Below are 57,428 nucleotides of genomic sequence, written 5' to 3'. Positions count from 1 at the left end.
TCCACATAGTACCCGCCGCCTTTTAAGCCGTCTTTTTTCACCAAAGGCTCTTTTTGCAGCGTTTCTTTTGCTGAAAGCATGCTTCTTCGTTCTGACTTTTTCACACCTGCAAGGAAGTCATAAACCCTTAACCCGATAGATGTTGTAAATGAACCGAATGTGCCGCCTTTATGAAACGGAAGCAGCATCCATTCCGGTGTAGTGACATGCGGGCCGTTTTCATACACAATCGCCCGCTCTTTTCCTACCTCAGCGACCATTTTCACTTCAAATTGTTTTAAATAGCGCAAGCCGCCATGTACCAGCTTCGTTGATCGGCTTGATGTTCCTGCCGCAAAGTCCTGCATTTCGCTTAGTGCGACCTTCATTCCCCTTGATGCCGCGTCAAGAGCTGTTCCGGCTCCTGTAATTCCTCCTCCGATAATAAATAGGTCATATGTTTTTTTCGTCATGTCTGTCAGCATGCGATCTCTTTCAAGACTTGAAAATTGATGTTTCATCATTACGTTTCCTCCTTGTTGTCACGGTAAATAGAAAAAGAGACCACAACAGCCAAAGTGCATGCTTACACTTTGGTGCTGTGGTCTCTCCTCATCTCAGGACCGTTCTTATTAACTTGTAACCATTATACCATAGTATTACTTTATTTGAAAGCCATAGCTGCTTTCACGGCTTTTTGCCAGCCTTTATACAGCTCATTTCGTTTTTCTTCTTCTAATTCAGGCTCAAACCGTTTATCCAGATTCCACTGGTTCGCGATTTCAGAACGGTCCTTCCAGAATCCCACAGCGATACCCGCCAAATAAGCCGCGCCAAGTGCAGTCGTTTCATTAATTTCCGGGCGCTCCACAGGAACATTCAACAGGTCTCCTTGGAACTGCATTAGGAAATTGTTTTTCACAGCTCCTCCGTCTACACGAAGCGTCTTTAATGAAATGTTTGAATCTGCTTCCATTGCGTCAAGCACATCTTTTGTCTGATAAGCCAATGACTCCAGTGTCGCACGGATAAAGTGCTCTTTTGTTGTCCCTCTTGTCAGGCCGAAAACCGAACCGCGCACATCGCTGTCCCAGTAAGGCGTTCCCAGTCCGACAAAGGCCGGAACGACATATACGCCGTCAGTTGAATCCACTTTCTCTGCATAAGATTCGCTAAGCGAAGAGTCCTGAAACATTCTCAATCCGTCTCTAAGCCACTGGATGGCAGAGCCAGCGACAAAAATGCTTCCTTCTAACGCATAGTTCACTTTTCCGTCAATGCCCCAAGCAATTGTTGTCAAAAGCCCATGTTCGGACTTAATTGCTTTTTCCCCGGTATTCATCAGCATGAAACATCCTGTGCCGTAAGTGTTTTTCCCCATGCCTTCTTCAAAGCATGCCTGGCCGAACAGCGCGGACTGCTGGTCGCCTGCCGCTCCCGCAATCGGGATATTTTTTCCGAAGAAGTGATAATCAACAGTCTCCGCATACACATGGGAGGACGGCTTCACTTCAGGGAGCATGGATTTCGGTACGCCTAGAATGTCGAGCAGTTCATCGTCCCATTTTAAATCGTAAATATTAAACATCAGTGTTCTTGAGGCATTGGAGTAATCGGTCACATGCGCTTTTCCGCCTGACATTTTCCAAATGAGCCACGTATCAATCGTTCCAAACAGCAGCTCGCCTTTTTCCGCTTTTTCTCTTGCGCCTTCCACATTGTCTAAAATCCACTTCACCTTCGTGCCGGAGAAGTATGGATCGATTAAAAGCCCAGTTTTTTCTCTGAATTTATCATTATATCCTTTTTCACGAAGTTCCTCACAAATGCCGGACGTCTGTCTGGACTGCCAAACGATTGCATTATAGACAGGACTTCCTGTATCTTTATCCCACACAACCGTCGTCTCGCGCTGGTTCGTGATGCCGATGCCGGCAATTTGAGAAGCGCTGATTCCTGATTCAGAGATGACTGAGGCGATAACCGCGAGGACAGAGCCCCAAATTTCATTGGCATTATGCTCAACCCAGCCAGGATGCGGGAAGTATTGTGTAAATTCCTTTTGAGCAGAGTGGACAATTTTGCCTTCTTTATTAAACAGAATCGCTCTTGAACTTGTCGTCCCCTGATCTAAGGATAAAATGTACGTTTCCATAAGATGTCTCCCCTTTGATTAAATATATTTAGAATTTGATAATGTTTTAGCAGAATGTGATTTCGTATAAACATAGAGTCCTAACAATACCACAACCAATATAACGCTTACAATCCAGAAGCTGCTTGTGATGTGCCCTTTAAATGCAGCGTTGTAAAATACGCCGCCGAATGATCCGCCTAAAATCGGGCCGACTACCGGAACCCATGCGTATTTCCAGTTTGATGAGCCCTTCCCCGGAATCGGAAGAAAAGCGTGGGCTATCCTCGGACCTAAGTCACGTGCAGGATTGATAGCATAGCCGGTGGTGCCTCCCAGAGAAATACCGATTGCTACAATGAGGAAACCGACGATTAAAGGATTAAGTCCTTCTGTAAATTGATTTGCCCCAATGGCCAAGATTCCAAGCACAAGGACAAATGTCCCAATCACTTCGCTTAAAACGTTTGCAAATGTATGCGGAATGCTGGGCCCTGTTGAGAAAACACCCAGCTTGGCAGCGGGATCATCCGTTGACTTCCAGTGCGGGAGGTAGTGCAGATAGATAATCACCGCACCGATGATCGCTCCGATCATTTGCGCCGCAATATAAACCGGAACCTCTTTCCAAGGAAAATCTCCTACAAATGCAAGCGCTATCGTTAGCGCCGGATTCAAATGGGCACCGCTGATGCCGCCAACCGCGTATGCCGCCATGGCAACACCCAATCCCCATCCAAATACAACAACAATCCAGCCAGACTGGAATGAAAGCGATTTCTTTAAATTGACACCTGCACAAACACCTGCACCAAAAATGATAAGCAGCATCGTACCGATGACTTCTCCCCAAAATGCTGTCATAGCACATTCCTCCTAAAGTCACGATTAAAAAGCATGATAGAGAAGAAGAGAATAAAAAAACCACAACAAACCGCTTTACGGGTGCATAAACATTTGCCGTAAAGAGCTGCTGTGGTCTCCGAGTTCTCCATCACAATGTATTAACCTAGTGCAATTGTATCAGTGCATGAAAGCGGTGTCAATCACTTTCTGTCAAAAAGTTTTCATATTTTTTCCACAATTTGGCATTAGATGTTGTGACAGCTACAGCCCCCGCTTTCAATGCCTGCTCTACATCCTCTTCCGTACGGATGAAACCCCCGGCAAAGATGGGAATCCCTGTTTTCTCTTTTATTTCCTGAATGAGTGACGGAACGATGCCGGGAAGCACTTCGATGAAGTCAGGCTTATGCTTGCCGATAAACTCCATGCTTTTCTCCATCGCGCTTGTATCAAGCAAAAACAGGCGCTGAATGGCATAAATTTTCTTCTGCTTCGCTTTGGCAATCACATTCGATCTTGTGGAAATAATCCCAGCGGGCTTGATATCCTGACATATAAATTCCGCACCGTATTCGTCATGCTTAATCCCTTGAATGAGATCGACGTGCACCATCATGTTCTTTCCGTGCTTTTGCGCTTCTTTGATCACGCCCTTCAGCTGGCCGAGATGAATATCAAGAATAACACCGTAAGAGAACGAACTGTTCAAAAACTCATCAAATTGCTTCATATTGCGAATAGCCGGTAAGATCGGCTGGTTGTGAAAACTCATCATGTGCTCCTTTTATAATTCACTTTTATATTATATCGTTTGAAAGCTTTCTTTCACCGTTTTCACGATAAAGGAAAGGTCCTCTTCTGTCAGGCAAAATGGCGGCGCAAGCTGGATGACATTGTTGTAGCCGGCGACTGTATCGCCGTTTTTGCCGATGATCAGCCCTTTTTCTTTGCACGCCGCAACCACTTGGTTTACTTTGGCGGCATCAGCCGGCTCTTTAGTCAATTTATCTTTGACGAGTTCGATTCCAATCAGCAGCCCTTTTCCTCTAACATCTCCGACTGCCGGATGTTCTCTCAGAGGTTGAAGCTCACCTAAAAGCTTTGCTCCAAGATCGCGGGATCGCTGAATCAGCTGTTCGTCCTCCATAATTTGCAGGTTTTTCAACGCCAAGGCACAGGCAGCCGGGCTTCCGCCGAACGTGTTCACGTGGCGGAAACGGTCATAAGGAGCTTCCCCCTGATACGCTTCGAAAATGTCCCGTTTCACAGCAGTCGCTGACAATGGCAGATACGCGCTTGTGATTCCCTTTGCCATCGTAATGATATCAGGCTTCACACCGTAGTGCATAAACCCGAACGGCTCACCTGTCCGTCCAAACCCGCAGATCACTTCATCGCAAATCAAAAGGGCTCCGTGGCGCCGGCAAATGTCCTCCACCTTCTTCATATATCCGTCCGGCGGCATTAGGATGCCTCCGCCTGTAATGATGGGCTCCATAATGACCCCGGCAATCGTTTCGCTTAATTCCCATGTCATGATGCGGTCGATTTCATTTGCGCTTTCAAGCGTGTCTGCATCATCAGGATTCCGGTATATATCTGGCGGAGCTGCATGCAGGAACCCTTGGCTCAAAGGCTCGTATTTATATTTCCGCTGCGCCTGTCCGGTAGCTGAGAGCGCTCCCAATGTATTGCCGTGGTATGCCCGATATCTTGAGATGAATTTATAACGGCTGTGGTCGCCGTTTTGCAGATGGTACTGGCGGGCAATTTTAAAAGCAGTTTCGTTTGCTTCCGATCCGCTGTTGGAAAAAAAAATAACATAATCGCCGCCAAGCCATTCATTCAGCTTTTCCGCCAGTTGAATTGCGGGTGCGTGACTTTGCGTTAACGGGTAGTAAGGCAGCTCCTTTAGTTGCTCATAGGCAGCCTCCGCAAGCTCCTTTCTGCCGTAACCAATGTTGACGCACCACAAACCGGACATCGCATCCAAATAGCGGCGTCCGTCTGTGTCGGTTACCCAGGCCCCCTCGGCCTTCTGGGCTATCAGGCTGTCCGCTTGATGCGCTCCCTTCATGGCATGCCACACAAATTGCTCATCTTTTTGCTTTAATCCCTTATTTTGCTGAATGTTTTCCATCCCCATCATCTCCATTTCAATAGCGTTCTCTATAATGCCAATTCAATTGAAACAGACCTTCTCTTTATGTGATGTCTTGGTGATGATTTCCCTGCCTTCAATATAAAGCCAGACCGGGTCAGAGTCAATAAACCGCGTAAATAATAAAATATCCTCTTTCTCAAGAAGAAAGAGGATGCAGCTTCCAAAGCAAAACAGGCAAAGTGACAATGCTCAGCATCGTACTGATAAAGGTCGCACTCGAAACAACTTGGACAGCCATTGCAATAGCAATGGAAGCCTAGCCGATTTCTGTATGATATAGGAAATGGCGAAAATACAGAAACTCCATAAGGCACCTCCACTATACCTACTTTTATTTTAAAGATAGCACCTAAACAATTCACCTTTTGTTTTAAAAAACCCACCAATTCAGGCGGGTTTTTTGGGGATTATTTTTTATATTGAATATGATAAATATCACGCCGTCTGTCTTTTAGCTGGCGCACTGTACCGTTTTGGCGCTGTCTTCTGAGAATTTCCAGGTCAACATCGCCGATGACGACCATTTCAATATTCGGGTTTGTTTCGCCGACAATGCCGTCACGAGCGAATTCAAAATCAGACGGAGCAAAGATGCCTGACTGGGCGTATTGGATATCCATGTTTTCCGTTTGCGGAAGGTTTCCGACCGTTCCAGAGATAACCGTATAAATTTGATTTTCAACCGCTCTAGCCTGCGAACAGTATCTGACACGCAGATAGCCTTGACGGTCTTCTGTACAAAATGGCGTAAAGATGATTTTGGCTCCTTTATCAGCCGCAATCCGGGCAAGCTCAGGAAATTCAATGTCATAACAGATCTGGATCGCGATTTTCCCGCAGTCCGTATCAAACACGCGAACTTGGTCTCCTGCGCTGATCCCCCACCATTTGCGTTCATTCGGCGTAATATGGAGTTTGTATTGCTTCTCGATCGTTCCGTCCCGTCTGAACAGGTAAGCGATATTATAGATCTTGCCTTCCTCTTCGACGAAATGAGATCCGCCGATAATGTTGACGTTATACTTCACAGCCAAGTCAGTAAACAGGCTGATGTAATCTTCTGTATACTCGGTAATTCTCTGCACCGCCAAGCTCGGTGACCGTTCCTCAAGGAAGGACATCAGCTGGGTTGTAAAAATTTCCGGGAACACCGCAAAATCAGATCTTGCGTCGGAAGCAACATCGACATAGTATTCTACTTGATTCGCAAATTCCTCAAAGGAATAAATTTTCTTCATTTCGTATTGGATCACACAAATTCTAACAGGGAACGCCGATTTATAATAGCGTTTTGTCTGCTGCGGTAGATAATCGACATTATTCCATTCCATCAGCGTCGCATACTTGATCGAAGCTGTATCATCCGGGAGATAGTTCGGGTTAATTCGCATAAGGGTAAAGCCGTTCATCAGCTGAAAAGAAAGAACCGGATCGTAAATTTGGTGGCGTGTCACCTGTTCAACATACTCTCTCGCTGTCATTTCCTCTGCATATTTGTGATAGTTTGGAATCCGTCCGCCTATGATGATGCTTTTCAGGTTTAAGCGTCTGGCTAAGTCCTTTCTCGCCTCGTACAAACGGTGGCCGATCTTCATTCGTCTGTATTTCGGGTGCACCATGACTTCAATTCCGTACATATTCAAGCCGTCAGGATTATGGTTGGTGATATAACCGTCATCTGTAATGTCCTGCCATGTATGGCGGTCATCATATTCATCAAAGTTAATCAGGAGACTTGAGCACGAACCGATAATTTCACCTTCGAATTCTGCACAAAACTGCCCTTCTGGAAAATGCTCCAAATGGCTGATTAAATGCTCCCGCTTCCAAGGCTCCATTCCTGGAAAGCAGTCCTTTTGAAGATCGATAATCTTGTCGATGTCTTTCTCTTCGATATTGCGGATAACCATTTTCTTTTCAAACCGGGTCAAATCTAATTTCTCAGACAACCTACTCGCTCCTTTCTAGTTTTGTGAGTTCAGATGATCAAGCAATAGGGCGAGCTCCATCTCCGCCATTGATTCAAGCCTGTGATCATAGTCTTCAAACATCAAGGTACCCGTTACTTTATTCGGGACAATGACACACTTCATGCCTGCACGTTTCGCAGCAATCGAACCATTGACAGAATCCTCAAACGCGAGACATTCCGCTGGCGATACCCCGAGGTTCTTTGCCGCCAATAAATAGAGTTCAGGATTCGGCTTTACCTCTTCCACATCATCAGCAGTTTGAATAACTTCAAAATCATCAAACAGGCCGATTTGCTTCAAATGGCCGGACACCCATTTATAATCAGAGCTGGAGGCAAGGCCTATTTTTAAGCCTAAATCCTTTGCCGCATTTAAATACGCTTCGACACCAGGTCTCGCTTTTTCTGTTTCCATGCGTTTGGCGAACCGCTCTCTTCTCAATTTTGTGAGCTCTTCATGGTTCAGCTTTTTCCCGATCTGCTCTTCTAAATAGTCAAAAGGCCGGAAACCCGCAGCAGTTCCGATGACCTTTCCCCAGACAGATAGCGGCAGCACTGAGCCGTGCTCTTCAAATATTTCCTGAAGAACCTCATATTCGTGTGTTTCTGTATCTAGAATAAGCCCGTCAAAATCAAAAATTAACGCTTTAATCACTGGGTACAACTCCTTTAGTACGAATTGAGACATATGTATACACTCACTATACCCCGAAACAAGTCTGCTTTCAAAAAGTAAGGTTTTATGTGAAGAAAGAGCCTGCACACTGCAAGCTCTTTCTTATTAATGAATGTTTTGGTGAGAAATGTTTGTCAGCGCTGATCCCGCAGACTCGTTCGACATCTGATTGACTGCCAGGTCTCCAAGCGCAACGATCCCGACTAGATTGTTTTGATCTACAATAGGAAGGCGGCGGATTTGGTGCTGGGCCATCAGCTGCGACGCGTCTTCCAGACTCATATTAGGGTTTCCTGATACGAGTTCTGTTGACATCACTTCTGAAACGGGTGTCTGGCCATCACGGCCCTGAGCTGTAGTTCTTAATGCAATGTCACGGTCAGTCAGCATTCCTTTTAAAACACCTTGCTCTACAACGGGGATCGCCCCGACGTTATGCTGTTTCATTAGAGAAGCCGCTTCCTGAATCGTTTGATTCGGAGAAACGGTTGCCACCTGCGTTGTCATTGTATCTTTAACTGAACTCATTGTCAGCACCCCTTTCAATCATTAGTATGTTCAGACACGAGCCGTTTAAAAAGGGAGTTAGAGGAAAGGTTTTATGATATGATTTCTCTGATACAAAAAGAGCTTTTCTAAAAATAGAAAAGCCCTTGCCGCATGATTATATCAGCCTTCTTTGACCGAAAAAGGCTTTGTTAGTCTTCTTTTGAAAGTCAGAAAAAGCAAACGGAAAATAAATCCCAAAATCATTCAGCATCTTGCTGTTTTTTTCAAAAATCGCCTGATCACTCAAATCAGAGTGCGGCGAAGGCTTGGTCAGGATAATATGTATCATTTGCAGACAAGCCATAATTTGAAATGCTTCTTTTAATGTTCCTTGGTAATAATGGTTATTTAAAGACAGAACGCCTTTCTTTTTAAAGCGCTGAATGTCCAGTTCGGAGAAATAAAGAGGAAATACATCATGGATCAGCTCCATAGACAGCTCCTTGATAAAGCTCTCCTGTTCTGCAGTTGCTGCGTTCACAATTCTCACGTCAATCACCTTTCTTGCCATCGAATATCCTAAGTCTTACTCAAGAATAGCACAGAAAAAAACGCGAAAGCTAAGGTAAGTGTTTCCTATGAGAAACAGCAGCCTTCCGCTTCGAAAAGGAGCCATTTAACATGAACCAAAAAGGCAGAGGGCTTGAGATCCTCATCAATGAAAAACAGGACGGCCAATGGCTGTTTTCCGTACTCAAAACAGCGCTCAAAGCTTCTAAACCAGTGATACAAGACTGGATGTCCCATCAACAGATAAAGGTCAATCACGAATCGGTCTTAAACAATATGATTGTAAAAAAGGGAGACCGCGTCTTCATTGATCTTCAGGAAAGTGAAGCATCTTCGGTCATTCCGGAGTATGGCGAGCTTGATATTTTATATGAGGACAATCATATGCTCATCGTCAATAAACCCGCTGGCATTGCGACGCATCCGAATGAGGATGGGCAAACCGGCACACTGGCTAATTTGATCGCTTATCATTATCAGATAAATGGCGAAACATGTAAGGTGCGCCACGTCCATCGTCTTGATCAGGATACATCTGGCGCTATCGTTTTTGCCAAGCATCGTTTGGCACACGCCATCTTAGACCAGCAGTTAGAGAAAAAGACGCTGAAGCGTACGTATACCGCCATCGCTGAAGGTAAGCTACGAACGAAAAAAGGGACAATTAATTCACCAATCGGCAGAGACCGGTCACACCCGACAAGACGCCGGGTTTCACCAGGCGGGCAAACAGCCGTCACTCATTTCAAGGTAATGGCCAGCAATGTGAAAGAACGGCTGTCGCTCGTTGAATTAGAGCTGGAAACAGGCAGAACACACCAAATCCGTGTTCATATGGCGAGCATCGGACATCCGTTGACAGGAGACTCGCTTTACGGAGGCGGGAGCAAGCTGCTAAACAGGCAGGCACTGCACGCCAATAAAGTACAAGCGGTTCACCCGATAACAGACGAGCTCATAGTTGCTGAAGCCCCTTTCCCGGCTGATATGAAAAACCTTTGCCGCACATATTTTTCATGAAGAAAAGCCGCAGGCACTGCCTCGGCTTTTTAAGTCACTCGTTTTCCATATATAATATAGCGTTTCGGGGCATTTCCGACGTATGAAAACGGATAGCAGGTCGTTAGAATAAGCTCCTCCTTTTCATGCTGGAGCGTGATAATAGATGTGTCATCCTTATCGACAATTTTTGTTTTTACAATTTCATATGTGAATTCTCCATATGACAGGAGAAGACGGAGCTGATCCCCCTTTTCCAGCTCTCCCGTCCGGCGAAACACGGTATCCCGATGCCCCGACAGCACAATTTGCCCGTTTTCATCAGGATAATAGCTGTCCTTGTAATGCCCGACACCTTTTTCTAAATCATCAGCATCGGTGCCCTCCACGATCGGAAGCTCTGCATTGATTTTCGGTATTTCCAAAATGCCGCTCGCTTGGCCGGTCTCAGGCTTAAATGATGCTTTGTTCTTTGCTTGATCTGAGCTATTTTTCGTCCCCAAAAGTTCCTGCGGCTTTTCAGCCGCCAGTTTTGCTTCTTTTAATGTCTGTTCCGTTTTCATATTCGTATCGATCAATTTAAAGCCTCCATAGCCTGCGATCACTAGGCCGGCAGCAATGATGAATAGTGGAATAATTTTTTTCACGTTCTGGAGGCGCTCCTTTTTCTTCTGACATATAGATAAGTTCCTGACAATGTCACCGCCGCACCGATTACGATAAAGTTATAGTAGTTTGCTGATGTATCTGGAAGCGGATGCTCAGGCCCGCTTTCCCCGCCCTCGTTTCGTAACGGCAATGTGCTGATGCTATTAGCAGTATCAGCGGTTTTTGTGTTGTTGATTGGTATTTCATTGAATCTCGAAATGGCTGAAGGCGGCAGCTGATGAACCGGCGCTGTGCCCGGAGTCTCTTTTATATCAGGCAAATCCACATCAGGCTCTGGAACCTCTTTCATTGGATGCTCCGTCCCCGGATCATCTCCAGGCTCTTCCGTAATCGGGTCTTCTGTTACAGGGTCTTCAATATCACTGGCTGCAGCGAGCTTAATTCTTCCCTCTTTTGTATACGCAATTGGCTCATCAAAACTCTTCACGTACTCAACTGTCGCTTCCAAATCCTCTGGCCCAGTCACCGGATTTTTTCCCAGCAGTCCGATTGGCTGATATTTGGTTCCTGTCGCAGTCGCCATAAAGTTGTTGACGGTCAATGTATATGTGGCATCGGGCTGGATCTCGGTGCCATTTGCCATTTTCATATCAACTGCTTTTCCGGTTTCTTTATCCCACGTATACGTAAACCCGCTGATGCTGTAGTCAGGCCCAAAAACCGGCGAGATTTGAGCATTGATAATCTCTCTTAAATCTTTTCCTTTAATCTCAAGCTTCGTTAACACATTTCCAAACGGCTGAATGTTGTAAAGATCTCCCCACGTAATCGGGCCCTTCTTCAACGCTTCACGTATGCCGCCGCCATTCATAAGAGCAAAATCCGTTTTCATGGCAGCTCTCATACCATCCGCAATCAGGTTTCCAAGAGGTGTATCGCCGTCATTTGAATACCCCCCTTCCATATCAACAGCGGCTTCGCCGACTACCTCGCTGATAATCGGTTCCGCAATTGTTTCGTATTTCTTTAAAATGGCTGACGCGCTGACATCCGGTTCGATTTTACTTTGATCAACATATACGATTTCCGCGGACTTTTTGACAATGTCTTTTGTCGTTTTATCGATCTCTACATCAACGACACCTATCGCTTTTCCATATTCAAACGCTTGAACAATCAGTTTTCCATTCACTTCACCGTTAACAACCTGATGATTATGCGCGGCAAAAATCATGTCAATTTCAGAATCTGTTTTGTTTGCAAGATCAGCAGACTCACCGGTAATGGCGTTGCCGTTTTGTCCAGCTGACATATGTGCGAGAACCGCGATGGCCTTCACGCCTTTTTTCTTGAGTTCTTCGGCCGCCTTATTCACCGCTGTCACTTCATCTGTAAACTCGATATTTTTTATTCCTTCAGGCATAACCATGCCAGCTGCCGACTGTGTGACAACCCCGATAAAAGCAACGGGTACGCCCTCCACATTTATGATGTCATAAGCCGGCAAAAAGGGCTCTCCAGTTGATTTCATTTTACAATTGGCACATACAAGGGGAAAGTTCTGTCCATCATATCCGCTTGTGCCTTTCGGATGATCACCGCCATTTAAGATCCTCAGCAGTTCATCCGTGCCTTCATCAAATTCATGGTTTCCCACGGTTCCGACATCAAATCCGATGTCCTCCATCAGTTCTACAGTCGGTTCATCTTGAAGAAGAGAGGAGACTGGAGAGCTTCCGCCGATCATATCTCCCGCGTGCACAATCAGCGAGTTTTTCTTTTCAGCCTTTTTTTCTTTTAAATATGCGGCGGCATAATCCATGCGTCCAAACGTGCCGTCTGCAATTCCATTTTCATCAAGATCAAGCTCATATTGCTGATCGATTTTGCCATGCAAATCATTCATGCTGAGAATTCTAAGCGGCACATGTTCTTGAGGTGCCGTTTGCCTTTTTTTATATCCCGCGCTCTCCGCTTCACTTGCTGAAGCGAAGAAAATTCTGTTTTCCACAGCTACCTTCTTCCAGTCAGCTGGCTGCACATATGTTTTATTCGACGAGTCCCCCACATATCTTGTTAAGCCTTTCCCTTGCTCTCTGGCTCTGAATTCAAACGGCATTTCCATGAGCGGATCGTTTTCATTCCAAATTCCTTTTTGGTCTTTTTTTGCAGCGGCTACTGCGGCCTGAAACTGCTGATAATCCTCTTCATTGTCAACCGGCCAAATAAAATACGTCGGAGCATAGCCATTTTTTACAAGCTCTAAGTTTACGTTGGAACCTGATTCGGTTATGACTTGTCCAAGCAATCTGCCATAGCTGTCCTTGGCTTCACTCCCGACCTTGACAGTAATTTTATCACCCGGGGACAGAACCGTTTTTAGATAGTCAGATGCTTTTTTTCCAAATCTTAATTGATTTTCATCTGCGTCATTTTTTGGTGTGTGATATGTTTCGGGTGTATCTACATTTACAAACCGGATTTTTGTCGTTCCAAGCACCGGAGATTTGAGATGAATGGTATCGCCGTCAACTACCCGGTCAACAATCCCTTCATATTCTCCCTCCGCAGACGGAGGTGCAGGCTGCTCTTCAAGCAGCTTCAGGTCAGCCGATTTTCGCGGAAGTAGCTGAAAGGTTTGGTATCTGCTTAACACACCGGTAAATTCATACCATTTGCCCTCATCAAGCTCGTCTATCACCCCTGTTTCATTCATAACCCGGAGCGTCATTGCATGATGGTCGTCATCAATCATTGTTACATTGTAACCGCCGCCGGCAGGAGAACTTGGAATTGAGGAAACAAAAGCGGTTAGTTTCACAAGGCGTCCTTCATACTGATCACCTAGGCTGCCGTTAATAAGTTCATTGATTGTTAAGTGTTTGGGGGCTGGGAGGGATTGATTTGACTTGTTGATTTTGATGCCTGATGAGCTTGGAACGATTTCTTTCAGCCCCTGGTAAGACGTGATTTTCCCTGTCACCGTGACATCCATACCCTCTTTTAATTCGGGAAATTGTTCAGGGGATGGCGAATAAATGTTAATGCCTCCGGTTTCATCTTGCAAAAAGGTCGACAGTTTCCCGCCTCCGATTGCGTTTTGATCAGCTGTAATGATCCCTTTTATCGTTACTTCTTCATTCAGCCTTCCCCGTGCTTCATTTATGGTCACTTGCTGTTCAGCCGGCGGAGTTTTCGTGTCATCGGTTACGTTCATCGACTGAACGTTTTTAAGTCCTGTCGTGTTAAAGTAATTTTCAAGCTTTCCTTGAACCGTTATCTTTTTCCCAAGAAGAAGCGGATTGGTTTGCAGCCCAAATTGGCTTCTGAAGGCGGAGGGGATTTGCACAGGAAGGATGTGTTCGGGCGATGTCTCGTTTTTACGGTCTGCCAGCGCGACATTATAATCATTTGAAAAAGGGCTTGTCAGCTTATAATGCTGTGGGGAAACAGCCTGGCCGACTGCATATCCTTCGACAAGCGCCTGTCCTTCTTTTTGCTGTATTGCCTTCTCAATCGATATAGGCTGTTGCGGTTCAGCTGCCTTTACAGCTTCGCACGTGTACATTACATTTAAGAACATCAATGCCGTGATCAACACAATATGCAGAATACGCCTCATCATATTTCCTCCCTTAATATACACATAATGACAACGATTTTGTCTGCTTATCATTTCGACAGACAGCATATAATTCCTTTCAGGCTTCTGCATAATACACGGCAGACTGACACAAAATACAGCTGATCTGAAAAAAAAGGAGGAATTCGGTTTGGATCAGTTCAATCAGCAGCAGCAATCCCAAATGAACAAAGGTATTCCTGGCAAACCGCATAAAAACCACGGCGGACATGAAATGTTTGATATGCATGAGGTGCTTTCCGGAACACTTACTGTGCTAGATCAGTTTATGATGCTGAGACAATTCTGTAAGGATCAAGAATTATTAAACATCCTTGATCGTCAACATCAATTCATTACATCTCAATACAATATAACTGCAGAATGCTTCAAAACAGGCAGCGAACCTTCACAAAAAACAGCAACTTATATGATGAAGGAGGACAACCAGGCTGTTTACGGCATGCAGCCGTCACAGCCTAAAAAACCTGTTCAATCCATGAATGATATTGATGACAGCATCATCAGCCGACAAATGCTTTGCGCGATTAAAGCACAAGCTTCTATGCTGACGATGGCTTCTCTGGAAATGACAAATCCGGCCGTAAGACGCGTACTGTCTGCGCAAATTCAGGAGTATGTTGAAATGGCATTTGAAATTTTCCTATACCAAAACAAACACGGCTATTACCAGGTTCCTCAGCTTGATGCGCAGGATATGGAACAGCTGAGAAATTCATTCGCCCCTGCCCAAGGACAAATGCCTCCGACACAAGGCGGAATGGGTCAGCAAGGACTTCACTAATAACAAAGGCATTGGATAGAAACTATCCAATGCCGCACTGTTTTTTTCGAATTTTTTCTTAAAATCTTTTTCAAATTGATCAAGACTTTCCTTTGTTGCTGATTTAAACCCTTTTTCAAAGTCCCCTTTTTTTGCTGTTTCCTTAATCATTTCTGAAATAATGTCTTTCCCATATTTGTCCGTCAGCTCATCGATCATATAAAAGCTTTGCAAATAGACATCAGTGTCATATTCGGCTCTGGCTTCCTGCCAGTCTCGATCAGTCTGCAAACGGTCAAAGGGCACGACAGAAAACGTGATCGGATCTATGAGCAATTCATAGTTTGCAATCCACTCGCTTAACCCTTCATGAAACCATAACGGAAACTCATCGGGATCCGTCTCAAGCTCCTTCAATTTCTGGTGAAACGCATGGTGCGAGTATTCATGAATCAACAATCTCTGGTACAAATAAACCGCTACCTCGTCCCCTTCTAACAGTTTCTTTTTCTCTTCAGGCAACAATCCGATCAGCTGCTCCCGTTCAGAATAAAAACCAACTACATCCAATAAACCGGAGTAAGCCTCCATCTGTTTTTCATTAGGAAAAAAAATAATGTCAATAGGCTTTTGATTCGAATATCCAATCATAATCTGATTAATACTGACCGCATATTCAAGCGTTTCTTTCGTTAATGGCAGTAAGGACTTTTCCTTAGAAGTGTAATAAATATCGGCCTGTTTGAATGACTCTTTCTTCATGTGCTTCGTCACTTGTTCTTTTGTTATTCCAGATGCCTGACCTGGAAAAGACAGGATATACATCGCGCTTGATACGATGGCTGAGCTCACAGCCAGCATCACAAGGACTCCGCACAGGAATAGAGCGGATGCCGCACGCTTTCCTATGCCATCCCGCAAACGTCTCCCTCCCTGAGCCGGTCCGTCTTGTACCTTTTTATTTTTACTCTATGCAGCCTGAGTTCGCAGTGTGTCATTAACGCAAAGAAAAAGCCGCACAAATTGTGCGGCTTTTTTTATTTATTCAGCGTTAGGGAATACGCGCTGTACAGTTTGTGTAAATTCATCAAATAATCCGGCGATTGGGTCACCATTTTGAATACGTTTTCCATATCCTTGCATACGCTCTACAAAATCAGGGTTAGCTGAAACGTAAACATTATCAATGTTTTTGTCAGTAGATCTTACCTTTTTGGCTATTTTTTTCTTCAGATTGTTTTCTACTGCACCTTTATTTCCATTGGTTAAAACGACTGCAACGTAGGCTTGATTTCCAGCCACAATGATATCGGCATGCTTTACTTCTTTTAGGTCTGTTACTTTATCAGCTGCTTCATCAGCAACCTCAAGTTTTCGGTCGTTGTTATTATCGTCATTTACACGATTGTTATTGACATTATCATTAACATTGTTGTCAACGTTATCCCGATTGTTTACATTCCGCATATCGTCATTGGCCGGATTTCGATAATTTACGTTTCTTACATCATTATTATCACGTCTGCCCTCACCTTGGTCGGCCACACCGCAGCCAGTCATAAGCAAAGGGATAAGAAGCACAGACGCAAGGACTTGTTTTTTTCCAAACATGTGAATTCCTCCTTTATCACTTTACTTATAGGTTTTTCTAATTGGCTTTAATTATGCATGCAAATCTGGAGGAAATGCTTTCCCGGGAAATATAACGGTTAATTTGTCTAACGAGGGGGAAAATATGAATACACTGCAAAGGAGGGATCATGTTGTTCAACCAGCGAAGAGGAATCAGCCCCGCAGCATTGATCATAGGATCAACTATGCTTATTGCTGCATTATCACCTCAGATCCGCCAAAGAATCAGCGGGTTTATCACAGGACAAATGAACAGACGAAATTCAGAAAATAACACGTTTGATGCTTCTAATGTAGGAAACATGGTCAAACAAGCATTTAGCAGAAGCAGCGGTGATAACCAGGACCGTTCGCAGCATCAAAGCCAGCGGCAAAATGGCCGTCAGCACCAGCACGCTGGACAGCAGCAACCACAGCATCAGCATACACAGTCTCAAACTAGGCAAACTGAGACAGCCACGAAAAAAAGACAGCCGCATTATGCTGAACCCATTCATTTTGAACAAAGCGCAATGAATGTCATGGACGACAACACGATGATGGAAATGCTGGAGGACTTAGAACCCGGCCGTTAAAAAAACGTGTAATCCTGTTGGGATTACACGTTTTCATATGTTACGCTTCTTCAGCTTCAATCACTCTGGATTGATCATGAAATGCCCCTTGATCAATTTCCTTTGTGACCTTACTTGTAATAAGACCGGATGTCATGCTTCCGCTGACATTCAAAGCAGTACGCCCCATGTCGATTAACGGTTCAATTGAGATTAATAAACCCGCGAGCGCGACAGGCATGTTTAATGATGATAAAACAAGAAGCGCCGCGAATGTCGCTCCGCCACCGACTCCGGCAACACCGAAGGAGCTGATGGCAACGACTGCAATAACAGTGATAATAAACACCGGGTCAAATGGATTTTGGCCGACAGTCGGAGCAATCATCATCGCCAGCATCGCAGGATAAATGCCGGCACATCCATTTTGGCCGATTGAAAGACCGAACGAACCGGCAAAGTTTGCGATTCCTTCCGGTACACCCATGCTTCTCTGTGTTTTAATATTCAGCGGTAAAGCACCCGCGCTGGACCTTGACGTAAATGCAAATACAAGTACAGGCACCGCTTTTTTCAAATAAATCAGCGGATTCAAGCCGCTGAACGTCAGCAGCAGCAAATGAATGATAAACATAGTGATTAACGCGGCATATGAAGCAATCACGAACATGCCCAGTTTTAGAATGCTGTCAAGATCACTCGTGGCAATTGTTTTTGTCATGATGGCCAGCACCCCATAAGGCGTCAGTCTCAAAATGAGTGTGACAACACGCATGACAATGGCATAAACGGCATCAACCAGTTTTTTAAATGTTTCTGCTTGTTCCGGCTGTTTGTTTTTTACGCCGAGGAATGCCACTCCAAGGAAAGCGGCAAAAATAACGACAGCGATCGTTGAAGTCGGTCTAGCTCCCGTAAAATCTAAAAACGGGTTTCCAGGCAGCAGTTCAACAATCTGCTGCGGCAGCGTTTTCGCTGTCATATCCTCTGATTTCTGCTGAAGCTCCTGCCCCCGTGAAAGCTCTGTACTTCCTTGGTCAACCTGAATCGCCTGCAGATCAAATGAAAGCGCGGACGCGATACCGACAGCTGCAGCAACTGCTGTTGTTGCTACTAAAATCCCGATAATCAAACCGCTGATTTTTCCAAGATTTTTTGTCAGCTTCAGCTTTGTAAATGCGCCGAGAATCGAAATAAAGACGAGCGGCATAACAACCATCTGAAGCAATTTGACATATCCGCCCCCGGCAATATTAAACCAGTCGGCTGTTTGAATGACTATATTAGAAGTCGGGCCGTAAATCAGCTGAAGCGCAAATCCGAATACAATTCCCAGCCCCAGCGCAGTAAATACACGTTTAGAGAAGGAAACATGTTTTTTCTGCATAACAAAGAGCCCTAAGATAAGTAAAAATAAAATAAATACATGTAATACAACCAGTAAAGTCTCCAAAGCAGGTAAACTCTCCCTTCAAATTTTCTCATTTACTATATTACACTAATTCCGATGGGTCAAGTGCGAATTATTTTAACTTATCAATTCAAGTAAAAAAAACCTTATATAATGCCTTTTTTGTTCTTTTCTTTCCCTTCCATCTTTAGTACCTTATATAAGGGTGATAATATTGCTGAAAGAACTGTTTGTAAATTTGACCATTTTAATCACATTTAATTATCTCTTCACCCACCTGTTTAAAGAAAGGTTAGTACATAAAAAAGACAGCATATCCTTTCAAGCTGTTAAGGGACTGGCCTGCGGTTTGCTCGGGGTTATTCTGATGGTTTTTGGATTTACCTATCAGCATTCAATTATTGATCTTCGAAATATCCCTATTATGATTGCCGCTCTTTATGGAGGCTGGGTTTCAACGGCAACGGCCCTGGCCATGATCACTGCAGGCCGCTTGCTGATTACAATGAACACATCTGCACTATACTCGGTTATTATCATTTGTATCGCTGCCATCCCGTCACTCATTGTTTCTAGAAGAAAAAAAGTTCAACTAAAACATGCTTTCTATCTTTTAATAATCACAAATAGCTTGATCTCCTTTTCCTTTTATTTTCTTATAGATTTACATTCATACGAACTTCATTTGTATTTTTGGATCATATCAATAGCGGGCGGCATGCTCAGTTTATATATTATTGATCATGAAACAAATGCACATCTTCTTTTTAAACAATATAAGTTTCAGGCGCACTTTGACTTTTTAACAGGCGTGTATAACCGAAGAAAGTTTGAAGAAACCACAAAAGCTCTGTATCAGCAGGCGGCCGATACCCCGCATTTTCAATTTGCACTGATTTATATGGATATCGATCATTTTAAGACCATCAATGACCAATATGGCCATCATGAAGGAGATCAGGTGCTCAAAGAGCTGGGGTTACGTCTGAAGCAGAGCATCCGAAATACTGATCCTGCCGCTCGGATCGGCGGTGAAGAATTTGCCGTTCTCCTGCCGAACTGTTCTCTTGATAAAGCAGCCCGGATCGCTGAACGGATCAGGAGCACTGTAAGTGATGCACCGATTGTATTAACAAACGGCGAAGAGCTTTCAGTTACGATATCACTAGGGGCCGCTCATTACCCCAATAATACGGAACAGCCAGGATCCTTGCCCATTCTTGCCGATCAAATGCTTTACAAAGCGAAAGAAACGGGACGGAACAGAGTGTGTTTTTCAGAAAAAAAAGAATGAATTCAATGTTCGAATTCATTCTTCCAATCTGAAAGACGTTTCAAAGGCAGAAAAGCCGGGACAAGATCTCCCTGATATTCTTTTTCTATAAATGCCGCTGTATCATCTGCTTGATAAAGCTCAAGAATGGTTTTCAGCGCTTCCCGATCTTGATCCTCCGCTCTGACAACAATCAAATTCATCTCTTCCTCAGACATGAGTCCGCCGCTCTTTAGCGTATGCTTTTTCGGGTTCAAGCCCGCTTTTTTTGCTTCTGATGGTTTCATGACAAACACGTCGGCACCGCTCACTGCATCCTGTTGCCGGACAGCTTTTAATTTCAGGTGTCTCGGATTATCTTTAATCATATCAACTGAACCTGTTCCGTTAAATCCGTTTTTCAGCGTTAGCAAACCCGCTTCCTGGAGCACCGTAAGCGCCCTGCCAAAATCGAACGCTTTATCCGGAACAGAAACGACAGCTCCCCGCGATATATCTCGGATTCGTTCATATCGTTTTGAATAAATGCCCATGGGCGTTATGTATGTCGTCCCGAGCGGTGCCAAATTAAGTTTGTATTTTTCAGTGAACGACTGAAAATATGAAATGGTTTGAAAGGCGTTGGCATCAATTTCTTTGTTAGCAAGTGCGATATCAGACTCCGCATAATCAGAAAAAGGGATCAGCTGAATATCCAGCCCTGCCTCTTCAGCCTTTTGAGCAATATAGTTCCATATTGCCCCGTCAGACTCAGCAATCCCGATTTTTATCGATTCATGTTCTGCAGACGGTGAACATGCAGTAAATGAAACGAGAAGAACAAGGACGAAACTGCATATAAGCCACTTTTTCATTGTGACCATACTCCTATCTATGTATTAGAGCATGCAAGCAATATCAGACATAAAAATCATACGCTCTCTTAGTTGATAAACGTTGTCATTTGTAATATTGATTAACTTTTACCTTACTCATATCCAATAAGGTTGTCAATTCCTATTACTTATCTTCCCAAAATGAAGGAATACTAAGGCAAACGTATGATCACATATCGAGAAAACAGATGAATTTCCGTAAATAAATATCAAATTGAAAAATAAATATGGTATTTTCCGAAAAAAATTTCAATAAGCAGTTGTTTTTTCTGAAGATTACTGGTAGAGTAAAGGTAATTATTTTTGTTCGAACTATCTTTAAGAAGAAAGTTTTGTAAGAGTTTTCGTCTTGAAAGTTTGTTAAGAGCAAGAATAGTGAATTTAAGCGTTATGATCGCTTTAGGAGGAAATTTCATGTTAGAAGGTAAAGTAAAATGGTTCAACTCTGAAAAAGGTTTCGGATTCATCGAAGTAGAAGGTCAAGACGATGTATTCGTTCATTTCTCTGCTATTCAAGGCGAAGGCTTCAAAACTTTAGAAGAAGGCCAAGCTGTTTCTTTTGAAATCGTTGAAGGAAACCGCGGACCACAAGCTGCTAACGTTACTAAAGAAGCGTAAGCATAAATTGATATGAAAAACTGCAGGTGCAAACCTGCAGTTTTTATTTTGACAAAAAAGCTGTTTTGCATAAGCAAAACAGCTTTCTTTATTAGTTTGCAATATCCCGCTTCATGAAGATTCCGAAAGCAAGCAACAGGAAGATGATAAAGTAGATCGCTAGCATGACGAGAGAAAACGTCATAGTCATCCCTTTTATTAACGGTGTGCCATCCACATACTGAGTCAAGTCGACATTAGCAAACAATATATATTTTGCCCAGTCAAATTTCGCTGCAATAAATGCAGTTGCAGTCGTACCGGCAACCAACAAGAAGATGGAAAAACCAACCGCAAGAGAGCTGTTTCTGAATACCGCAGACAGCATAAACGCCATCGTCGCCACCATTAAAGCCGAGACGGATTCAGAAAGATACGTTGTGGCCAAATGCCCCATCATGTTTTGCTCAATGACATGGCCATCCTTATAGATTAAATGAATGTTCGCGGCGGTTTCACCACCCGTCCCGAAGAAGATCAACCCTAATAAAGTAGAACCGATAAATAAAATCAACAGCAACAGGAGCCCAAACAGGAGAACTGTAATATATTTGGACATCAAAATTTGAAAACGGCTGAGCGGCCGAATCATTAATAGCTTAATCGTTCCCCAATTAAATTCGTTAGCGACAATTCCGGCCGCGATGATAATAGTAAACAGACCGGTAAGGATGGTAAAGTTTGCCGAATCCGTTACATAAGACCATGCCGTATAGCCCGTGTCACTAGGGATATTATGCTCGATGCGATAGTCGTTGAGTGTGATTGTTTCTTTATACCCATCTTTCAGTGAAGGATCTTCTTTGATTTCTTTCTTTAATTCGGCGTTTTGTGCTTGAAGCTCTTGTTTCCAATGGGAATTTGATTCACTAGCAGAAAAATGATTCGCCAAAAATGCAAATCCAACCATTGTCAGCCCCAGAATTCCGATCATCACCCATGTTCCGGCACGGCTGAAAATTTTGAGCCACTCATTATAAATCAAATTAAGCATGCTGAACCTCCTCTTTTGTTTCACCTGTCATTTCTAAGAAACGGTCCTCTAATGATTTTGTTATGACCTTGACCTCATAAATACGGATTTGCTGCATCACCAGCAATTCAATAACCGCAGGGACTTCTTCTTTAGCCAGTTTGATTTCTACACCATTTGTCTTACTCAGCAAATCGTACTGATTTAAAACAGCAGCGGCTTCATTCGGCTGCTCAACCTGGAAGAAATATGTATCGTTCTCATCAATGTTTTCATCTTTTACATTTTGAATATCGATCAGCTTTCCTTTTTGCAGAATTGCAATTCGATCACACATCAGTTCCATTTCTGACAGCAGGTGGCTTGAAACGATGACAGCCATTCCTCTTTCTCGGGTCAGCTTCTTTAAATGATCTCTGATTTCTCTGATCCCCGCCGGATCAAGGCCGTTTGTCGGTTCATCCAAAATCAGCACTTTCGGATCGTGCAGAAGGCATTGTGCCAAGCCAAGACGCTGTCTCATCCCCAGAGAATATGTTTTCACCTTGTCGTGGATTCTGTCTGTTAAACCGACCAGTTCAACAACTTCATCAATTTTTTCCTTCGTGACACCCTTGACCATCCTTGCGTATTGCTGGAGATTTTTATATCCGCTCAAAAATTTATACAGCTCGGGATTCTCAACGATCGCTCCGATATGCTTAATCGCCTTGGCATATTCTTTCGTAATTGATTGGCCGCAAATGAGGACATCACCTTTCGACAGCTTCATTAACCCCACCATCATCCGGATGGTTGTCGTTTTCCCCGCTCCGTTTGGTCCCAAAAAACCGAATACCTCGCCTTCACGAATCGTAAAACTGAGACCATCAATGATCGTTCGGCCTCTGATGTTTTTAGTCACGTTTTTCAATTCCAACACTGTTTTCATCATATTCCTCCTCTTTCTAGCAAACTTCCATTTTTGATTTAAACCATTGCAAAACAGACATGCCTTCCTGTTCACGAATATCTTCTACTTCACGCTGCGCAACTTTTTCTCCATTGGCGAGGATGATTACTTCGTCTAACAAAGTCTCAATTTCATCAATTTCATGTGTCGCGATCACGACAATCTGCTGCTCAAAATCAATGTACGACACAAGGCTGTTTACGATGGAATCCCTGACCATCGGATCAAGCCCGGAAAAAGGTTCATCAAGCAAGATGACGTCTGCCCGTCTCGCTAAAGCAAGAACGATTTTCAGCCGGCCCCGATTTCCTTTTGATAGCTTTTTGATCTTTTTTTCCGGATTCAGCTGCATCTCATTCAATAGCTTATAAGCCTGTTCTGTTTGAAAATCCGGAAACTGCGACTGATAAAAATTCACCATATCTTTAACAGTGAAATGCGGATAAAACATATCAAGCTCAGTAAGATAAGCCGTTTGACGAACCATTTCTCTCGTAACCTGCTCTTCATCAACTTTCACAAATCCTGAAGTCGGAAACAGAAGGCCAGCCATCATTTTCAGGGTCGTTGACTTGCCGCTGCCGTTCGGTCCGATCAGGCCATAAATCCGTCCGGATGATAGGGTGATTGACACATCATTGACGGCCGTATGGCGGCCGTATTTTTTTGATACATGTTCTAGCTTGATTTCCATTTTAGCCTCCCTCTGTGAATGTTTTAATCCCTTCTACCATTTCCTCTTTCGTTAGCCCCAGCTCTTTCATTTGCTTGACAAAGCCTTCCAGCACCTCTCGTGTCAGCTTGTCTTTCAGCTCGTCTACGATTTCTGCTTTTTCCGCAATAAACGTCCCTTGACCTCTTCTTGTCTCCACAATACCCAGCCTTTCCATCTCACTGTAAGTTCTTTGAATTGTATTGGGATTTACCTTAGTTTGAATCGCCATTTCTCTTACTGAAGGAAGCTTGTCTCCTGGGAGCAGCTCCTTCCTGACCAGCCTATAAAAGATCTGATCAGCGATCTGCAGATAAATCGGTTTCGAGGATTGGAATTGATTGTCCATATTTACACCTCTACTTTACGATCAAGCAGTTTTGAAGCCATGATGAGCAGCAAGAATGTGATGACTAAAGTAATAGGAAACCCTAGCACAGACAGATGGATAGGTTTTAATTCCAATATCCAAACATTGTAGAAGTGAAAATCAAAATTGCAATAGACTGTTACAGGCCAGAAATGCTTTTGAGATTCAACCAAAGGGCTTATGATGTATTCATCGAAGAATAACCACACTGCAACCAACAGAACCATCGCAGCCCACCGCATTCCGCGCCAATTTCTGAGAGAGTGAAAAACAGTCCAAAACACAATGACTGTTACTGACATATCTAACGAAGAAATAAGCCCATACATATTCAGCAAAGCCACTGTACTCGTTATATCAACTTGATGCTCCAGTAGATTTTTTACAGAGAGCATATGATACATCCATATGCCATAGGCTGTTAATGCCAACTGAATCACAAATTGATAGAGCAAAGATGCTGCCAATTTAGAAGAAAACAGCCATAAGCCGCCATTTGGATTGTACAGCCAAAGCTGTGATTTCCCTTCCTTGCGAAGGTGATAAAACACAAAAACAGGAGATAAGAAAAGCAGAAAAAAAGCAACTGCAACAAAAAAACCAAAAATGACTAGAGGTTCTTTCGTGCGAGAAGCTATAATATGGCCTGTTCCCAATAAGAAAATGATTCCGCATATCCATACTAGCAGCCACATTCTTGAAAGCTTGATATCTTTCTTTAATAAACCTAAAAAAGAATTCATGTCTTTACCTCCCGGAAAAAAACCTCGGTGTATGAGTAACATAGTACACTAGATCAAGATGGAATACAACATATTCCATGGATTTATTTGATAAAAACCGAATTGATGGAAACAGCAAAAAAGGCAAACCCGCATGAGTAAACGGATTTGCCTTTTTCATTACTTTTTCTTATTTTTCATAGAGAGCAGCGCATCACGATAGCTGCGGTCCTGCATTTTGTCACTTTCCTCAGTGACCTCTTCTTCTGCATGAACTTCATCAGAATGCTTAAACTTTTGCAGCGCCTGCCTGTAAATATCATCACCCATTGTGTCACGCTTCTCTTTTGGAGAATCGTTTTTGACAACGGATGGCGTATGCTCGGCAGCCCTTGCTTCAGCAGGGTAATGCGCTTCGTTTTTTTCCTCTTCTGGAGGTGCGATTCTATCAGTTGCTTCTTGCTTCTCAGGTCCAGGTGAGGCGTTGCGGACGTTAAATGTAATAAGGGCCGCAATGACAATGACAGCAGCAATTATTGCTATAATAATGGCCATTTCAACCTCTCCTTACTGTCCTGCTGTTAGGTTTCCTGTGACTTGGCTGACACGTCTTCCCAACGCGCGTCCAAGCTGAATACCTTCCTCAGACATTAACTCATCACTGTCTACCGGACAAGTGACACCTGCTCCGTAATAAGAGCCATAAAGTGCGTTTTCAGGCACGTTGCCAGGCAGTCCGACAACGATCATGCCTTGGTGGAACATCGGCGTGATTAAATTGTGCATTGTCATTTCCAAGCCGCCGTGTGTCGTTGCCGTTGTGCAGAAGACAGCACCGACTTTGTTGATCAGCTCGCCTTCAGCCCACAAGTAGCCAAGTCTGTCGATCCAAGTTTTAAGACCGGAGCTGATTGTTCCGAAATGCCCTGGGCATCCCCAAATAATCGCATCCATATCTTTAAGCTTGCGGATATCAGCCTGATCTACATGGTCGATGAACACTTCAGCCGTGTCGTTTTCTCTCGCGCCTTCAGCAATCGCTTCTGCAAGCACTTTAGTATGTTCGCCTTCACTATCATACACTACATAAATTTTCATTCAGGAAACCTCCCTGTACAGATTAAGATTCCTTAGCTTCTTTTGGAGCAGGAAGTAATGAAAGCTCCTCTTTTTTCTTCTTACGCAATTTATCTTTTCTGACGTCACGCAGGAAGATACTTAAAATCAAACCTGCTACACAGAATAAGGTTGCCCACATAAAGGCATCATTTATCCCCATGACATTGGAATCGAGTGACGCGTGTTTATAAATATGTGAGTACACATATGTTTTCGCCGTATCATAAGACACATTCATATTCACCATTAAATTCGAAACTGCATTTTGGAACGCATGGAGGAAGTTCGGGTCCGCCGTGCTTGTTTTATCTGCAATTTGTGAATAATGGAATGTCGTCCGGTTTGTATAAATCGTCGTAATTAAACTTGTTCCGATTGATCCGCTGATTTGGCGAAGCGTGTTGCTCATCGCCGTTCCGTGGCTGTTCAGACGGGCAGGAAGCTGGTTCATCCCGGCTGTCATGACTGGCATCATTAAGAGAGACATACCAAATGCACGAATTGAATAGATCAGCATGATGTGTGTATATGGTGTATCAATTGTCAATTGCGTGTATTGATATGTTGTTACCACTGTCACGAGAAGCCCGATAATCGCAAGCGGTCTCGGTCCGAATTTATCGAACAAAATACCTGAGATCGGTGACATAATCAGCATAACGATCGCACCCGGAAGCAGAAGCAGACCGGATTGAAGCGCCGTAAAGCCGACCAGGTTTTGCAGATAGATCGGTAAAAGGAACATACCAGTGTAAAGTGCCACTGTTATAATGATATTAATGACACTCGAGAGTGAGAAAATGTCATATTTAAACACTCTGAAATCAAGCATCGGATCATCATGACGCAATTGCTGAACAACAAAAGCAACAATTGCAATGGCTCCGATAATAACTGTAGACAATACAATCGGGTCGGTCCAGCCGTCAGACCCGGCTTCACTGACTCCGTATAATAAGGAGGCGAATCCGACAATCGATAGGATTGCGCCAAGAGTATCGAGTTTGATTTTTTGCGGCTCCACCATATTTTTAAAGATGAAGAAAGCCACAATGATAACAATTGCGCCGATCGGCACAAGACCGTAAAACATAATGCGCCATGTATAATGCTCAATAATCCACCCGGAAAGAGTCGGGCCGACCGCTGGAGCAAACATCATCGCTAGCCCGAAAATCCCCATTCCTTTCCCCCTGCTTTCAGGCGGGAAAATTAACAGAATGGTTGTCATAACGAGCGGCTGCAAGATACCTCCGCCCACGGCCTGAATCAAACGGCCGATCAGCATTGTAGAGAAGTTAGGTGCGATACCGCAGACTAACGTACCGAGCGTAAAACAAAACATCGCGACGAGAAAGAGACTCCGTTGGCCAAATCGTGTAATCAGGAAAGCAGATAACGGAATCAATACACCGTTAACAAGCATGTAACCTGTTGTAAGCCACTGAATCGTCGTTGCACTTACGCCAAATTCAGTCATTAAGTGCGGCATTGCAACATTAAGCAGTGTTTGGTTTAGGATTGCCAAAAATAAACCCGCCATTAGCACAATCAGCAATGACATAGGGTTTTTTGCATTTTTTTCTTTGCCTGTAGCCATCTAAGACAACCTCCTTTCATGGTTTGATGACTGATCTGTTTTACTCAGAAATTTTAACAGATGCATTCATTCCAGGAAGCACCTTATCAGATGGGTTTTTGATTGAAATTTTCACAGGAATTTTTTGTGTTACTTTTGTGTAGTTTCCGCTTGAATTTGTAGATGGAAGCATATCAAAAGTTGAGTTAGTCGCATAGCCAATTTCTTCTACAGTACCGTCAAATGTTGTATCAGGGTCTCCGTCAACTACTACGTCTACACTATTTCCTACTTCAATATCCGCAATATCTGTTTCTTTAATATTTGCTGTGATGTATAGGTTGTCCATGTCAATCGTTTGTGCAATTGTTGTACCAGCTTGTACGGTTTGTCCGTTTTTCACTTCGTTTTTCACAATTGTTCCATCCATAATGGATTTTACGTCAACAGTTTGTTCACCTTTGATTTTTGCAACTGTGTCGCCTTTTTTCACTGTTTTTCCTTCGTCCAGATCCCAGTCAGATACTTTACCTGCTGCTGGAGCAGTAATAGCAGCCATATCGCCCGCTACTTTTGCTTCATCTGTTTTTACGTAGTTTGTGCTTTGATAATAGTAGTAAGCACCTCCAGCTATAATTGCAAGAACAACAATCAAACCGATAATGTTGGTCAGAATTAAACGTCCTCTGTTCATTTTGTTTTCTCCTTTCGTTTCATCCTCTATCATTTTGCGGAAAGCTGGTGAAAATATGTGAGAAGTTTTTAATTACCGCTTTTTTCTGAACAGCCTTCAGCAAGCTTCGTTAAGCTTCCGGCTAGTTTGCGCAAATACTGCAGCTGGGAGGTATCAAGCTTTTGGTACAAGCCAGCACCCATTTTTGCATATTGCACAGCGGCTTTTTCTATCAGTTCTTCCCCCTCTTCGGTTAACTGAATCATGACGATACGGCGGTCATCCGGACTGTCATATCGATTCATCAATTGGCGCTTATACAGAATATCTGTCATCCGCGTCACAGAAGCAGGCTTAAGATCAAGCGACATTGCCAGCTTGCTTAGCGGGGTGCTTCCGCTTTGATGAATTTTAAACATCAGCAAATATTGAAGGACTGTAATTTCAAAAGGCTCAAGCACAATCTCCAATATCTTCTTCTGTTTTTTATATATCGCCCGAGACGTATCGAAGAGCTGTTCAAAAGTGAGCAAAGCACGTTCTGATTCAGTCAACTCCTTTTCACCTCATTCCTCAATAATAGTTCACAAGATAAAATATTAATAAATGAAAGAAGATTTGTCAAAGGAAAAATTTCTTTTTCTCCCGTATTTTTTTCGCAAGCGTTTTCTTGCTTTTATTAAATAAAAAAAAGCCCTGAAATGGGCTTTTCATTACGAAAATTGATGGCTTACACCAGACTCTTCATTTCTGAAAAAGTTCTTTAGAGCCTGAAAAACATCAGATTTCTGTTTTAAAATATAGTACTTAAATTTCTCATCTTTTACATTTTTATATGCAGACATTAACGTTGAATGCCTGTTGTACTGATTGACCTCGCCGTAGCAAAACAGATTGGCCTTCTTCATAATATCATTGACCAGCTTGACACAGCGCGCGTTATCAGATGTCAGGTTGTCACCGTCAGAAAAATGAAACGGGTAAATGTTATAGCGGGCGGGATTGTACTTTTCATCAATAAGCTCAAGCGACTTCCGATATACGGAAGAACAAATGGTTCCGCCGCTTTCTCCCTTAGAGAAAAAATCCTCCTCCGAGACCACTCTTGCTTCTGTATGATGGGCAATAAATTCAATTTCCACAGTCTCGTATTTTGTCCGCAAAAAACGGGTCATCCAGAAAAAGAAGCTTCTGGCCATGTATTTTTCCCAAACCCCCATACTGCCGCTTGTATCCATCATGGCTAAAACGACGGCTTTTGATTCGGGCTTTGTGATGTCATTCCACGTCTTATATTTCAGGTCCTCCGGATAAATTGGGTAGAACGACGGTTTTCCTGACATTGCGTTTCGTTTAAAGGCTGACATCATCGTTCTTTTCTTATCAATATTACCGGTTAACCCTGTTTTACGGATATCATTAAACTCGATATCTGTATGAATGATATTGTCCCGCTCTTTTTGCTGGAGATTCGGAAGCTCTAATTCTTTAAAAAGCGCTTCTTCTAAATCCATTAATGAAACTTCCGCTTCATAATAATCCTCGCCTGCCTGATCACCGGCACCCTGCCCTTTTCCAGGCCCTTGTTTTTTGTCTGATCCATCCCGGGCCACAACATCTCCAACCTGGCTCTCGCCGTCTCCTTGCCCTACATGTTTATTTTTATCATAGTTATAACGGATTTTATACTCATCAAGTGAACGGATTGGGATCTTCACTACATCTTTTCCATTAGACATAATAATGCTTTCCTCAGTTACGAGGTCCGGAAGATTGTTTTTGATCGCTTCCTGCACTTTTTTCTGGTGGCGCTGCTGGTCATCGAAGCCTTTGCGATGGAGGGACCAGTTTTCCTCAGAAATCAAAAAATGGCCGCTGTCATTTTGGGACATGAATTCCCCTCCTTAACCATTTGTGGTCGTGATACATACGTATTCCGGCTTGTGCCAGATTATGAAACAAGTCTTTTGAAAAGATTTATATTCATCATATGCACATATGCACGTTTAATTGACAAACTATTTAGAAAATGGGACAAAATAACCCGCCCTATTCGGACGGGTCACGTTGCTTATCGGTTCAGCAGGCTGCCGACATATTTCAGCAGCTCATTGGCGCTCGTCGAGTTGTAGCCGTGCTCATCAATTAAACGGGCCACGACTTCATTTACCTTTTTCAGCTGCTGCTCATCCGGCGTTTTTGTTGAGGTCGTAATTTTAACGACATCCTTCAGATCAGCAAACAGCTTTTTCTGAATAGCTTCACGCAGTCTTTCATGGGAATTGTAATCAAACCGCTTGCCTTTTCTCGCATAGGCCGAGATGCGGATTAAAATTTCTTCGCGGAACGCTTTTTTGGCGTTTTCCGAAATGCCGATCTGCTCTTCGATGGATCTCATCAGCTTTTCGTCAGGGTTCATTTCCTCTCCTGTCAAAGGATCACGAAGCTTGTTTTTATTGCAATAGGCCTCTACGTTATCGAGGTAATTGTCCATAAGTGTTTTTGCTGATTCTTCATATGAATAAACAAACGCTTTTTGAACTTCCTTTTTCGCAATATCGTCATATTCCTTGCGGGCGGCAGAAATAAAATTCAAATACCGCTCCCTGTCCTCGCTTGAAATTGATGGGTGCTGATCAAGACCTTCTTTTAAGGAGCGAAGGACATCGAGAGAATTAATCGATTCCATATTTTTTCTGATAATCGTTGAAGAAATCCGGTTGATCACGTACCGCGGATCAATTCCGCTCATGCCTTCATCATTATATTCTTTTTTCATATCCTCAACGTCGACAGAGTTATATCCTTCCACACTTTCCCCATCATACAGTCTCATTTTCTTGACCAGATCAATATCCGACCGCTTCGGCTCTTTTAACCGGGTAAGGATTGAGAACATCGCGGCGACCTTCAACGTATGCGGGGCAATATGAACATCCGCCACATCGCTTTCTGCAATCATTTTTTCATAAATTCTCTCTTCCTCAGACACTTTTAAATTATAAGGAACCGGCATCACGATGATTCTTGAGTGCAGGGCTTCATTCTTCTTATTAGAAATAAATGAGCGATACTCCGTTTCATTCGTGTGAGCCACGATCAGCTCATCAGCAGAAATTAACGCAAACCGCCCAGCTTTAAAATTCCCTTCCTGTGTCAAGGAAAGCAAATGCCAGAGAAATTTCTCATCACATTTCAGCATCTCCTGAAACTCCATCATCCCGCGGTTCGCTTTATTCAGCTCTCCGTCAAACCGATAAGCACGCGGATCTGATTCTGAACCGTACTCGGCGATTGTTGAGAAATCAATACTCCCCGTCAAATCGGCAATATCCTGAGATTTCGGATCAGAGGGACTGAATGTTCCAATTCCCGTACGCTTATCTTCTGAAAAGAAGATGCGCTCCACCTTCACATCCTCAATTCTTCCTCCGTACTCTTCCTCCAGCCTCATGACATTTAAAGGAGAAAGACTTCCTTCTATTCTAATGCCGTATTCCCTGTAAAAGTCATCGCGTAAATGATGGGGGATTAAATGTAGAGGGTCCTCGTGCATCGGGCAGCCTTTAATCGCATATACAGCGCCATTATCTGTCAGCGTGTACGCTTCGAGACCTTTTTTAAGCATTGTGACCAGCGTGGATTTACCGCCGCTCACAGGCCCCATCAGCAATAGAATCCGCTTTCTGACATCTAGACGTTTGGCAGCCGGATGAAAATACTCTTCCACAAGACGCTCCAGAGATTCTTCAAGCCCGAACAGCTCGCGGTCAAAAAAACTGTACTTCTTGCGCCCGTCAATCTCCTCTATCCCGCTGTCTTTTATCATATTAAAAACTCGAGAATGAGCAGATTGCGCGACCATCGGATTTTCTTTAATAATCTCCAAATAATCGGCGAAAGTTCCTTCCCATTTCAGCCGCTGCTCTTCCTCTCTGTACTGTTCAATTTTCTTTAATATATCCATAAGGACCTCCTCTATCATGTTTGATACACTATGCAAATAAGGTACTTTGATACAATCTATGCCGCCATCTCGTGATACATGCTTTGGTTTCTTAAAAATAAAGATACTTATACATCGTTGACAAGGCAGACCGCGACCGTTCATAATAAAGAAAAATACAGAATCATCCAGACTCGGACAGCACGGAAAAATTGAAGAGGGGGAGAGACGGTGAAAACAATCATCATGATGGGTGTCATTGTCACTTTTTTAGTATCAATTTTTACCGCAGGATACGAAAGCAAGCCTGGAAAAGAATAAAAAAGGGTGCTCCTGAAAGAGCACCCTTTTTGTATAACAGAACAATGTTTTACAGTTTTGTTTTTTCTTTAATCTGTGAATGCGGATCGCATTCATATTTGTTTTCGTACTCAATTGTTCCGATACTGCATCCCGGCCCGATGATCACTTCTTTTCCCCTGACGACTGCCGCTTCGGTATTCTCCAAATAAACCCGATCGCCTTCTATGACATCGGCGATCAGCTTCACTTTCTTCCGGTTAAAAAAACTCGCGCGTCTTTTCACTGTAATTGTTGTTCCGCCGATTTCCTGCACATGGCTTATATCATGGCTCAATCCCAGCTTGATCTCACCCGAATTTAATAACCCCGATACATCAACACAGCCTGTGACATGGAACATTTCTGTTTCACAATCACCTTTTACGCTAAGCTTCCCTTTCACATCGCAGGATTCTCCAGTCATATTCCCGCCAATTTCAGTCTGGCCTTTCAGATTGAATCGATCAAATTGAAGTGAGCCGCTGACTTTCATTATCCCATATATATTGATTTTGCCGGCTGTCAGATCGCCTTTACATTCACTTTCTCCGAGCACACGCAGCCGCTCAGTCTCTGCTTTTCCGAGAAAAAGGCCCGTTCCGTATATGCGGCAGCCTACAGCAGACAACCCTTCTCCAACTACACCTTCTCCTTTGATGCTGACATTGTGATACGCGCCTCCTGCGGCATGCCCAGCGCCATATAATTTTAAATTTCCCAGTTTTGTTGTCTCCATTACGATCCTCCTTACAACTTTGTGGATGTTTCAACCGATGCGCTTGGATCACAGGTATAGTCCCCGCTGTATTCGACGGTTTCAATCTGGCAATCCGGGCCGATGACCACTTTGTTTCCGCGCACGGTTTTCGCCTTTGTATTTGTCAATTCAATCACGTCACCTTCGATCAGCTCTGCTGTTAGAACAGGCTGCGGCATCAATCTGAGCAATGACAGCATTCCTTTTCTGCAGGTCACTTGAAGATGGCGGCAGCCGATCTCCCGCGCATAGCTTTCCCCTGCAGAAAGCTTAATGATCACCTGGTCTGCATTTAAAAGCCCGCTGATTTTGCATTTCCCTTCTGATTGAAAGGTTTCTGTTTCACAATCTGCTTCCATGACAGCTTTTCCACTAATGTCAATGCCATCAGCCTTGACAGTGCCGCCAAATGTTGATGATCCAGCGATTTTCAATTGTTTTGCAGATACCTCTCCTTGAATAAAACCAGTGCCATTCATCCGGATAGATTCTGCTTCAACGTCTCCATGTATCTTTCCTGAACCGCTGATGGTTACCGCTTTCGCTTTGACGCTGCCGTCAGCTTTTCCGTTTCCATTAAAAGAAAAAGTGTCACACTCCACATCCCCGGCCACTGTCCCGCTGCCATTAATCTCAACTGATTGAAATGTTCCTCCCTTTGAACTTCCTGATCCGTTTATCACCAGCTTTTCCACTACATCCATCGATGGCCCTCCTGCATAAATGTTGTTTTTAATTCCTCTGAAGCTTTTAATAAATCTACCCGTTCCACAACCTTTACGGATGATTCAAACAAAATGCTGTCCGCCGCAGCCGCTATAAAACAAGTTGTGACACCGAGCTTGCGGAGCACAATCAGCTCCGTCTGTTTTTCAATCTCTTCAGTATCATGCTTCTTTAATACCTCTGCAGCCATTTTTGCTTCTGCAAGGCTGACATTTCCAGACTGCAGCAGTCCCTCAAGCACATACAGCGAAAGCAAATCCCTGGATGAGAAAACCGGACTTCCTCCGTCTTCTGAATAGGCTTCAAGAGCAGGCCTTGAAACCAAACCTTTATGAAGCAATTCATCAGCGGTCATGCTGACATCCTTCATTTTCGGCGACAGCATTTCCCTCATTTCATCCAAAGACAAATTTTCTTTCATCTTTTGAATCATTGATATACGCTTTAAAATCTCCTCTCTCGGAAAAAACGTCTCTTGCCCTGTAAATGTGGATTTACGAATAAACCATTCCTCAGGTATTAAGTTTTTCCGCTTCCATCGATACAGCTGACCGTATGAAATCGATGTTCTTTCAAGTAATTCTTTTTTAGAGATTAATTGTTCTTCCATAAGTCCAGCTCCTTTGATGGGTACATTGTAACATAACACTGTTACGTTGTTAAGCCCAAAAACGAAACAAAGCATTTCAACATCCGCAAAAAAACCCGCCCATCATCGATGAGCGGGTTTTTTCACTATTTTAAATCACGGTAATTTTGCTGGCGCAGCGCTTCATAAACAAGAATCGCGGCAGTATTGGACAGATTTAACGATCTGACATGCTCTGTCATCGGAAGACGCAGGCAGCGGTCCATATTATTTTGAATTAAATCCTTTGGCAAACCGCTTGTTTCTCTTCCGAACACGAAGAAATAATCCTCGTCAAGATCAGTGTAATCAAATGATGTATGAGGCTGCTGGCCGAATTTTGTAATAAAGAAAAACTGGCCTTTTTCATATGCCTCAAACAATTCTTCTAACGAATCATGATACACAACGTTAACAAACTCCCAATAATCGAGTCCGGCACGCTTCAGCATTTTATCATCCGTTGAAAAGCCGAGCGGACGAATCAGGTGTAGCGTTGTATTGGTTGCTGCACAAGTACGTGCAATATTCCCTGTGTTAGCGGGAATTTCTGGTTGATATAAAACGACATGTAATGCCACAATGTTCACCTCTGTTTTTCTTATCCGCCCATCATTATAACATTAATTACTCTTTTGTCGTATCATCAACGATATGAAAAAAGGCATATCGTATTGACTGCGTGTATGCTGTAGAATCCTCATATGACCAATACCTCATCCGGCTGTCATAGGTCTGGGCGTTGACAAGCGGCATATTGCCTTTGTCCTTTGCCACGACAATCGTTGTATGATTAAAGCGGCCGTCTCCTTCGAAGTCATAGCAAATCACATCGCCCGGCATCAGTTCTTCCGCTGATTTCACCCGCACCGCACGCAGTCCGGCCTTTGAATTCGACAAATACATTTTCATAGAGTGCGCCACCGTCCAGCTGTAGCTCCATGAGCTTTGTTTCATCCACCAGCCTGATCCCCTGTTCGGATGACCGCGCATCGGCGCGCCTCCTGCATGAAGACACTGAGAAATAAAATTTGTACAGTTATCGCTGAAATTTTTATAAGCAGGATTGCGCTTGTTCCAAAATTTCTCGGCATATTGGACAGCGCCGAGACGATCGTATTGAAAAGCCCTGCCAAACGCTTCTCTTTCCTCTTCAGCTTCAGAATAGTCAATAATACTGGTCCCTTCATGAAATCCAGCCGGCTTTTTCGCAATTTCCTGATCACTAATCAAAATGTGATCATACAGGAAAGCCATTCGCTCCTCTATGTGCTCTTCTATATACAAGCTGTCATCTTGTTCCTTACACACGTATTCGTAATGAATGGTATACGAAAGGCAGGTCGTTCCGTCATCCTCAACCCGCACATGATTAATCACGGCCTTTGCTTTCGCTTTTATGATGTCAACTTTACGTTTTTCCAGAAGCTTTTTCTTACGCTCCATGACTTTAAGGTCTCCGACTTGAGACTCCTGTCTCATAGCATGCCCGTTAACCAGAAAGCCCAGCCGCTCCTCCGCTAATTGTTCTAAAATGTGCTTCAAGCTCACCCCACCCGCCATACTTTTTTATAGAGAAAAAACACTTGGATGATCTCAAGTGTTTTTTCCTTCTGCTCTATACGTATGTCAGGACAAGCCTCGTTTAGTCATGCCTGAAGCTTTTAGCAAATCAATTCCTTTTTCAATTTCCAGCTTTGCCTCTTCATCCTTCTCTTTTTCCAGCGCTTTTTCAAGCTCTTCCGCGTATGCGGGGTCTCCGATTTTTCCGATTGCCCATGCGGCTGTCCCCCTGATGACAGGACGCGGATCCTTGTGCATCAGTTCCGTCAATTCAGGCAGTGCGGAAGCATCCTTAAAATGCGCAAGCGCGAGAATGGCGTTTCGCTGAATCGGTTTTTTTCCGCGCCAAGAACCTGAGACATGCCCGAATTTCTCCTTAAATTCCCGATTGCGGATGGTCAAAAGCGGCTTCAATAACGGTTTGGCAATCTCAGGATCAGGCTCCATTTCCGGATGAAGATGAAAATCCTTCCCTTTATTGAGAGGGCATACCGTTTGGCACGTATCGCACCCGTACAGGCGGTTTCCGATTTTTGTCCGGAATTCATCAGGTAAAAATCCTTTTGTCTGGGTCAGAAAAGAGATGCAGCGCTGCGCATTAAGCTGCCCGGGATTAACCAGTGCTCCCGTCGGACAGGCGTCCAAGCATTTCGTGCAGGACCCGCACATATCTTCAATCGGCACATCAGGCTCAAAAGGGATATTTGTGATCATTTCCGCCAAATACACATAAGAGCCATACTCGGGTGTTGTGATCATACAGTTTTTCGCACTGAATCCAATTCCGGCACGTTCCGCAACGGCGCGATCAGACAATTCACCTGTATCAACCATTGACTTCGTTCTGATATCCTCATGCTTGCTTTTTAGAAAATCCTCCAGTAGATCAAGCTTTTCCCTCAGCACATCATGATAGTCTTTTCCCCAGGAGGCTCTGCAAAAAATGCCCCTGCGCTCAGTTCTCGTGCTTCTCGGCGCATCCTTCATTCTGGAAGGATATGCGAGAGCAATTGCCACTATTGATTTCGCTTTCGGCAAAAGAAGCTTCGGCGTCACCCTTTTTTCGATATCCGGCTCTTCAAAGCCGGAGAGATAGCCAAGTGATTCTTGAAGAATCAAACGGTCTTTTAAACTGTCAAAAGTATCAGCGGTCGTAAAACCAATCTTGTCCACGCCAATGCTTTTCGCGTATTCAATTAATTCTTCTTTGAGCTGATAAACGTTCATGTTTTGCACAGCCTCCTTTCTTTGTGATAAAACGATACAGCGTTTATAATAGGTTGATATCACGTAACTGGAGTGAATGCTAGTGAATATCAAACTTGATTCTGTTATTACTGAACGTGCGGCCGGCTTACATGCAGCTGCTGTCATTTATGAGAATATCGAAGTCGGCTCCTCACCGCAAATGCTGAAAGGCAGACTCCGCCTGTTTCAAGAATCCTTGTTTTTCGACTATGCGGACGGCGGTATATCCGATGAATCCTTCGTCAAGGAATGGCAGAAACTCTTTAAACAGCTTAACCCTTCATTTGAGGGAGAAACAACCCCAATGGAGGACATGCTGGTCCCGATATCCAAGGAACAATTCATGGAAAGTAAAGACTCGGCCCATGACACAATCGATTTTTTCGCATTAAAATATTCTCTGCCTATTATGATTTATGATGCCGGAAAGCTTCATGAGCCGGTCCGGATCTCATTGGGAGAAAAAGAAAACATACTGCTTTTCTCTGATGAAAACGGCATTTTTGGCGATTTCAAAAACAGCGTCAACCACTATCCCGTTTCAAACGAGACTAAGAATATGCTGCAAATCATTTTTTTCCCGCCATCGATTGAGAAAAGCAGCGCTGTTAACCTCTTATCATCATTAACGAAAATGTTTGAACAAATTCACGGCGGCACCCATACAGTACATTGGCTTACGTAAAAGAACACGAATACCGTGTTCTTTTTCACATAAAAAAACGCAATACTTCGTTTATCTGAGAAACGAAACACTGCGTTAATAACGTATGTATGGAGCGGGTGATGAGAATCGAACTCACGACATCAGCTTGGAAGGCTGAGGTTTTACCACTAAACTACACCCGCATTTGTGATTGTCAGCAACAGTACCGCTCTGACTTTTTTTATATTACATGTTTATTTATTTTTCGTCAAGGGAATATAAAAATTTTGTCGAAAAAAAGTTATCTTTTTGTAAAGTTGTTAAGTTCCATTTACATAATGTTAAGTATACTATACAATATAATCAATCGAGATTGTGAAGGGGACAGACGTCATGATGAAAAATAAAGTAAAAGAGCTGAGGGCACGCTTCGGCTATTCTCAGGAAAAACTCGGAGAAACGGTCGGCGTCACAAGACAGACTGTGGCAGCGATTGAAAAAGGCGATTATGTTCCCTCACTGCTGTTAGCACTGAAAATCTGCAAAGCCTTCTCCATGAAAATGGAGGATGTCTTTTGGTTAGAGGAGGAAAACTAAGATGAGCATGAAAACAAAAGCAGCTTTTCACCTTGTTTTATTTGGCCTTGCATGCTGGGCGCTGATTTCATACTTTGAAGCCTCAGAAGGCATAGCATCTTTTTTCGGCACAAAGAGCGGCGGGATGGTATTTGATTTAAACCTCACTCCCTTTATTCTGTTTGTTGCGGCGTCTGCGGTTTATTTGTACTTACAGAAAAAAAGCCGCCCTGCCAGAAAGCAGCTACTTCTGCCTGATGAGTTTGAAGAGCAGGATGAAAGAGAGCAGATGATGACGGCAAAAGCATGTCGCGCGTCATATATCGCTGTCTACTTCTCGCTGCCTGCCGCAGCGGTTCTTCTCATTTTTTATCCGCTATTTCAATCGCGCATTCCGTTTTTCCCTATTATTATTGTGTTTATCATCATGATCATCCAGCACCTTTCCTACGTCATCTCTTTCAAGAAAAACGAAAAAAACTCCGGCGCGCTGTAATCGGCCGGAGTTTTTTCTTACCAGCTTGCTTTTTTCACACCGGGAATCTGGCCTTTATGGGCCAGCTCCCTGAAAGCGATTCTGGACATTTTAAACTTCCTCATATATGCTCTCGGGCGCCCCGTTACCATGCAGCGGTTGTGAAGCCTTCCCGGTGCTGAATCTCTTGGCAGCTTGCTGAGTGCCTCGTAATCTCCTTTTTCCTTCAACTCGCGTCTAATATCAGCGTATTGTTCAACAAGCTGTTGGCGTTTTAACTCTTTTGCCACTTTTGATTTTTTAGCCAAGTCACATAGCCTCCCTTTTAAATCGAAATTATTACGATTTAAAATGTATCATGCACCATTCAAAAAAGCAAGCATACCGCTTTGTAAAACAGACGGCCTGAAGCCGCCCATTCTAATGATGCAATTCCACATAATACAGTAACGCATCTTGATGCTTAATGAGCTCTTTTTTATGTTCAGAGGTGTGCATTGTCTCGTCAGTCCCTCTAATACTGCTGCCGATCAAAGCAGGCTTCTCGAAAGTAATCGGTTCCGGCGATGAAATATTCTGAGTCATTTCCTGTGTTGTGCTATCGTCGCGTTTCACCGATGAATCAGCCGCTATATTTCCCTGTTTATCCACAATGCCAAAATGAATGGTGGTATGTTTATTCTTTCCTTCCCCCTCTTCCTTCTCAAAATAAACAAATTGTATGGTATCAGTTTTTTCCTCTGAATAATCTGCACGAACCGGTCCAAACCTCTCAACAAGCTTTCCCTTTTGATAGTGTTCGATGTACATGTCAGCTGAAGAAATACCTTCACCGATATTGACGGCTTCGGCAGTGAATGCCTGTGAAGCTGCGACATCCATTCTATTTTTTTCAAGATCTGATATGTCCGCCGCTTTGATTTCCATCTGTTTTGAATGTCCGCATGCTGACAGCATAGCTATGAGGCAAATGACTGCCGCGCTTCTCAATGTTTTCAGAAAAAAAAGCCCCCTTTTTTTGAATATCATACCATGTTCGGGGGGCTGTATTTTAGTTAAACTCATGCATTTTTCTCTTTGACAAAATAAGTGTTTCCTACCGCTTCTCCCCTTTTGTTCTGAAGCTTTCTCGTCCGATCATTTTCAAACGGCAAAAGCGGAAATATAAGCTCTGCAAAATAATACGCTTCTTCTAAATGCGGATAGCCTGAGAATATAAACGATTCTATGCCGAGTGCCTGGTACTCCGCTATCCGGTCGGCAATCGTCTGCGGATCACCGACAAGAGCTGTTCCTGCCCCTCCTCTGACTAGGCCGATCCCCGCCCACAGATTCGGACTGATTTCAAGCTTCGTCCGATCGCCTTGATGAAGGACGGCCATCCGCTGCTGGCCTGAAGAGTCGTAACGGCTCAAAGCTGCCTGCGCTTTGGCAATGGTGTCATCATCCAAGTGGCTGATCAAGCGCTCAGCCGCTTCCCACGCCTCTTGTTCAGTTTCACGGGCAATGACATGCAGCCTAATGCCAAATCGAACGGATCTCCCTTCTTTTGCCGCTTGCTTTTTGACTCTCTCTATCTTTTCTTTTACTTGTTCAGGCGGCTCCCCCCATGTCAAGTACACGTCTGTATGCTTTGCGGCAGCTTCAATTCCAGCCTGTGACGAACCACCGAAATAGATGGGCGGATGCGGCTCTTGCTGCGGCGGGAAAAGCAGATTGCTGTTTTCCACTTTTATATGCTTTCCTTCATAGGAAACCGTTTCTCCCTGCAAAAGTCTCCGCCAAACGGTTAAAAATTCGTCTGTTGCCTCGTAGCGCTCATCATGGCTGATAAACAGGCCATCGCCTGCCAGCTCATACGGATCGCCCCCAGCCACAACGTTGATCAGCAGCCGGCCGTCTGAAATGCGGTCTAGGGTGGACGTCATTCTGGCTGCCAGAGAAGGCTGCATTAAACCAGGTCTTACCGCGACTAAAAACTTTAAGTCCTTTGTTTCTCCTGCCAGTGCCGACGCTGTAAGCCACGGGTCCTCGCACGATCTTCCCGTTGGCAGAAGAACTCCTGTATATCCCAGCCTGTCTGCCGCCTGCGCGACTTGTTTAAAGTAAAGATGATCCGCAGTCCGTCCATCACTTTCAGATCCTAAATATCTCGCGTCTCCATGAGTTGGTATAAACCAAAGAATTTCCATATTCATCTCCCCTTTATATCTTTTATCCTTCGTAGCTGTTTCTCCACTTTAACAGCTTTCGTTCAAGCAGCCTGACGAAGGAATCCGTCAGCTTTCCAACCACTGCAAAAATGATAATCCCTGCAAAGACTTTATTCGTTTGTGAAAACTGTCTCGCATCCATGATCATATAGCCGACTCCCGAGCTTGAGCCCATCAGCTCTGCCACAACGAGCCCGAGCCATGCAATGCCGAGCGATAAGCGAATGCCTAGCAATATATTGGGCAGGGCTGCCGGCAATATCACTTTGGATATTTGCTGGTGCCATTTAAATTCAAGCACCCGGGCGACTTCAAACAGCTTCGCGTCAACCCCGCGGATGCCGTTAAACGTATTGATATAGACAGGAAAGAAGGCACCGAGCGCAATCAGCAAAATTTTAGATACTTCGTCAAATCCGAACCATAAAATAAACAGCGGCGTGACGGCCAGATGAGGTACGGTTCTAAGCATTTGCAACGACGGATCAAGATACAGCTCCGTCCGTTTGGAGAATCCAGCCAAAATCCCGATCATCAATCCAAGCCCCGCGCCAAGCAAAAAACCAAGTGCCGCCCGATAAATGCTGATTTGCAGATGGCCGAACAGTTCGCCGGACAAAATAAGCTCCTTAAAGGTCAGAACAATCGTAACAGGTGTAGGCAGCACTGTAGCGGACACAATCCCCAGCCCGCCGATGACCTGCCAGATGGCAATGATGACAGTGGGCAGTAAAAGCCCCTTCATCCAGCCGTATCTCTTCCTTCCGGGCTTTTTTCGCACCGCTTCCGCATTCGTTTTGGGCAGCGAGCCCGCAGCCTCTGCTTTCATCATTGATCACCTCCTGAGGAATGTTCCTTTAATGCTTTTTTGATAAAAGTGTTATCGACAACATCCTTCACATCAATCTTCTTATCTATCGCCTTTGTTCGAAATTGAAAATCTGCTGTTTCCTGCTGCGCTTTCACAATGTCGTCACTGATGACCTCATTCAGAGGTTCAGTATTTTTCAGCACATTTTCGACGACCTTTTTATCGAGATCTTTAATGTCAGAATACAAGTCCGCTGCTTCATCCAGATGTTCCTTTTGCCATACAACGGCTTTATTAAACACCTTCAGAAAACGGACCACTTCGTCTGGATGCTCTTCTGAAAACTTTGTTCTTACTAAAGTAAAACCCGGTGAATATAAATCTGTGCTTTCTCCGTTCACAAGGATTTTTGCTCCGTGTTTCATTGTTTCTAAGGACAAGTACGGCTCCCAAATGGACCAGGCATCAACAGATCCGTTTTCAAATGCGGAAGCTGCTTCATCAGGCTGAAGCTGAATAATTGTCACATCATTAGCTGACAACCCCACTTGATCAAGCGCTTTATACAAAAAATCAAACCCGCTGCTGCCTTTGGCGACTGCAATTTTCTTCCCCTTTAAGTCCTTAACGTCTTGAATGCCGCTGTTTCGATTGACAAGGATGCCGTTTGCTTTCAAGCCGTCCTGAGACAAACCGATTTCTTTAAAGTCAATGCCTGCCGCCTGTCCAGCGATCACAGGCGAATTACCGACTTGAGAAAAATCAAGTTTGTCTGCCGCAAGGCCTTCAAATTGGGGCGGACCGCTTTGAAACTCCACCCATTTCACTTTGATGCCTTCTTTTTCAAATGCATCTTCGAACCAGCCTTTTTCCTTTGCGATCAAAAGCGGGCTTAAGCTTTGCTGAATACCAATACGTATTTCCTTCAATTGTTTGTGGTCACCGCTGGCTCCATTTGCTCCACAGCCTGCGAGCAGAAAAATAACGGCAACCAATACAATGAGTCCTTTTTTCATTTCCGCTTCCGCCCTTTCTATATCCCTGATCCTTCTGCGTACTCCAAATCTTCTGTTTTCTCGAATTCCGACAGCACTCTCTGTCTGATCGCTTGGAAATCCGGAGTCGTCCGGTTTCGCGGATACGCCAGGTGAATGGGCATCAGCTTATGGATTTTCCCCGGTTTGGCCTTAAGGATCGCAAGCTCATTTCCTAAATAAACAGATTCATCTATATCATGAGTCACGAGAATCATCGTTGTTTTTTTCCTCCTCCATATATCCAGCAGCACGTCCTGCAGGTGTTTTCTTGTAAAAGCGTCGAGTGCACCAAACGGTTCATCTAAAAGCAGCACCTCAGGCTCCCGCAGAAGGGCCCGGGCGATGGCTACTCTCTGTGACATGCCGCCTGACAGCTCGCGCGGATATGCTTTTTCCGATCCTTTCAATCTGACAATCTCGATCAGTTCATCCACCTTTTGTTTGACTTTTGGGTCCTTCAAATTCAAGTCGGCTGCAATATTCTGCTCAACAGTCAGCCAAGGAAAGAGGCGGTGTTCCTGAAAAATAAATCCTTGCTGAATACCCGGAGCTGTTACGCTGCGGCCGTTAATTTCAACACTCCCGTCATATTCAGAATCAAGCCCTGCAATAATCTTTAACAGGGTGCTTTTTCCGCACCCGCTCGGTCCGATAAGCGTTAGAAATTCGCCTGGTGCGATTGATAATTCTATGTTCTCTAAGACCGTGTTTTTGCGGCCCTCTTGAACAAATGCCTTTTCTTTGATGCTGATGGTCACAGCCACTTTTATCCCTCTCTTTCTGCCAACCCCGCCTTCAAAAAAACAAAAAGGCCCCCATCTCTGTTCTTGTAGAGATGAGAGCCTTCGGCGGTCCGATCAGCTGCCCAATTGTTTTTTGTTTGAATAACATGTTAATTCAAATTATTCCGATATGTCAACTCTTTTTTAAATACGATTTTTGATATCCTTGTTTATCACTTACTCTGCTTGTTTCGCAAATAGAGAAGGAAAAATTATTTCTCCAAAAATTATTAAGTGTCATAAAAATCTGTTACAACAAGGTTTTTCAACACTTTCGATACTAGATATCGATTAATAGAGATAACTATTTTATAATAATTATAAAATAATATTGACTTTTTACTTAGAGATGATATTATGTTCTTATAAATTCCAAGAGGTGATAACATGAGTTCAAATAAACTGACAACTAGCTGGGGCGCTCCGGTTGGAGATAATCAAAACTCAATGACTGCCGGTTCTCGCGGACCAACTTTAATTCAAGATGTACATTTACTCGAAAAATTGGCCCATTTCAACCGAGAACGTGTTCCTGAACGTGTTGTTCACGCCAAAGGAGCAGGCGCACACGGATATTTTGAAGTGACAAACGACGTAACAAAATACACGAAAGCCGCTTTCCTTTCTGAAGTCGGCAAACGCACACCGTTGTTCATCCGTTTCTCAACAGTTGCCGGTGAACTTGGCTCTGCTGACACAGTTCGCGACCCGCGCGGATTTGCTGTTAAATTTTATACTGAAGAAGGAAACTACGACATCGTCGGCAACAATACGCCTGTATTCTTTATCCGCGATGCGATTAAGTTCCCTGATTTCATCCATACACAAAAAAGAGATCCAAAAACACACCTGAAAAACCCTACGGCTGTATGGGATTTCTGGTCACTTTCACCAGAGTCACTTCACCAAGTGACAATCCTGATGTCTGACCGCGGAATTCCTGCAACACTTCGCCACATGCACGGCTTCGGAAGCCATACATTCAAATGGACAAATGCCGAAGGCGAAGGCGTATGGATTAAATATCATTTTAAAACGGAACAAGGCGTGAAAAACCTTGATGTCAATACGGCAGCAAAAATTGCCGGTGAAAACCCTGATTACCATACTGAAGACCTTTTCAATGCAATCGAAAACGGTGATTATCCTGCATGGAAACTATATGTGCAAATCATGCCTTTAGAAGATGCAAACACGTACCGTTTCGATCCGTTTGATGTCACAAAAGTTTGGTCTCAAAAAGACTACCCGTTAATCGAGGTCGGACGCATGGTTCTAGACAGAAATCCGGAAAACTACTTTGCAGAGGTAGAACAAGCGACATTTTCACCTGGAACACTCGTGCCTGGTATTGATGTTTCACCGGATAAAATGCTTCAAGGCCGACTGTTTGCTTATCATGATGCACACCGCTACCGTGTCGGTGCAAACCATCAAGCGCTGCCAATCAACCGCGCACGCAACAAAGTAAACAATTATCAGCGTGATGGACAAATGCGCTTTGATGATAACGGCGGCGGATCTGTGTATTACGAGCCTAACAGCTTCGGCGGTCCAAAAGAGTCACCTGAGGATAAGCAAGCAGCATATCCGGTACAAGGCATCGCTGACAGCGTAAGCTACGATCACAACGATCACTACACTCAAGCCGGTGATCTGTATCGTTTAATGAGTGAAGATGAACGTACCCGCCTTGTTGAAAATATCGTTAATGCTATGAAGCCGGTAGAAAAAGAAGAAATCAAGCTGCGCCAAATCGAGCACTTCTACAAAGCGGATCCTGAATACGGAAAACGCGTGGCAGAGGGCCTTGGATTGCCGATTAAAAAAGATGCTTAATGTAGAAATGCAAAAACCCGCTGTAGTCAGCGGGTTTTTTTATATTTAGTTACACATTGCGTATGCTTCTCATCAATCTTCATATAAATTTCTTCCATGAGCTCCGCGTTGTTTATAATCTCTCGTTTGTTTTTTTCAATCAGCAGCTCAAGCGGCAAAATCTGATTCCCGTAGGTTTTTCGCTTCCTGAATCGTTTTCTCCCCTTTTCTTTTTTGACTCCCATCAATAATCCCTCCTTTTTCATACAAAAAAGGCCCTTATCTAAACGATAAGAGCCTTCGGTGTTCCGATCAGCGCGATAAATTTGAAAAATTTGTACTGACCATGTTAATTCATACAATACCGACCTGTCAACTATTTTTTAAGGGAGTTGACACTGTATCAGATTGCATCCCCGCTTTTTCCTTATACACTCTTTTCCCTTGACGCATAAGCTAGAGAAACTAGAATACGAGAGAAAGAGATGTGGGAGTGTGGAAAAGACAAAATTGACCGGACGTATCGTGACACGGGATGATCCGGACTATAACGAAGCAAGAACCAATATTAACCTAAGCTTAGAAAGGTATCCTGACATCATTGTGTTTTGCCAAAACAAACAGGATGCACTCAATGCGCTGAAATGGGCGCGTGAAAACCGTGTGCCTTTCCGTATTAGAGGCGGCAGACACAGCTATGAGAACTTTTCCCTTTTAAATAACGGTCTTGTTATTGATTTAAGCGAGATGAAAAAAATAACTGTGAATCAGGATAAAAAGCTGGCCTATATTGAAGCGGGGGCTGAATTGGGAGAAGTCTATCGGACACTCTGGCAATACGGCCTGACGCTTCCCGCAGGCACCATTGCTAATGTAGGGCTCACAGGTTTAACTCTCGGAGGGGGAATTGGACTTTTAACAAGGGCTGCCGGCCTTACTTGCGACAGCCTCGTGCAGCTTGAGATGATCGTAGCAGACGAAAAAGAGGGCGCTGATCTGATTACAGTCAGCTGTTCAAATCATCCAGACTTATTTTGGGCGTCTCAGGGAGGCGGAGGAGGCAATTTCGGCATAGTCACCTCCATGACATTTAAAGCAGTGCCCATCTCTCAAGTGTCGATTTTTTCTATAACATGGGGATGGGATGATTTTGAGGAAGTATTTAACACGTGGCAGCACTGGGCCCCGTATACAGATGACCGGCTTACATCATCAATAGAGTTTTGGCCTAAAGAAGTAAACCGCATAGAAGCCCTCGGCCAATTTGTCGGGCCAAAAACAGAGTTAAAAAAACTGTTAAAGCCTTTATTGAAAGCAGGAAGCCCAACAAGCGGAATGGTAAAAACAATGCCGTTCATCGAAGCGGTAACCTTTTTTAACAGCCCGGGAGGCAATCAGCCTCAAAAAATGAAACGCTCCGGCTCTTTCATTGAAAAGCCATTATCAGAACGTGCGATTTCAACAATAAAACACTTTTTAGAGCACGCTCCGAATCAAAACGCCAGTGTCTGGCAGCAAGCACTCGGCGGGGCAGCCGGACGGATCGCTCCCGACCAAACGGCATTTTATTATCGTGATGCAATCATCGCCCAGGAATACTTAACAAACTGGACATCTCCTGAAGAAAAAAGACAAAATGTCCGCTGGATTGAGGGGCTGAGAACGTCCCTTTCGAGAGAAACGATGGGAGACTACGTAAATTGGCCAGATATCGAAATCAGAAACTGGCCAAGAACATATTACGGCGAAAACGTTGAACGACTCCGCCGTGTCAAAACGAAATATGATCCCGAAAATGTTTTCCGCTTTGAACAGAGTATTCCTCCGCTTCGACGCTCTCTGTTTTTCTAAAAAAATGAAGATGGAGCATTCTCCATCTTCATCTTTTTTATTGATATAAATTGCTTCCCGTATCGACAAACTCTTTTGCTTTTTCTTTTAATCCTTTATTTATGGCTTCTGCTTCACTGAGATCGTTTTTCTTCGCATAATCCCGAATATCCTGTGAAATTCTCATGCTGCAAAATTTCGGACCGCACATGGAACAAAAGTGAGCGGTTTTTGCTCCTTCAGCAGGCAGAGTTTCATCATGGTATTCAAGGGCTCTCTCCGGATCAAGAGATAAATTAAACTGATCCCGCCAGCGGAATTCAAAACGGGCTTTCGATAACGCATCATCCCGGGTTTGTGCTCCGGGATGCCCTTTTGCAAGATCCGCAGCGTGCGCAGCGATCTTATATGTAATGACTCCTTCACGAACATCATCACGATTTGGCAGCCCCAAATGCTCCTTCGGCGTTACATAACAAAGCATTGCTGTCCCGTACCAACCGATCATCGCCGCTCCGATCGCTGAAGTAATATGGTCATATCCCGGAGCAATATCCGTTGTCAACGGCCCCAATGTGTAAAAAGGCGCTTCTTTACAAATGTCCATTTGTTTATCGACATTCTCTTTGATTTTATGCATCGGAACATGGCCAGGACCCTCAATCATCACCTGAACATCATGCTTCCAGGCAATTTGCGTCAGCTCTCCAAGCGTCTCTAATTCAGCAAACTGCGCTTCGTCATTGGCATCAGCAATTGATCCGGGACGCAAACCATCCCCAAGAGAGAAAGCAATATCATACATTTTCATAATCTCACATATTTCTTCAAAATGTGTGTATAAAAAGCTTTCTTGATGATGAGCCAGACACCACTGCGCCATAATCGCTCCCCCGCGTGACACGATACCAGTTGTCCGTTTGGCAGTCAGCGGTACATACCTAAGCAAAACACCCGCGTGAATCGTAAAATAATCCACTCCCTGCTCTGCCTGCTCGATTAGCGTATCACGATAAATCTCCCACGTTAAATCCTCAGCTACGCCGTTTACTTTTTCAAGCGCCTGATAAATCGGAACAGTTCCCACAGGCACGGGGCAATTGCGGATAATCCATTCACGCGTCGTATGAATATCTTTTCCGGTAGAGAGATCCATCATCGTATCCGCTCCCCAGCGGATGGCCCACGTCATTTTTTCCACTTCTTCTTCAATGGATGACGTAACCGCTGAATTCCCGATATTTGCATTAATCTTCACATGAAAATTCCGGCCGATAATCATTGGCTCACTTTCAGGGTGATTAATGTTTGAAGGAATAATCGCCCGGCCGCTGGCTACCTCGTCTCTGACGAATTCAGGAGACACATGCTCACGAATGGCGATAAATTCCATCTCGGGTGTAATGATCCCCTTTTTTGCATAGTGCATTTGTGTGACATTTTGACCTGCCTTCGCCCTCAGCGGTTTCCGCTTTAATCCTGGATAGCTTACGTTTGGTTTTGCTTTTTTATAACCGTTATCTTCTGGTTTTATAGCCCGACCTTCATACTCTTCCACGTCACCGCGCTCTGTGATCCATTTTTGGCGGAGCGGCTTTAATCCTTCTTGAATATTAATGGTTACTTCAGGGTCCGTATACGGTCCGCTTGTATCATAGACACGCACAGGCGCGTTTTCCTCTTCGCCGAACGATCCCGTCGTCGGACTCAATGCAATCTCCCTCATCGGCACTTGGATGTCCGAAGAAGAACCCTCCACGTATACCTTCTTGCTGCCTGAAAAACTTGACATAATGGAAATGTTGGCTTGCTGCACTGAATTGTTTTGCATTACTTTTCCTTCCCCTTTCTACGTTTGAAAGGACAAAATCAAGCCCATAACCAGCACAAAAAACCGGATTCATATAAATGAACCCGGTTACAGTCAGAAAGAAACATATTATTGCCCAGCAAGACAATAACAAAAACAATTCCTCTACTTCCCCACGCTGGTACGAACCAGATCAGGTCCAAAGGGTTAAGAAGCTTGCCTTCTCTCTCAGCCCGAAAGCGGGCACCCCCAGTAACTATTGATTTCGCACTCATCTTATCATAAAATCAATCTGAAAAAAAGAGGAATATAGATAATATTCAGCCAATTTCACCCTAAATATTTGACCGGCAACGGGATTTCAGCTATTTCATGTTCAGCCATCATCACCCGATATGCCTTTGCACCCGACCTTGAACTCACAGTCTGAAACAGCTGATCATTTATGAAATGGAGAGCAGCCCCATCATCCGCTGCATAGCCACTGCATAAGAACTTGTTAGATATCAGCTGGTGGTATGCCGGTCTCCGATCCTTTTCCCCGTCATAATGGGGACAAAAGCTCCCTTGCAAAAAACCTAAACTTTTCAAACTTGTCAGCGGTCCGGCTGAATCTGTCACCCCTTCTTCAAACCAGCAGATCGCACCGGCACTTATTCCAGCTACAACCACACCGTTCTTCCATGCTTCCCTGAGAATATGGTCCAGCCCCCACTCTTTCCATAACACAAGTAAATTCCGCGTATTTCCCCCGCCAACATAAATCACGTCCATTTCCATAACAAAAGAAGCTAAATCTGATGATGGCGGCTTAAACAAAGATAAATGAGACGGCACGCAATCCAATGTTTGAAATGCATGATAAAACCGCTGAATATAGTTTTGGGAATCTCCGCTCGCCGTCGGCAAAAAACAAATACGAGGCTGCTCTCGTTTTGATTGATTGAGGATATATTGATCGAGGGACAAATTATCCGGCTCCATCGAAAAACCCCCGCCCCCCATCGCAATAATCTGCTTCATCATCACACCCCCCAACAAAATTTGTTGCTTATTATAGCATTTTGTATAGAAGCAAGAAACAAAGTCAAATACTTTCTTATCAGGAGCTGCTAAAAAAACAAAGGAGGTGGTTTCCCATTGAACAAAGTCTTTGTCCCAAAGATATTCTTGATTTGTTAACAACAATAAAAACCAGCATTAACAAATACACTGTCGCAACAACAGCAACCGAAAATCCCCACATCAGAAGAGCATTGCATGATCAATTAGATACAGCTGTTTATCTCCATGATGAACTGTCAGATCTTCTGTTAGAAAAGGGGTGGCTCGGGTGAGCAATTCCAAATCGATTCGCTTTTATCTTACAGCAAAGACCACAAAAAGAGACGGGATCTCAAAGATGAGATGCCGTCTCTTTTTTATTGCTCCACTCTTCTTAAAGCCTCATTTACCGTTTCTTTTATAAACACGTCTTCACCGCTTAATCGGTCTAAACTGAGATCGCCGTTTCTCAGCCTTTCGGAAATATTGTTTATATCCTCCTCTACTGTGATTTGCAGCTCACCAGCCAAAAACATTCTGTGTAATTCATCTGCAACCAAACTTTCTTTATTCACTTCCATCCACTCCTTTATTTTCAATATTATTCTTAGTCTGTCCCTAGGCCGAGACGAATAATAGGAAAAAAGTATGAATCAAACGAATCTTTTTTCCTCCTTCTTACGTATATCTGTTGAGAAAAAAGAAAAAGGGGAAGATCTAACATGTCACTTTTTAAGAAGCTTGCGGCAAGTGCCGGAATTGGAGCAGCAAAAGTTGATACTATTTTAGAGAAAGACGCATATTTTCCTGGAGAAGAAGTACGGGGAACGGTACATGTCAAAGGCGGAAAAATCGCTCAGGACATCCGTTATATCGATTTACAGCTTAGTACACGGTATGTCATTGTAAAAGACGATGAAGAGCACCGGAAATACGCTACAATTCATTCTTTCCGGGTCACTGGTTCATTTACCATTCAGCCTGGTGAAGAGCATCAATTTCCGTTCACATTCACTCTGCCTCTAGATACGCCGATCACTGTAGGGAAAGTAGAGGTTGCCGTGGTGACAGACCTTGACATTCAAGGCGGTATCGATAAATCCGATCATGACCGCATTTTCGTTGAAGCGCACCCTTGGATTGAAAATGTGCTTGAAGCAATCGAAAACCTGGGCTTCCATCTTAACGAAGCAGACTGCGAACAAGCGCCCTACTTCCAGCGTCGTCTTCCGTTCGTTCAAGAATTCGAATTCGTTCCGACTTCCGGATATTATCGTCAGATGCTTGATGAATTAGAGCTCATTTTCCTTTTAGACGAAGACGGTTTGGAAATCATTTTCGAAGTCGACCGCAGAGCAAGAGGACTCCGAGGGTGGCTGGAAGAGATGTATAATGACGGGGAACAGCTTGTACGCGTACGTTTCAGCCAATCAGAGCTTGAAGATACAGAAGAGCTAGAAGAGGTGCTAGAAGAGATCCTAGACCAATACGCTGAGTAAGTGATAAAAAAGAGCCTCAACTAGGGACTGCCCCCCATAAGATGAGACAAATAAAAACACCTTCAAGTTTGGATACGGATGAGTGTTATTCGACATTAGACTTGGAGGTGTTTTTTCTATGGGGACAAGAGTGAGTTATCCAGTTGAAGTCAAACAGAAGGCTGTAGAAATGAGATTGGCAGGCGTGCCCGTTGAAAGAGATCATGCAGGAATTAGACGCAGGTTCAGACAAGGGTTAGATGGCATAGGGCTGGTGTTACACATCGATTCGAACAGCCTGTTAGAAAGCAATACACTTACGGAAAAGGTCCGGAGTATGCTTCCGAATTAGAGAAACTGCAGACAGAGAATCATTATCTGAGACAACAGAATGAAGTGTAAAAAAGTACAACGAATTGGAAAGGAAGTTGATAGCCAAACATCAGTCGAACTTGTAGAAGAATTGCACAGCACAATGAACGTGCAGGATATCTGTATTCATTTAGGTATCTCTCGAGCGTCTTATTATCATTCGGAAGAAGAATCTCAAGAAAGAACATCCTAAACGGCCTCTGGAGAAACAAATTGGCGCAGTATGCCGAAAGCCCCAGTTCGATAGGGATATCGAAAAATCACAGCTATATTAAAAAAGAGAATGTGTATTAACTATAAAACGGTTCAACGTATTATGCAGAAAAATCAGTGGCAGTGCCGGCTAAGGTGAAAAAGCGTAAGAAGAATGGGCAGCCATATGCCGTGATTGATAATATATTGGATCGGAACTTTCAGTCTGATCGTCCTCTAGAAAAACTAGTAACGGACATCACGTATTTGCCTTATGGACAGAAACACTTGTACCTTTCCAGAATTGAATTTATATAATGGGGAAGTAATTGCTTTTACGATTGGAGATAAACAGGACACAGATTTTGTTCTAAATACACTTGATGCTGCCAACACTGCCCAAGAACTGCATGTTACATAGTGACCAAGGATCTGTGTATACATCTTACGAGTATCAGAAAGCAGTTAAAAAAAAGGCATTACCATGAGCATGTCCCGCAAAGGGACGCCCGCTGATAATACCACATACCAGTGGTCGGGGGGCGAACCGACACACTCCAGAGGGAACACGATTTTGAGTCGAAAAGTTCCTTCTGTATCTAATTTTATTATCCGTTAATTTTAGTGATATTAAGTAATTCTACAGATAATTGAAGTCTAGAATAATTTTGTATTCACACGACTTATATTTAATTATACTATAATCTGCAGAGATGAATAAAGAATATTTTCGTACGTTATGTTACCATGGACAATGTTGTAACGTTAGATATGTTTCGAAATTATTGCCTTTATCTCTTCATAAACTTCAATATTCTCAAATTCTAAATCTTCTAGGTTATGATCAATTTTTCTTTCAAGGATAATCCAGAAGGTGCTTCCTTTTTTCATTTTATTTTGTACGAAACCTCTTAGGTTATCTCCTATTGCTTCTTCAATTGAAAAATCTTTAAAGAATGACCTAAGCGTTCTATTAGTAATTAGTAACAGTTGCTTATTAAGGTTCTGATTATTAAAGATATCTTTAAAAACTTCAACATTTATTTTGTCGGCAGAATCGTATTCCTTATCTGCATGTTTATTGACAATTTCTGTAATTAGTAAATAATATGTTGCTATAAAAAGGAATGCTGAATTAACTCTAAAGTCATTTGATCCACTCTTATACTTTAATTCTTCTTTAGCATACATTAGAATTAAATAAGGAAAGAGAAAATGTTCTAAAGGTAGACCTTTAGTTTCTTCATTCATTATATCTTTCCACCTACTACCTACTGGAGTCAATTCGTTAGCACGCCCATAAGCTACATTCGGCATTAGTTTTATAGCAGCTGTAAAAGATTGAATTACTTCTTTCGCAGGCAGAACGTATTTTTTCTTTCTATTAACACTTCCAAGCAGATAATTATAACGATCATTACCTCTATAGGACTCTTGTTCTTTTCGATCTAAAGTTATGAATGCCCCTCTCTGTATTTCATAAAAATAACCCAAATTTTTCATTCGATCTTTTAAGCCATTTTGAAATCTGTCTAAAGCATAAAAATCCAGCCCTCTAACAGCATTTTGGCTATTTGTGAACCTTGTAATATTGTCTCTTAGCTCTTTCTTTTGAGACTCATCAGCACTTCGTTTAGTTTTAATCACTTTCACAAGTAAGTGTCCATTGGATTCTAAAGCAGAGAGTTCTTTATTAGTCTTGTGCTTATAGAAATCACCCAGAGTTTTGGCAGTTTGACACCCATTAACTATTTGCGGAGCTTTCATTACTAAACTCCCCATAGTCTCATAGTACTCATCACAAACCACAGTAACCCCATTATTGTAATACCAAAAGTTTTCTGGTTCATTTCTTATAGTATGTTTAATACCTTTGTTAATTTTGGTACTCTTTAGATAGTTTCTTATATTTGAATGGAAGAGAAGGTTTTCACCTTCGTTAACAAATTGAGAAAAGTCTTTAACTCTTACTTTTGCTACAGTCGTTTCGAAAGTAGAGAAATTCTCTTCTATATTCATCCTGAATGTTTTTTCACGAAAGTCTTTTGGTAACATTCCTTTTTTTATTTCTATACTTTCCTGAATATCATCTAAATCATGTGAAAAGAAATTCAAATTCTTAAATTCCATACTAAGATGTTTTAAGTTGGATTTTATCTGCATTCTTTCCCAATCACTTATATGATTGTTCGTAATATAGTAACAATTTATAGTTTCATCATTCTGATATGACTCTCTAACATTTTTACATGCTTCTTTTACAGAATCTCTTTCTGTAGTTGGTTCTTCTATACATATTCGTTGGCAATCAGCTATAAACCTTTGTGTGGAGTCAATATTGTGAGATGTCTTATACTTACTTTGTAGTAAGTGAACTTCACCGTTATATTCAAAAACCGCGTCTAAACCGTTATCAAACTTTCCACCTATTTCTTTAGCTTCAGCTACTTCATCTTCTCTTAACTCAAATATGTTATAAAGTATCCACTCACAAAAACTGTCTCCGATACTTACGGAGTCATTACTTCCACGTTCACTAAGATACTCTTCTATAGATTCCTCAATTTGATTTTGTAAAATTTGGTCGTAATTGTTCTTTTTTGCTGCCCCCAAACTCATCTCTCCTTAGGTAAGAATTCATAGGATAATTTTAACACTAAATCTCTTAAAAAAGGATACTAAAAATAAGTAATTTAACCCCCTGTAGCAATTATCAAACTCAACATACTTTTAATCTATTACAGAAAACCTATTGGAGAGAGGTTCATATTGAATGGCATTTACTCTAGTGTTCACATATTAATAGACTGCTTCGGTTTCCACTCACTTCCATGCTTAACTAATTATCGCTACTGTAATATTTGGAACTAGTGTATATATGTGGAATTAATCAAAATGCCCTATTTAGCCCCCCTGCCTCCCTCTACATACCCCTTACCATACCCCACCAGCTACGCTTCGTATGCTTGGGCTACCGCCCAACCAATTACATCCCTCTAATAACATAGAGTGTTATAGGGACATAAGTTATTTATACTTTTTTAGTCTTTCTTATAAGGAAAAATCCCAAAATTCCTGATATCAATGTTTATAGCAATCCTTTATACCTTTTTTGAATAACACTTTTCACTAACATTCTTTTATTTTTGGATTCATATAACGGTTTGCAAAGTAAATACAAGTAGACTTGTTTGCGTAGATTCGTAGCCCTCGCTGTTGTCTCAACAAATTGTTTCTTTAAGTTCTTAGGACAAATCTTCTTCGAATATTACTTGAATGTTGTCCACATTACTTCATTACTGGGAACCTTTTCTTTATTATGGTAAAAATTAAATCCATTATCCTTTAAGAGTTTTTGTGATTTGAATTACCAAATAAGTTGGTTAATTTACTCTTGCTAAAAGCAGAATGTTAGATTTTATTAGTTCTCTCAGGTGCGCGTTTATCTTCTTTGTGTATTGGAATGTAGTTAACCAATCTATAATAACCATCTATTTCTGCTACGGAATAATATGTGTAATCCACTTGAAAAAGATCATAGTAGTAACTCTGGATTTGTCGCTTGAACATGTAAGTAAGTACATAGTCTTCCTCAAATCTATGGGAGCTATCGAAAACCTGGGCTTCCGTCTTAAAAAGCAGACTGCGAACAAGCGCCGTCTTCCATTTGTTCAAGAATTCGAGTTCGTTCCGACTTCCGGATATTATCGTCAGATGCTTGATGAATTAGAGCTCATTTTCCTTTTAGACGAAGACGGTTTGGAAATCATTTTCGAAGTCGACCGCAGAGCAAGAGGACTCCGAGGGTGGCTGGAAGAGATGTATAATGACGGGGAACAGCTTGTACGCGTACGTTTCAGCCAATCAGAGCTTGAAGATACAGAAGAGCTAGAAGAGGTGCTAGAAGAGATCCTAGACCAATACGCTGAGTAAGTAAAAAAAGGAGCTAAGGCTCCTTTTCTTCGATAAAAATAAAAACCCGTTTCTAAATAAGAAACGGGTTCTTCAGTATACCGGTGGTCGGGGTCGAACCGACACTCCAGAAGGAACACGATTTTGAGTCGTGCGCGTCTGCCAATTCCGCCACACCGGCAAGTTTTTTACGTCGTATCTAACCGACGAATATAAATATATCATGGATCTCATAATGTGTCAACGTATTTCAAAAAAGTTTTTTGGGGAATATAAAATAGAAAGTGTTAAGAGAATCTCTATCATCGATTTCTCATAACTTAGCCAGTTATGAGAAATCAAAGCAATAAAAAAATGATCTACATAAGTAGATCATTTATAGATTAGTTATAATGATAAAACACAAACACCAATTCAACTTACCATGTAAGTAAAATTGGTGCCGAGGGCCGGACTTGAACCGGCACGGTAGTCACCTACCGCAGGATTTTAAGTCCTGTGTGTCTGCCAATTCCACCACCCCGGCAATAAGAAGGCGACACCCGGATTCGAACCGGGGATAAAGGTTTTGCAGACCTCTGCCTTACCACTTGGCTATGCCGCCGTAATTGGAGCGGAAGACGGGATTCGAACCCGCGACCCCCACCTTGGCAAGGTGGTGTTCTACCACTGAACTACTTCCGCATTTTTAATGGACTTAATACATTATATGCAGTTGATATAAAAAGTGAGACTGGGCTAGCTGGATTCGAACCAACGCATGACGGAGTCAAAGTCCGTTGCCTTACCGCTTGGCTATAGCCCAATGATAATATGGGGCGATTGATGGGAATCGAACCCACGAGTGCCAGAGCCACAATCTGGTGCGTTAACCAC

The 57,428-nt window shown here is 43.2% G+C and carries 57 protein-coding genes, 7 tRNA genes, 2 pseudogenes and 1 riboswitch (2 of these 67 only partly in view); of the genes and pseudogenes, 14 read left to right on the top strand and 52 right to left on the bottom strand.

The features are described 5' to 3' along the window. The 9 genes from glpD to NSQ12_RS05000 all read right to left on the bottom strand — a co-directional run. A protein-coding gene (glpD, locus tag NSQ12_RS05040) for a glycerol-3-phosphate dehydrogenase (RefSeq protein ID WP_015715569.1) crosses the window boundary here: on the bottom strand, positions 1-503 show its 5' portion. Its footprint begins 1,165 nt before the window's first position; the window shows 503 of its 1,668 coding nt (coding positions 1-503); it begins with the start codon at positions 501-503; its stop codon lies off the left edge, out of view. 140 nt (positions 504-643) lie between these two features. After that, positions 644-2,134 (bottom strand): glycerol kinase GlpK, encoded by a 1,491-nt coding sequence (glpK, locus tag NSQ12_RS05035; RefSeq protein WP_003233384.1) that lies wholly within the window; start codon positions 2,132-2,134, stop codon positions 644-646. Positions 2,135-2,152: 18 nt separating this feature from the next. Continuing rightward, positions 2,153-2,977, bottom strand: a complete 825-nt coding sequence (gene glpF, locus NSQ12_RS05030; protein WP_003233386.1) for a glycerol uptake facilitator protein GlpF — start codon at positions 2,975-2,977, stop codon at positions 2,153-2,155. Between the two features lie 178 nt (positions 2,978-3,155). Continuing rightward, the gene (gene glpP / locus NSQ12_RS05025; protein WP_080344178.1) at positions 3,156-3,734 is read right to left on the bottom strand and encodes a glycerol uptake operon antiterminator GlpP; all 579 of its coding nucleotides are present in this window, start codon (positions 3,732-3,734) and stop codon (positions 3,156-3,158) included. A 27-nt stretch (positions 3,735-3,761) separates the two neighbouring features. Further along, on the bottom strand, positions 3,762-5,114 hold the full coding sequence (locus tag NSQ12_RS05020; RefSeq protein ID WP_339176080.1) for an aspartate aminotransferase family protein: 1,353 nt from the start codon (positions 5,112-5,114) through the stop codon (positions 3,762-3,764). A 416-nt stretch (positions 5,115-5,530) separates the two neighbouring features. After that, the gene (locus NSQ12_RS05015; RefSeq protein WP_003245514.1) at positions 5,531-7,072 is read right to left on the bottom strand and encodes a bifunctional GNAT family N-acetyltransferase/carbon-nitrogen hydrolase family protein; all 1,542 of its coding nucleotides are present in this window, start codon (positions 7,070-7,072) and stop codon (positions 5,531-5,533) included. A 15-nt stretch (positions 7,073-7,087) separates the two neighbouring features. Then, positions 7,088-7,750 (bottom strand): HAD family hydrolase, encoded by a 663-nt coding sequence (locus tag NSQ12_RS05010; RefSeq protein WP_032725278.1) that lies wholly within the window; start codon positions 7,748-7,750, stop codon positions 7,088-7,090. A 126-nt stretch (positions 7,751-7,876) separates the two neighbouring features. Beyond that, complete coding sequence (locus NSQ12_RS05005) at positions 7,877-8,299, bottom strand: CBS domain-containing protein (protein WP_003245462.1); 423 nt, start codon at positions 8,297-8,299, stop codon at positions 7,877-7,879. Positions 8,300-8,435: 136 nt separating this feature from the next. Then, positions 8,436-8,831, bottom strand: coding sequence for a YhcU family protein (locus tag NSQ12_RS05000; RefSeq protein ID WP_003233401.1), 396 nt, complete (start codon positions 8,829-8,831; stop codon positions 8,436-8,438). A gap of 110 nt (positions 8,832-8,941) precedes the next feature. Between NSQ12_RS05000 and NSQ12_RS04995 the strand changes: the two genes are divergently transcribed. Continuing rightward, a complete protein-coding gene (locus NSQ12_RS04995) occupies positions 8,942-9,850 on the top strand; it encodes an RluA family pseudouridine synthase (RefSeq protein WP_088325491.1) in 909 nt (302 codons plus the stop codon). A 29-nt stretch (positions 9,851-9,879) separates the two neighbouring features. Here NSQ12_RS04995 and srtA read toward each other — a convergent pair whose 3' ends face one another. After that, the gene (gene srtA, locus NSQ12_RS04990; protein ID WP_029317530.1) at positions 9,880-10,476 is read right to left on the bottom strand and encodes a sortase SrtA; all 597 of its coding nucleotides are present in this window, start codon (positions 10,474-10,476) and stop codon (positions 9,880-9,882) included. Next, a complete protein-coding gene (gene yhcR / locus NSQ12_RS04985; protein ID WP_088325489.1) occupies positions 10,473-14,129 on the bottom strand; it encodes an endonuclease YhcR in 3,657 nt (1,218 codons plus the stop codon). Before yhcR ends, srtA begins: the two co-directional genes overlap by 4 nt. Before the next feature lie 82 nt (positions 14,130-14,211). On the opposite strand from yhcR, the gene NSQ12_RS04980 reads away from it, so the two are divergent. Continuing rightward, positions 14,212-14,865, top strand: a complete 654-nt coding sequence (locus NSQ12_RS04980; protein WP_015715563.1) for a spore coat protein — start codon at positions 14,212-14,214, stop codon at positions 14,863-14,865. Here NSQ12_RS04980 and NSQ12_RS04975 read toward each other — a convergent pair. Both NSQ12_RS04975 and NSQ12_RS04970 read right to left on the bottom strand, forming a co-directional pair. Beyond that, the gene (locus NSQ12_RS04975) at positions 14,797-15,765 is read right to left on the bottom strand and encodes a hypothetical protein (protein WP_029317528.1); all 969 of its coding nucleotides are present in this window, start codon (positions 15,763-15,765) and stop codon (positions 14,797-14,799) included. The genes NSQ12_RS04980 and NSQ12_RS04975 overlap by 69 nt on opposite strands. 120 nt (positions 15,766-15,885) lie before the next feature. Then, complete coding sequence (locus tag NSQ12_RS04970; RefSeq protein WP_003245125.1) at positions 15,886-16,455, bottom strand: YhcN/YlaJ family sporulation lipoprotein; 570 nt, start codon at positions 16,453-16,455, stop codon at positions 15,886-15,888. A 149-nt stretch (positions 16,456-16,604) separates the two neighbouring features. On the opposite strand from NSQ12_RS04970, the gene NSQ12_RS04965 reads away from it, so the two are divergent. Then, positions 16,605-17,051, top strand: coding sequence for a hypothetical protein (locus NSQ12_RS04965; RefSeq protein WP_088325488.1), 447 nt, complete (start codon positions 16,605-16,607; stop codon positions 17,049-17,051). A 40-nt stretch (positions 17,052-17,091) separates the two neighbouring features. Here the strand turns inward: NSQ12_RS04965 and tcyP are convergent, their stop codons facing one another. Then, positions 17,092-18,483 carry an L-cystine transporter TcyP gene (gene tcyP / locus NSQ12_RS04960; RefSeq protein ID WP_088325487.1) on the bottom strand — a complete coding sequence of 464 codons (1,392 nt, stop codon included), beginning with the start codon at positions 18,481-18,483 and terminating at the stop codon, positions 17,092-17,094. A 172-nt stretch (positions 18,484-18,655) separates the two neighbouring features. Between tcyP and dgcK the strand changes: the two genes are divergently transcribed. Beyond that, positions 18,656-19,735: a diguanylate cyclase DgcK gene (gene dgcK, locus NSQ12_RS04955; protein ID WP_015383186.1), complete on the top strand. Its 1,080-nt coding sequence runs from the start codon at positions 18,656-18,658 to the stop codon at positions 19,733-19,735. Between the two features lie 2 nt (positions 19,736-19,737). Here the strand turns inward: dgcK and NSQ12_RS04950 are convergent, their stop codons facing one another. Beyond that, positions 19,738-20,568: a MetQ/NlpA family ABC transporter substrate-binding protein gene (locus NSQ12_RS04950; protein ID WP_339176068.1), complete on the bottom strand. Its 831-nt coding sequence runs from the start codon at positions 20,566-20,568 to the stop codon at positions 19,738-19,740. 435 nt (positions 20,569-21,003) lie between these two features. Here NSQ12_RS04950 and cspB point away from each other — a divergent pair, with 435 nt between their 5' ends. Then, positions 21,004-21,207 (top strand): cold shock-like protein CspB, encoded by a 204-nt coding sequence (gene cspB, locus NSQ12_RS04945; protein ID WP_003224086.1) that lies wholly within the window; start codon positions 21,004-21,006, stop codon positions 21,205-21,207. A gap of 91 nt (positions 21,208-21,298) precedes the next feature. Here cspB and NSQ12_RS04940 read toward each other — a convergent pair whose 3' ends face one another. The 19 genes from NSQ12_RS04940 to queG all read right to left on the bottom strand — a co-directional run bounded on the left by NSQ12_RS04940 (position 21,299) and on the right by queG (position 37,535). Next, positions 21,299-22,240 (bottom strand): ABC transporter permease, encoded by a 942-nt coding sequence (locus NSQ12_RS04940; protein WP_038427544.1) that lies wholly within the window; start codon positions 22,238-22,240, stop codon positions 21,299-21,301. Continuing rightward, on the bottom strand, positions 22,233-23,150 hold the full coding sequence (locus NSQ12_RS04935) for an ABC transporter ATP-binding protein (protein ID WP_317680715.1): 918 nt from the start codon (positions 23,148-23,150) through the stop codon (positions 22,233-22,235). Before NSQ12_RS04935 ends, NSQ12_RS04940 begins: the two co-directional genes overlap by 8 nt. A 16-nt stretch (positions 23,151-23,166) precedes the next feature. Continuing rightward, the gene (locus NSQ12_RS04930; protein WP_015252494.1) at positions 23,167-23,865 is read right to left on the bottom strand and encodes an ABC transporter ATP-binding protein; all 699 of its coding nucleotides are present in this window, start codon (positions 23,863-23,865) and stop codon (positions 23,167-23,169) included. Between the two features lies 1 nt (position 23,866). Continuing rightward, positions 23,867-24,232, bottom strand: coding sequence for a GntR family transcriptional regulator (locus NSQ12_RS04925; RefSeq protein ID WP_015252495.1), 366 nt, complete (start codon positions 24,230-24,232; stop codon positions 23,867-23,869). Between the two features lie 2 nt (positions 24,233-24,234). After that, a complete protein-coding gene (locus tag NSQ12_RS04920) occupies positions 24,235-24,996 on the bottom strand; it encodes a hypothetical protein (RefSeq protein WP_317679981.1) in 762 nt (253 codons plus the stop codon). Positions 24,997-25,000: 4 nt separating this feature from the next. Continuing rightward, positions 25,001-25,156 (bottom strand): hypothetical protein, encoded by a 156-nt coding sequence (locus NSQ12_RS04915; protein WP_317679979.1) that lies wholly within the window; start codon positions 25,154-25,156, stop codon positions 25,001-25,003. After that, on the bottom strand, positions 25,156-25,530 hold the full coding sequence (locus NSQ12_RS04910) for a hypothetical protein (RefSeq protein ID WP_003233427.1): 375 nt from the start codon (positions 25,528-25,530) through the stop codon (positions 25,156-25,158). The genes NSQ12_RS04915 and NSQ12_RS04910 overlap by 1 nt, the downstream gene beginning before the upstream one ends. Positions 25,531-25,542: 12 nt before the next feature. Continuing rightward, positions 25,543-26,073 carry an NAD(P)H-dependent oxidoreductase gene (locus tag NSQ12_RS04905; protein ID WP_015252498.1) on the bottom strand — a complete coding sequence of 177 codons (531 nt, stop codon included), beginning with the start codon at positions 26,071-26,073 and terminating at the stop codon, positions 25,543-25,545. A gap of 22 nt (positions 26,074-26,095) precedes the next feature. Further along, positions 26,096-27,694, bottom strand: coding sequence for an MFS transporter (locus tag NSQ12_RS04900; RefSeq protein WP_003233429.1), 1,599 nt, complete (start codon positions 27,692-27,694; stop codon positions 26,096-26,098). 40 nt (positions 27,695-27,734) lie between these two features. Next, positions 27,735-28,400 (bottom strand): HlyD family efflux transporter periplasmic adaptor subunit, encoded by a 666-nt coding sequence (locus NSQ12_RS04895; RefSeq protein ID WP_014476241.1) that lies wholly within the window; start codon positions 28,398-28,400, stop codon positions 27,735-27,737. Between the two features lie 35 nt (positions 28,401-28,435). Further along, the gene (locus tag NSQ12_RS04890) at positions 28,436-28,900 is read right to left on the bottom strand and encodes a MarR family transcriptional regulator (protein ID WP_070548741.1); all 465 of its coding nucleotides are present in this window, start codon (positions 28,898-28,900) and stop codon (positions 28,436-28,438) included. A 159-nt stretch (positions 28,901-29,059) separates the two neighbouring features. Then, positions 29,060-30,238, bottom strand: a complete 1,179-nt coding sequence (yhbH, locus tag NSQ12_RS04885) for a sporulation protein YhbH (protein ID WP_003233432.1) — start codon at positions 30,236-30,238, stop codon at positions 29,060-29,062. A gap of 179 nt (positions 30,239-30,417) precedes the next feature. Next, positions 30,418-32,313 (bottom strand): serine/threonine protein kinase PrkA, encoded by a 1,896-nt coding sequence (gene prkA, locus NSQ12_RS04880; protein ID WP_003239626.1) that lies wholly within the window; start codon positions 32,311-32,313, stop codon positions 30,418-30,420. 349 nt (positions 32,314-32,662) lie between these two features. Next, positions 32,663-33,370, bottom strand: a complete 708-nt coding sequence (locus NSQ12_RS04875) for a hypothetical protein (RefSeq protein WP_003233436.1) — start codon at positions 33,368-33,370, stop codon at positions 32,663-32,665. A gap of 11 nt (positions 33,371-33,381) precedes the next feature. Beyond that, on the bottom strand, positions 33,382-34,095 hold the full coding sequence (locus NSQ12_RS04870) for a polymer-forming cytoskeletal protein (RefSeq protein ID WP_042977663.1): 714 nt from the start codon (positions 34,093-34,095) through the stop codon (positions 33,382-33,384). Next, positions 34,086-34,727 (bottom strand): YhbD family protein, encoded by a 642-nt coding sequence (locus NSQ12_RS04865; RefSeq protein ID WP_015715554.1) that lies wholly within the window; start codon positions 34,725-34,727, stop codon positions 34,086-34,088. Before NSQ12_RS04865 ends, NSQ12_RS04870 begins: the two co-directional genes overlap by 10 nt. A gap of 125 nt (positions 34,728-34,852) precedes the next feature. Further along, positions 34,853-35,335, bottom strand: a complete 483-nt coding sequence (gene trmL, locus NSQ12_RS04860) for a tRNA (uridine(34)/cytosine(34)/5-carboxymethylaminomethyluridine(34)-2'-O)-methyltransferase TrmL (RefSeq protein WP_003233442.1) — start codon at positions 35,333-35,335, stop codon at positions 34,853-34,855. Positions 35,336-35,372: 37 nt separating this feature from the next. Next, on the bottom strand, positions 35,373-36,308 hold the full coding sequence (locus NSQ12_RS04855) for an amidase domain-containing protein (protein WP_072592515.1): 936 nt from the start codon (positions 36,306-36,308) through the stop codon (positions 35,373-35,375). 66 nt (positions 36,309-36,374) lie between these two features. Further along, the gene (gene queG / locus NSQ12_RS04850; protein ID WP_339176058.1) at positions 36,375-37,535 is read right to left on the bottom strand and encodes a tRNA epoxyqueuosine(34) reductase QueG; all 1,161 of its coding nucleotides are present in this window, start codon (positions 37,533-37,535) and stop codon (positions 36,375-36,377) included. Between the two features lie 82 nt (positions 37,536-37,617). Here queG and NSQ12_RS04845 point away from each other — a divergent pair, with 82 nt between their 5' ends. After that, positions 37,618-38,241, top strand: a complete 624-nt coding sequence (locus NSQ12_RS04845; RefSeq protein ID WP_003245517.1) for a B3/4 domain-containing protein — start codon at positions 37,618-37,620, stop codon at positions 38,239-38,241. Positions 38,242-38,331: 90 nt separating this feature from the next. Here NSQ12_RS04845 and NSQ12_RS04840 read toward each other — a convergent pair. Beyond that, positions 38,332-38,405 (bottom strand) — tRNA-Gly (locus tag NSQ12_RS04840). A gap of 193 nt (positions 38,406-38,598) precedes the next feature. On the opposite strand from NSQ12_RS04840, the gene NSQ12_RS04835 reads away from it, so the two are divergent. Together NSQ12_RS04835 and NSQ12_RS04830 are read left to right on the top strand one after the other, a co-directional pair. Then, the gene (locus tag NSQ12_RS04835) at positions 38,599-38,799 is read left to right on the top strand and encodes a helix-turn-helix transcriptional regulator (protein ID WP_009966860.1); all 201 of its coding nucleotides are present in this window, start codon (positions 38,599-38,601) and stop codon (positions 38,797-38,799) included. Position 38,800: 1 nt separating this feature from the next. Next, a complete protein-coding gene (locus NSQ12_RS04830; protein ID WP_003245008.1) occupies positions 38,801-39,274 on the top strand; it encodes a lipoprotein in 474 nt (157 codons plus the stop codon). Positions 39,275-39,291: 17 nt separating this feature from the next. Here NSQ12_RS04830 and rpsN read toward each other — a convergent pair whose 3' ends face one another. The 6 genes from rpsN to NSQ12_RS04800 form a co-directional block, all read right to left on the bottom strand. Continuing rightward, positions 39,292-39,561, bottom strand: coding sequence for a 30S ribosomal protein S14 (gene rpsN, locus NSQ12_RS04825; RefSeq protein ID WP_024573218.1), 270 nt, complete (start codon positions 39,559-39,561; stop codon positions 39,292-39,294). Between the two features lie 112 nt (positions 39,562-39,673). Then, positions 39,674-40,210, bottom strand: a complete 537-nt coding sequence (locus NSQ12_RS04820) for a hypothetical protein (protein ID WP_339176660.1) — start codon at positions 40,208-40,210, stop codon at positions 39,674-39,676. Between the two features lie 104 nt (positions 40,211-40,314). Next, positions 40,315-41,445 (bottom strand): FMNH2-dependent alkanesulfonate monooxygenase, encoded by a 1,131-nt coding sequence (gene ssuD / locus NSQ12_RS04815; protein ID WP_339176056.1) that lies wholly within the window; start codon positions 41,443-41,445, stop codon positions 40,315-40,317. Positions 41,446-41,467: 22 nt separating this feature from the next. Beyond that, positions 41,468-42,298, bottom strand: coding sequence for an ABC transporter permease (locus tag NSQ12_RS04810; protein WP_339176054.1), 831 nt, complete (start codon positions 42,296-42,298; stop codon positions 41,468-41,470). After that, a complete protein-coding gene (locus tag NSQ12_RS04805; RefSeq protein ID WP_029317518.1) occupies positions 42,295-43,293 on the bottom strand; it encodes an aliphatic sulfonate ABC transporter substrate-binding protein in 999 nt (332 codons plus the stop codon). The genes NSQ12_RS04810 and NSQ12_RS04805 overlap by 4 nt, the downstream gene beginning before the upstream one ends. A 17-nt stretch (positions 43,294-43,310) precedes the next feature. Next, on the bottom strand, positions 43,311-44,078 hold the full coding sequence (locus NSQ12_RS04800) for an ABC transporter ATP-binding protein (RefSeq protein WP_021479704.1): 768 nt from the start codon (positions 44,076-44,078) through the stop codon (positions 43,311-43,313). A gap of 405 nt (positions 44,079-44,483) precedes the next feature. Here NSQ12_RS04800 and katA point away from each other — a divergent pair, with 405 nt between their 5' ends. Beyond that, positions 44,484-45,935 (top strand): catalase KatA, encoded by a 1,452-nt coding sequence (gene katA / locus NSQ12_RS04795; RefSeq protein ID WP_014476225.1) that lies wholly within the window; start codon positions 44,484-44,486, stop codon positions 45,933-45,935. Between the two features lie 26 nt (positions 45,936-45,961). On the opposite strand, the gene senS is transcribed toward katA, so the two are convergent. Next, positions 45,962-46,159: a transcriptional regulator SenS gene (gene senS, locus NSQ12_RS04790; RefSeq protein WP_015715547.1), complete on the bottom strand. Its 198-nt coding sequence runs from the start codon at positions 46,157-46,159 to the stop codon at positions 45,962-45,964. A 250-nt stretch (positions 46,160-46,409) separates the two neighbouring features. On the opposite strand from senS, the gene NSQ12_RS04785 reads away from it, so the two are divergent. Further along, entirely contained in the window at positions 46,410-47,765 is a 1,356-nt protein-coding gene (locus NSQ12_RS04785) for an FAD-binding oxidoreductase (protein ID WP_015715546.1), read from the top strand. A gap of 37 nt (positions 47,766-47,802) precedes the next feature. Here NSQ12_RS04785 and thiC read toward each other — a convergent pair whose 3' ends face one another. Both thiC and NSQ12_RS04775 read right to left on the bottom strand, forming a co-directional pair. Then, complete coding sequence (gene thiC, locus NSQ12_RS04780; protein ID WP_015715545.1) at positions 47,803-49,575, bottom strand: phosphomethylpyrimidine synthase ThiC; 1,773 nt, start codon at positions 49,573-49,575, stop codon at positions 47,803-47,805. A 132-nt stretch (positions 49,576-49,707) separates the two neighbouring features. Next, positions 49,708-49,815: riboswitch (TPP riboswitch) on the bottom strand. Between the two features lie 69 nt (positions 49,816-49,884). Continuing rightward, a complete protein-coding gene (locus NSQ12_RS04775) occupies positions 49,885-50,577 on the bottom strand; it encodes a Type 1 glutamine amidotransferase-like domain-containing protein (protein WP_015715544.1) in 693 nt (230 codons plus the stop codon). A 41-nt stretch (positions 50,578-50,618) separates the two neighbouring features. Here NSQ12_RS04775 and NSQ12_RS04770 point away from each other — a divergent pair, with 41 nt between their 5' ends. Further along, positions 50,619-50,891, top strand: a complete 273-nt coding sequence (locus NSQ12_RS04770) for a spore coat protein (RefSeq protein WP_010886449.1) — start codon at positions 50,619-50,621, stop codon at positions 50,889-50,891. 84 nt (positions 50,892-50,975) lie between these two features. Here the strand turns inward: NSQ12_RS04770 and NSQ12_RS04765 are convergent, their stop codons facing one another. After that, complete coding sequence (locus tag NSQ12_RS04765) at positions 50,976-51,179, bottom strand: hypothetical protein (protein WP_003233478.1); 204 nt, start codon at positions 51,177-51,179, stop codon at positions 50,976-50,978. 141 nt (positions 51,180-51,320) lie between these two features. Here NSQ12_RS04765 and spo0M point away from each other — a divergent pair, with 141 nt between their 5' ends. Together spo0M and NSQ12_RS04755 are read left to right on the top strand one after the other, a co-directional pair. Then, positions 51,321-52,097 (top strand): sporulation control protein Spo0M, encoded by a 777-nt coding sequence (gene spo0M / locus NSQ12_RS04760; protein ID WP_041851055.1) that lies wholly within the window; start codon positions 51,321-51,323, stop codon positions 52,095-52,097. Between the two features lie 118 nt (positions 52,098-52,215). Further along, positions 52,216-53,160, top strand: a pseudogene (locus tag NSQ12_RS04755) (IS3 family transposase); the annotation flags it as partial. 245 nt (positions 53,161-53,405) lie between these two features. On the opposite strand, the gene NSQ12_RS04750 reads toward NSQ12_RS04755, so the two are convergent. Continuing rightward, positions 53,406-55,253, bottom strand: a complete 1,848-nt coding sequence (locus tag NSQ12_RS04750; RefSeq protein WP_256683312.1) for an AIPR family protein — start codon at positions 55,251-55,253, stop codon at positions 53,406-53,408. Between the two features lie 987 nt (positions 55,254-56,240). On the opposite strand from NSQ12_RS04750, the pseudogene NSQ12_RS04745 reads away from it, so the two are divergent. After that, positions 56,241-56,573: pseudogene (locus NSQ12_RS04745) on the top strand (sporulation protein); the annotation flags it as partial. 78 nt (positions 56,574-56,651) lie between these two features. Here the strand turns inward: NSQ12_RS04745 and NSQ12_RS04740 are convergent. The 6 genes from NSQ12_RS04740 to NSQ12_RS04715 all read right to left on the bottom strand — a co-directional run. Next, positions 56,652-56,733, bottom strand: a tRNA-Leu gene (locus NSQ12_RS04740). Between the two features lie 256 nt (positions 56,734-56,989). Further along, a tRNA-Leu gene (locus NSQ12_RS04735) sits at positions 56,990-57,078 on the bottom strand. Between the two features lie 7 nt (positions 57,079-57,085). Beyond that, positions 57,086-57,156, bottom strand: a tRNA-Cys gene (locus NSQ12_RS04730). A 5-nt stretch (positions 57,157-57,161) separates the two neighbouring features. Continuing rightward, positions 57,162-57,236: transfer RNA gene (locus NSQ12_RS04725), tRNA-Gly, on the bottom strand. 49 nt (positions 57,237-57,285) lie between these two features. Then, positions 57,286-57,357 (bottom strand) — tRNA-Gln (locus NSQ12_RS04720). Positions 57,358-57,366: 9 nt separating this feature from the next. Then, positions 57,367-57,428: transfer RNA gene (locus NSQ12_RS04715), tRNA-His, on the bottom strand; it runs 14 nt beyond the window's last position.

Origin of the sequence: Bacillus sp. PS95 (assembly GCF_037963565.1) — a bacterium.
Taxonomy (GTDB): Bacteria; Bacillota; Bacilli; order Bacillales; family Bacillaceae; genus Bacillus; species Bacillus subtilis.
This window is presented reverse-complemented; position numbering and strand designations above follow the sequence as displayed.

Excerpts from the sequence above, each read along its gene's own strand:
- NSQ12_RS04905 (WP_015252498.1), bottom strand. The coding sequence starts at position 26,073 with ATGAAAATTTATGTAGTGTATGATAGTGAAGGCGAACATACTAAAGTG.
- NSQ12_RS04855 (WP_072592515.1), bottom strand. The coding sequence starts at position 36,308 with ATGGCGGGTGGGGTGAGCTTGAAGCACATTTTAGAACAATTAGCGGAG.
- NSQ12_RS04940 (WP_038427544.1), bottom strand. The coding sequence starts at position 22,240 with ATGCTTAATTTGATTTATAATGAGTGGCTCAAAATTTTCAGCCGTGCC.
- NSQ12_RS04950 (WP_339176068.1), bottom strand. The coding sequence starts at position 20,568 with ATGAAAAAGTGGCTTATATGCAGTTTCGTCCTTGTTCTTCTCGTTTCA.
- glpP (WP_080344178.1), bottom strand. The coding sequence starts at position 3,734 with ATGATGAGTTTTCACAACCAGCCGATCTTACCGGCTATTCGCAATATG.
- NSQ12_RS04865 (WP_015715554.1), bottom strand. The coding sequence starts at position 34,727 with ATGGAAGAACAATTAATCTCTAAAAAAGAATTACTTGAAAGAACATCG.
- senS (WP_015715547.1), bottom strand. The coding sequence starts at position 46,159 with ATGGGAGTCAAAAAAGAAAAGGGGAGAAAACGATTCAGGAAGCGAAAA.
- NSQ12_RS05000 (WP_003233401.1), bottom strand. The coding sequence starts at position 8,831 with ATGGCAAGAAAGGTGATTGACGTGAGAATTGTGAACGCAGCAACTGCA.
- NSQ12_RS04805 (WP_029317518.1), bottom strand. The coding sequence starts at position 43,293 with ATGAAAAAAGGACTCATTGTATTGGTTGCCGTTATTTTTCTGCTCGCA.
- yhbH (WP_003233432.1), bottom strand. The coding sequence starts at position 30,238 with ATGTCCCAAAATGACAGCGGCCATTTTTTGATTTCTGAGGAAAACTGG.
- glpF (WP_003233386.1), bottom strand. The coding sequence starts at position 2,977 with ATGACAGCATTTTGGGGAGAAGTCATCGGTACGATGCTGCTTATCATT.
- NSQ12_RS05020 (WP_339176080.1), bottom strand. The coding sequence starts at position 5,114 with ATGGAGATGATGGGGATGGAAAACATTCAGCAAAATAAGGGATTAAAG.
- prkA (WP_003239626.1), bottom strand. The coding sequence starts at position 32,313 with ATGGATATATTAAAGAAAATTGAACAGTACAGAGAGGAAGAGCAGCGG.
- NSQ12_RS04830 (WP_003245008.1), top strand. The coding sequence starts at position 38,801 with ATGAGCATGAAAACAAAAGCAGCTTTTCACCTTGTTTTATTTGGCCTT.
- ssuD (WP_339176056.1), bottom strand. The coding sequence starts at position 41,445 with ATGGAAATTCTTTGGTTTATACCAACTCATGGAGACGCGAGATATTTA.
- NSQ12_RS04935 (WP_317680715.1), bottom strand. The coding sequence starts at position 23,150 with ATGAAAACAGTGTTGGAATTGAAAAACGTGACTAAAAACATCAGAGGC.
- NSQ12_RS04920 (WP_317679981.1), bottom strand. The coding sequence starts at position 24,996 with ATGAATTCTTTTTTAGGTTTATTAAAGAAAGATATCAAGCTTTCAAGA.
- NSQ12_RS04820 (WP_339176660.1), bottom strand. The coding sequence starts at position 40,210 with ATGCTGTCAGCATGCGGACATTCAAAACAGATGGAAATCAAAGCGGCG.
- yhcR (WP_088325489.1), bottom strand. The coding sequence starts at position 14,129 with ATGCTGTCTGTCGAAATGATAAGCAGACAAAATCGTTGTCATTATGTG.
- spo0M (WP_041851055.1), top strand. The coding sequence starts at position 51,321 with ATGTCACTTTTTAAGAAGCTTGCGGCAAGTGCCGGAATTGGAGCAGCA.
- glpK (WP_003233384.1), bottom strand. The coding sequence starts at position 2,134 with ATGGAAACGTACATTTTATCCTTAGATCAGGGGACGACAAGTTCAAGA.
- cspB (WP_003224086.1), top strand. The coding sequence starts at position 21,004 with ATGTTAGAAGGTAAAGTAAAATGGTTCAACTCTGAAAAAGGTTTCGGA.
- NSQ12_RS04765 (WP_003233478.1), bottom strand. The coding sequence starts at position 51,179 with ATGGAAGTGAATAAAGAAAGTTTGGTTGCAGATGAATTACACAGAATG.
- NSQ12_RS04875 (WP_003233436.1), bottom strand. The coding sequence starts at position 33,370 with ATGGAGACAACAAAACTGGGAAATTTAAAATTATATGGCGCTGGGCAT.
- NSQ12_RS04970 (WP_003245125.1), bottom strand. The coding sequence starts at position 16,455 with ATGTTTGGAAAAAAACAAGTCCTTGCGTCTGTGCTTCTTATCCCTTTG.
- NSQ12_RS04915 (WP_317679979.1), bottom strand. The coding sequence starts at position 25,156 with ATGAAAAAGGCAAATCCGTTTACTCATGCGGGTTTGCCTTTTTTGCTG.
- NSQ12_RS04995 (WP_088325491.1), top strand. The coding sequence starts at position 8,942 with ATGAACCAAAAAGGCAGAGGGCTTGAGATCCTCATCAATGAAAAACAG.
- NSQ12_RS04775 (WP_015715544.1), bottom strand. The coding sequence starts at position 50,577 with ATGAAGCAGATTATTGCGATGGGGGGCGGGGGTTTTTCGATGGAGCCG.
- NSQ12_RS04895 (WP_014476241.1), bottom strand. The coding sequence starts at position 28,400 with ATGATAGAGGATGAAACGAAAGGAGAAAACAAAATGAACAGAGGACGT.
- katA (WP_014476225.1), top strand. The coding sequence starts at position 44,484 with ATGAGTTCAAATAAACTGACAACTAGCTGGGGCGCTCCGGTTGGAGAT.
- NSQ12_RS04910 (WP_003233427.1), bottom strand. The coding sequence starts at position 25,530 with ATGGCCATTATTATAGCAATAATTGCTGCTGTCATTGTCATTGCGGCC.
- queG (WP_339176058.1), bottom strand. The coding sequence starts at position 37,535 with ATGAACGTTTATCAGCTCAAAGAAGAATTAATTGAATACGCGAAAAGC.
- thiC (WP_015715545.1), bottom strand. The coding sequence starts at position 49,575 with ATGCAAAACAATTCAGTGCAGCAAGCCAACATTTCCATTATGTCAAGT.
- NSQ12_RS04925 (WP_015252495.1), bottom strand. The coding sequence starts at position 24,232 with ATGGACAATCAATTCCAATCCTCGAAACCGATTTATCTGCAGATCGCT.
- NSQ12_RS05005 (WP_003245462.1), bottom strand. The coding sequence starts at position 8,299 with ATGAGTTCAGTTAAAGATACAATGACAACGCAGGTGGCAACCGTTTCT.
- NSQ12_RS04930 (WP_015252494.1), bottom strand. The coding sequence starts at position 23,865 with ATGGAAATCAAGCTAGAACATGTATCAAAAAAATACGGCCGCCATACG.
- NSQ12_RS04835 (WP_009966860.1), top strand. The coding sequence starts at position 38,599 with ATGAAAAATAAAGTAAAAGAGCTGAGGGCACGCTTCGGCTATTCTCAG.
- NSQ12_RS04965 (WP_088325488.1), top strand. The coding sequence starts at position 16,605 with ATGTTGTTCAACCAGCGAAGAGGAATCAGCCCCGCAGCATTGATCATA.
- NSQ12_RS04900 (WP_003233429.1), bottom strand. The coding sequence starts at position 27,694 with ATGGCTACAGGCAAAGAAAAAAATGCAAAAAACCCTATGTCATTGCTG.
- NSQ12_RS04810 (WP_339176054.1), bottom strand. The coding sequence starts at position 42,298 with ATGATGAAAGCAGAGGCTGCGGGCTCGCTGCCCAAAACGAATGCGGAA.
- NSQ12_RS04870 (WP_042977663.1), bottom strand. The coding sequence starts at position 34,095 with ATGGATGTAGTGGAAAAGCTGGTGATAAACGGATCAGGAAGTTCAAAG.